Source organism: Rhodococcus sp. SG20037 (assembly GCF_031763325.1).
In the GTDB taxonomy this organism is placed as follows: domain Bacteria; phylum Actinomycetota; class Actinomycetes; order Mycobacteriales; family Mycobacteriaceae; genus Rhodococcus_F; species Rhodococcus_F qingshengii.
Map to the genome: position 1 here is coordinate 573,510 of NZ_CP134497.1, position 51,491 is coordinate 625,000.

A 51,491-nucleotide genomic window follows, 5' to 3' on the forward strand; every position below is an offset into this window, starting at 1 on the left:
GTAGGTGTCGCGGTAGCGGTCCATGTCGCCCCAGATGCCGCGGAGCATCGCCGGCCACGGCTCGTCGAGGACGAGGTAGCCGTTGCCGCCGGGGCCGAGGGGCTTGGCGTCGTCGTCGACGATCTTCGCGGAGATACCGGGCAGTGGTGCCATGGCGGATCCGGGTTTGGTGGCGGTGATACCGGGGAGTGGGGAGATCATGATCGCGCCGGTCTCGGTCTGCCACCAGGTGTCGACGATGGGGGCTTTGTTGCCGCCGATGACCTCTCGGAACCAGCGCCACGCTTCGGGGTTGATGGGCTCGCCCACAGATCCGAGGAGGCGGATCGAGGACAGGTCGTGGGCGTCGGGGATCTCGCGGCCCCACTTCATGAACGTCCGCACGAGGGTGGGTGCGGTGTAGTAGATGGAGACGCCGTACTTCTCGATGATGTCGAAGTGGCGGTGCTCGTTCGGGGAGTTGGGGGTGCCCTCGTAGACGACCTGGGTGACGCCGTTCGAGAGGGGTCCGTAGACGATGTAGGAGTGTCCGGTGACCCAGCCGATGTCGGCGGTGCACCAGTAGACGTCTTGTCCCGCTTTGTGATCGAAGACGTTGTGGTGGGTGTACGAGGCCTGGGTGAGGTAACCGCCGGAGGTGTGGATGATGCCCTTGGGCTTTCCGGTGGTGCCGGAGGTGTAGAGAATGAACAGGGGATGCTCGGCGTCGAAGGCCTGCGCTTCGTGCTCGGGTGAGGCCTGTGCGACGGTTTCGTGCCACCACAGGTCGCGGCCGTCGGTCCAGTCGACGTCGATGCCGGTCCGGTTGACCACCAACACGTTCTGGACGGATTCGGCGCCGGCGACGGATTCGTCGACCGCTGTTTTGATGGGTGCTGCTGCGCCGCGTCGCCACTGCCCGTCGACGGTGACGACGAGTTTGGCTTGGGCGTCGTCGATGCGTGAGCGTAGGGCGGTGGCGGAGAATCCGGCGAAGACGACCGAGTGGGTCAGGCCGAGGCGGGCGCAGGCGAGCATGGTGACGATCGCTTCGGGGATCATCGGCATGTAGATCGCTACGCGGTCACCGGCGACGAGGCCGAGGTCGGTGAAAGTATTTGCGGCGCGGCTGACTTCGGCGAGGAGGTCGTTGTAGGTCAGGTCGCGGGAATCGCCTGGTTCGCCTTCGAAGTGGATGGCGATGCGGTCGCCGTTGCCGGCGAGGACGTGGCGGTCAACGCAGTTGTAGGCGACGTTGAGCTTTCCGCCGACGAACCACTTGGCGACGGGGGCGTCGGTCCAGTCGAGGACGTCGGTCCATTTCTCGTGCCAGTGAAGGCGCTCAGCCTGATTCGCCCAGAAAGCGAGGCGGTCGGTATCTGCGGCAGCCTGCAACTCCGGTCCCGCGTTGGCGGCCGCAGCGAACTCTGCGCTCGGCGGATATGCCTGGGGGACGTCTGTTTCGGCTGCGCTTGTCATGGCTGACGGCCTTCTTTCCACTTTGATCGACACTTTTCTGACTCCGTGTGAGGGTAGTCACAAGCTCGCGTAAACGCACCGTTGCATCACGTTGCAACCCGTTGTCCTGCGACGATCGGTCGAATTGATGCGACGGGTGGTCGCTTCCGCCGACGAGTGAATGGGCGCGGACAGATTTCCCTCGGAATTGCGGACAATGGGTGCGATGCGCGCCCCGCGTCGGATGTGTCTATTGTCAAACCATTATTCGACCACAACTCGAAGTCACGTTCACTTTCAGTTGTAGGCGACACGACGCCGGCAGTTACGGCTGTCGGCAGGCCGCGAGCATGCTCGGGGTCACTTAGATGTGGAAGGAATTCCTTTGCGTATCTCACGCATAGCGACGGGCGCGGTCGCGCTCGGAATGACGGCAGTGCTGATCACGGCATGTTCGTCCGGCGATTCGTCGGGCGGATCGTCCAGTGGCGTCGTCAACGCCTGGGCGGGCGAGCCTCAGAACCCGTTGATCCCCACGAACACGAGTGAGAACATGGGCGGCCGCGTCCTCGACTCGCTGTTCTCCGGTCTCGTTTCGTACACCGCAGACGGCGGTACGGAGAACGAGGTTGCCGAGTCCATCGAGAGCACCGACGGTCAGAACTTCACCGTCAAGCTCAAGGACGGTTGGACCTTCACGGACGGCACCCCCGTCACCGCGAAGTCGTTCGTCGACGCGTGGAACTACGGCGCCCTCTCCACCAACGCTCAGCTTCAGGCATCGTTCTTCGATCCGATCAAGGGCTACGACGAAGTTGCCGCCGAGGTTCCGACGGCACAGACCATGTCGGGTCTGAAGGTTGTGGACGACTCCACCTTCACCATCGAACTCAAGCAGCCCGAGTCGGCGTTCCCCGATCGCCTCGGCTTCACGGCGTACTACCCGCTGCCCGAGGTCGCGTTCAAGGACATGACCGCCTTCGGTGAGAACCCGATCGGCAATGGCCCGTACAAGCTCGACGGAACCGGCGCGTGGCAGCACAACGTCCGCATCGACACCGTCGTGAACCCGGACTACAACGGCAACCGTAAGCCGAAGAACGCCGGCGTCGACTTCATCATGTACAACAGCCTCGACACGGCGTACACCGATCTCCTGGCCAACAACGTCGACGTTCTCGACCAGGTTCCGCCGAGCGCCGTCACGACCTTCGAGTCGGACCTGCCCGGACGCACCGTCAACCAGCCGTCGGCAACCATCGAGACGTTCACGATCCCGGGTCGCCTGCCGCACTTCAGCGGCGAAGAGGGCATGCTCCGCCGTCAGGCGATCTCGATGGCGATCAACCGCGATCAGATCACCCAGCAGATCTTCAACAAGACCAGGACGCCTGCACTCGACTTCACCAGCCCCGCAATCAAGGGCTGGAACGACTCGCTGACCGGTAACAGCAACGTGAAGTTCGATCCCGAGGCGGCCAAGGCTGCTTGGGCCAAGGCCGACGCCATCGCACCGTGGTCCGGCAGCTTCGAGATCGCCTACAACTCCGACGGCGGACACCAGGAATGGGTCGATGCCACGGCGAACAGCATCCGCAACACCCTCGGTATCGACGCAAAGGGCAAGCAGTACGCCACCTTCGCTCAGATCCGCACCGAAGCCACCGACCGCACCATCCAGAGCTCTTTCCGCTCCGGTTGGCAGGGCGACTACCCGCAGCAGTACGGCTTCCTGGCGCAGAACTACCAGACCGGCGGCAGCTCCAACGACGGTGAGTACTCCAACCCCGAGTTCGACCGCCTCCTGCGCGAATCGGCCGGCCAGACCGATCAGGCGAAGGCTCAGGAACTGCTCGATCAGGCCCAGGAAGTCCTGCTCAAGGACCTGCCCGCAGTTCCGACGTGGTACCGCAACGCTGCCAGTGGATGGTCGGAGAACGTTTCCAACGTGACCATCAGCTGGAACGGTGTTCCGGTCTACGAAGACATCGAAAAGAACTGACGCGTAGAACGATCCGCATCTGAAACGTGAGTTCGGGGCGGCAGGCGCCCTGCCTGCCGTCCCGAACTCGTGTTCACACCGGACTGTCCGCTGACGTACACGATCATCGACAAGGAGGTGATCCGATGCTCTGGTACATCGGTCGCCGAGTGCTTCAAATGATCCCGGTTTTTCTCGGGGCCACTCTTCTGATCTACGCCATGGTCTTCCTGCTTCCCGGTGATCCGATTGCCGCGTTGGCGGGCGACAAGGCGCTCAGTCCGGCTGTGGCAGCACAGCTTCGGGAGCGCTACCACCTCGATCTCCCCTTCTATCAGCAGTACCTGCTGTACCTGAAGGGCATCTTCACGCTGGACTTCGGCACGTCGTTCTCCGGACGACCTGTCAGTGAAGTTCTGGCACAGGCATTTCCGATCACGATGAAACTTGCCTTCATGGCACTGATCGTCGAGACCGTCTTCGGTGTCGGCTTCGGCCTCATCGCCGGCCTGCGTAAGGGCGGATTCTTCGACAGCACCGTCCTGCTGTTCAGCCTCGTTCTCATCGCCATCCCGATCTTCGTGATCGGCTTCCTGGCTCAGTTCTTCATCGGCGTCAAATGGGGCATCGTCCCGCCGACGGTCGGTGGCAACACCAGCTTCACCAATCTCCTGCTCCCTGCCCTGGTTCTGGGTTCGGTCTCGTTTGCGTACGTACTGCGACTGACCCGAACGTCCGTGGCGGAGAATCTGACTGCCGATTACGTCCGCACCGCTACCGCCAAGGGACTTTCCCGTGGACGAGTGGTTCGCGTGCACGTGTTGCGCAACTCGCTGATCCCCGTGGTCACGTTCCTGGGTGCCGACCTCGCAACGTTGATGGGCGGCGCCATCGTCACCGAGGGCATCTTCAACATCAACGGCGTCGGCGGCACGATCTACCAGGCCGTGACCAGAGGTGAAGCGCCGACGGTGGTTTCGTTCGTCACCATCCTGATCGTGATCTACCTGATCGCGAATCTGCTCGTCGACCTCTTGTACGCCGCGCTCGATCCGAGGATCCGCTATGTCTGAGACCGTGAAGACCGGACGCGCAGTCCGGCAAAGTCATTTCGTGGCACCGCCCGAAGTTGCGGCACCGGGGGAGACGGACGCCGTCAAACTCGATCAGGCGCCGACCAGCATGTGGACCGATGCGTGGCGCGACCTACGCAAGCGCCCCCTGTTCATCATCTCGACGATCATCATCCTCGCGGTCATCGTCATCGCAGCGTTTCCGAGCTTGTTCACGAGCACCGATCCGCGGTTCTGCGACCTGACCTACAGCATGCAGGGGCCGACCTCAGGGCACTGGTTCGGTTTCGACCGCCAGGGCTGTGACGTGTACTCGCGCACCATCTACGGTGCTCGCGCATCCGTACTCGTGGGCGTCGGCGTCACGGCGTCGGTGCTGGTGATCGGCGTGATCTTCGGTGCGCTGTCCGGTTTCTACGGCGGATGGACCGATTCGATCCTCTCCCGTGTCGCCGACATCTTCTTCGGCATCCCGCTGATCCTGGCTGCCATCGTCCTGATGCAGCTGTTCACCGATCGCACCATCTGGACCGTCGTCGGCGTGCTGGCGCTCTTCGGCTGGCCGCAGATGGCAAGAATCGCTCGAGGCGCGGTGATCTCGGCGAAGAACAACGATTACGTCATGGCCTCGGAAGCGTTGGGTGTCTCGAAGCTCAAGACACTGATCCGCCACGTCATCCCGAACTCGTTGGCGCCCATCATCGTGGTCGCCACCATCTCGCTCGGTACGTACATCGTTGCCGAGGCGACGCTGTCCTTCCTCGGTATCGGTCTTCCGTCCACCGAGGTTTCGTGGGGCGGCGACATCAGCAACGCTCAGGTGACGCTGCGTCAGGGTTCGACCATTCTGTTCTACCCGGCAACGGCTTTGGCGATCACCGTTCTCGGATTCATCATGATGGGTGACGCTCTGCGCGACGCCCTCGATCCCAAGTCGCGGAAGCGGTGAGCACGATGACCACCAAGGAAACTCTCACCTCGGAGGAAACTCCGTTGCTCGAGATTCGTGATCTCGAGGTGTCTTTCCAGTCCAATTCCGGTCCGGTTCCGGCAGTTCGAGGCGTCAGCCTGACCGTCTACCCGGGTCAGACGGTCGCGATCGTCGGCGAATCGGGTTCGGGTAAGTCCACCACCGCCCACTCGATCATCAATCTGCTTCCCGGCACCGGCAAGGTGACGGCAGGCGAGATCATCTTCGACGGCAAGGACATCTCGAAGGTCTCGGAGAAGGACTTCGTCCACATCCGGGGAAGCCAGATCGGTTTGGTTCCGCAGGACCCGATGTCGAATCTGAATCCCGTGTGGAAAGTGGGCTTCCAGATCGAGGAAGCACTGGCCGCCAACGGGATCGCCAAGGGCAAGGCAGCCAAGGTTCGGGCCGCCGAACTGCTCGAGGAGGCAGGACTCGCCGAAGCCGAGAGCCGGTTGGGGCAGTACCCGCACGAGTTCTCGGGCGGTATGCGTCAGCGCGCACTCATCGCGATCGGGTTGTCCGCTCGTCCGAAGCTCCTGATCGCGGACGAGCCGACGTCGGCGCTCGACGTCACCGTCCAGCGTCAGATCCTCGACCACCTCGACGGTCTGACTACGGAACTCGGCACCGCCGTTCTGCTCATCACTCACGATCTTGGCCTGGCCGCCGAGCGCGCCGAGCATCTGATCGTGATGAGCAAGGGTCGTATCGTCGAATCCGGTCCGGCACTGGAGATTCTGAAGCGCCCGCAGCATCCGTACACGCAGAAGCTGGTCGCGGCTGCGCCGTCGTTGGCGTCGAAGCGGCTCAGCTCGTCGGTGGCGCGCGCCGAGATTCGCGAACAGGCGGAAGAGGTCGCCGAAGCGGTCAAGGCCGAGGAAAGTGCGGCAGAGTCCTTCGGCAAGGTGACCGACGACGTTCTTGTCGTCGATCATCTGACCAAGGTGTTCAAGCTGCGCAAGGGTTTCCGCAAGACCACCGACTTCACAGCCGTGAACGACGTGTCCTTCAAGGTCCGCCGCGGAACCACAACGGCGATCGTCGGTGAATCGGGTTCCGGTAAGTCGACGGTCGCACAGATGGTCCTCGGTCTGCTCGAGCCCACTGCGGGCAACGTGGTCTTCGACGGTCAGGACGTGGCGAAACTCGGTGCGAAGGAAACATTTGCGTTCCGTCGACGAGTGCAGCCGATCTTCCAGAACCCCTACGGCACACTCGACCCGATGTACTCGATCTACCGCACGATCGAGGAACCGCTGCGTACCCACAAGGTCGGGACCAAAGCCGAGCGTGAGGCTCGCGTCCGCGAACTTCTCGACAAGGTGGGTCTACCGCAGTCGGTCATGCGTCGGTTCCCGAACGAACTCTCCGGTGGACAACGTCAGCGCGTCGCCATCGCGCGAGCACTGGCCTTGCAACCGGAGGTCGTGATCTGCGACGAGGCGGTCTCCGCTCTCGACGTGCTCGTGCAGGATCAGATCTTGACCCTGCTCAACGACCTGCAGGCAGAGTTCGGGTTGACGTACCTCTTCATCACGCACGACCTGGCCGTGGTTCGTCAGATCGCGGACAACGTGTTGGTGATGTCGCGTGGCTCGATCGTCGAATCGGCACCGATCGACGACGTGTTCGGTAATCCGCAACAGGACTACACCCGCAAGTTGCTCGACGCGATTCCCGGTGGGTCCATCAAGCTGGGAAGCTGACGCAACAGGTAGGTAGGCAAGTCCGCAGAGGGGCTGCAAGGGTACCGTCGTTGATCGTGACGGACCCCTTGCAGCCCCTCGTCGATCTTCCAGGCGTACGCGCCGCCGCCGATCATGCGCGCGATGCTCTGGGTGAGGTTCATCGGCACAAGACCAACCGTCGCGGTTGGCCCACCACTGCCGCTGAAGCCGCGGTTCGCGCTGCGCGCGCTTCTGCATCGCTGGCCGGTGGCACCACCGAATTGCCGGCCGAGGGCATGGCCGGTGATCCGATTCTCGCGGGTGCTCTGCGCGTGGCTCAGGCTCTCGACGGCGACAGCCTTCCGCTCATGGAGTCGACGTGGAAGCGAGCCCCACTTCAGGCTTTGGCCCGGCTGCACCTGTTGGCCGCGGCGGATCTCGTCGAGGACGCAGATCAACTGGGGCGGCCACGGTCGGATCGCGGAGTGGGGGAGCGGTTGGACGCTCTCGCCCAACTCGTTACTGGCGGAACCAGTGCACCGGCACCTGTTCTGGCGGCCGTCGTACACGGAGAACTCTTGGCGCTGAGCCCGTTCGGCACCGCTGACGGCATCGTCGCCCGCGCGGCCTCGCGTCTGGTTGCGGTCTCGTCGGGGCTGGATCCGCACAATCTCGGGGTCCCCGAGGTCAGTTGGCTTCGGCGGCCACAGGCGTACACGGACGGCGCGGCAGGATTCGCTTCGGGAAATCCGGCGGGCGTCGGCAGCTGGGTGATTCTGTGCTGTGGTGCTCTCGAAGCCGGTGCGCGAGAGGCGACTTCGATTGCCGACGCCGCTACCGGATAGTCCGGCAAATTGCCCCTGCCGGAACATAACGAACGGGCGGCGCTGCCGATAAATCGACTTCGCCGCCCGTCAGCACGGACTACTCGTTACCAAGCGTGCTCGGTGGGTTGTGTGGGTGGCCTCGGCGAGGGATCGCACTTTCTGAGGTCGTCCCCGCAACCTGTGCGGGGTCCTCGCTCAAATTGAACGAATCTCGCAGGCCCACAACGCTTCTGCCCTTATAGTGGCTTGCGCTCCGCGTGGGTGCCCTAGTGCCCGTGCTAGGAATTTCGGTTGGGGAAACGGTCCTTCTCTTCCGAGCCGTTCCTGGCCTTCCGTTCTTCCGTAACTCCTTTGTACCCTGTGTCCGGGCTCACAGCAAGTACCAATTTTTGTTTGTGGGCCTTGGATTTCAGCGTTTCCGGCGCAGTAGCCCGAAGGTCATAGCGCCGGCCACCAGAGCTGCGATTCCCACCGCAGCGGTAGTGGCCACCGTGGTCGTGGACTGGGCCGACAATCGGGCACGAAGTGAGACCGGATTCGAGAAAGTCAGTATGGGCCAACCGTTTACGGCCGCTTCCTTGCGCAACGCTCGATCGGGGTTGACTGCGGTCGGATGTCCGACAGCCTCGAGCATGGGTAAATCCGTCACCGAGTCGGAGTAGGCGTAACTGGCGGCGAGGTCGTAACCGTACTCCGCGGCGAGTTTTTCCATGGCTTCGACCTTGCCGGGGCCGTAGCAGTAGAAGTCCACCTCGCCGGTGTAGTGGCCGTCTTCCTCCCTCATCGACGTCGCGACGGAATGGGTGGCGCCGAGGGCGCGGGCGATCGGTGCGACGATCTCTTCACCCGAAGCAGACACGACGATGACGTCGTGTCCACGCAGCTTGTGATCTGCGATCAGATCGGCCGCCTCGGCGAAGACGAGTGGATCGACGATGTCGTGCAGAGTCTCCGCGACGACGGCCTTCACCTGTTCCACGTCCCAGCCCGCACACATCGCCGTCAGATGCTCGCGCATGCGCTCCATCTGATCGTGATCGGCGCCGGACAGTAGAAACAGGAATTGCGCATAGCTGCTCTTGAGAACCGAGCGTCGATTGATCAGACCCTGTGCGAAGAATGGCTTGCTGAACGCCAGGGTGCTCGACTTCGCGATGATCGTTTTGTCCAAATCGAAGAAAGCGGCTGTCCGCCCGGTATTCAGTCCGTTCGCAGGCTTGTCGGTCACAGGATTGAGGATAGTCCGACAGGCGGTTCGTGTGCTCTTCGGCAAGCGTCCTCTTTCGGCGAAAAACAGCAGTTCAGTGCAGCTCAGGCTTGCATTTCTCGCCGATGGCGGGTGTAAGATCGTTGCTGTTCGATTCGTTCGAACTAGTTCAGCCCGACCCCCCGGGGCTGAACTCAGACGGCCCCCGCCTCCTCCCCCCATTGGCGGGGGTCGTCCTCTGTCTCAGGCCTGTTTCTCCCCAACCTCCCAGTTGTCCACAGGGTTGTTCGGCCCACTGTTTTCGGTGCCGGTGCTCGTTCAGGCTCTGCAGTCATGAACACGACGATCAGCTCTCAGGAAACCGGGGCTCCCATTCTGGTTCTCGTCGACGACGCGAAAATCCTCGCGAGCGTGCGACGCGTCGCTGCCGCGGTGGACCGCCGGCTGGACGAGGCCGAACATCCCGTGTCCCGGCAACAGTGGAACCGGGCCTCGGCGGTGGTACTGGACGCGTCGGCGGCGCGAGATGCTCTGGCTCGTTCCCCCAAGCGAACGCGAGTGTTCCTCGTATGCGACGGCACACCGACCGTCGACGATTGGAAGAGCGCCACCGCGATCGGAGCCGACAGCGTTCTGTCCTTGCCCGAGGAAGAGAACGCGCTGGTCGCAGTTCTGGCCGACCACGTCGACGTCAGTGGTGACGGCACCGTCGTGAGCGTGGTGGGTGGTTGTGGCGGCGGCGGAGCCTCGGCAACTGCTGCGGCAGTCGCGTTGACGTCGGCGGCACGTCACGTCCCGACGCTGTTGGTGGACGTCGACGCACTCGGTTCCGGCGCCGACGTGCTGTTGGGTATCGAGACTGCTCCCGGATTACGTTGGGGTGCACTGACCGTCGAGGGCGGGCGGTTGTCCCCGGAGGCGCTGCGCGATGCACTGCCGGCGAAGGGAAAGTTTCTGAGGGTTCTGGCGAGCAGTCGCCGGGAGATCGACGGTCCGACAGTGACCGCCGTTCGCGCCGTGCTTGACGCAGGTCGCAGTTCCGGCGGGCTCGTGGTCTGCGACGTGCCACGTCATCCCAGCGAGGTAGGTCAGGCCGTGTTGGAGATGTCGGATTCGGTGCTCGTGGTGGTTCCGGCCACCGTGGCCGCATGCGTCGCGGCCGAGAAGGTCGGAGCCTGGGTGGTGCGACACAACTCCAACGTCGGGCTCGTCGTGCGTGGGCCGGCACCGGGAGGCCTACGCGGCACCGATGTGGCAGACATGCTCGGCCTGCCCCTGACGGCCGTGATGCGCGGCCACCGATCGCTGGCGCCGATGCTCGAGCGTGGTGGCCTCGAATTGACCCGCGGTTGTCCGTTGAGTGTGGCGGCAACAGCGGCACTCGACGCCGTCGAATCCGGCGCACGCCCGCGCAGGGCTGCGGCATGAGTGCGTTGGTCACGGCCGAACTGCTCGACCGAGTTCGCGAGCGATTGACGGCGTCGTCGGTCGGCGAGCCGACGGCGGCCACCGTTGCCGATGCCGTGCGAGCCGAGTCCTCGGGCGTTCTGGCGGACACGGATCTGTTGGAGGTCGTCAGGGTGCTCCAGACGGAACTGACAGGCGCGGGGCCGCTCGAACCTCTGCTGCACGAACCCGGGGTCGCCGACGTACTGGTGACCGCGCCGGATCAGGTCTGGGTGGACCGCGGGGTCGGCCTCGAAAGGTCAGGGGTGCGGTTCACCGACGAGGCAGCTGTGCGTCGATTGGCGCAGCGGTTGGCACTGTCGGCAGGTCGACGCCTCGACGACGCCCAACCGTGGGTCGACGGCCGCCTGCGGGGCGTCGGCGACGGGCACTTCGGGGTACGACTTCATGCCGTACTCGCACCCGTGGCCCAGGGTGGAACCTGCGTGTCACTGCGAGTGTTGCGGCCCGCGACCCAGGGTCTCGACGCGCTGTCCGCCCACGGCGCCGTGGAACCGGACGCGCGGGAGCTCCTCAATCGCATCATTTCTTGTCGCTTGGCTTTTCTGGTGATCGGCGGGACCGGTGCGGGAAAGACCACGTTGTTGTCCGCCATGCTCGGCGCGGTCGACCCGCGCGAGCGAATCGTCTGTGTCGAGGACGCGGCCGAACTGGCGCCGCCGCATCCACACGTCGTCCGCCTCGTCGCCAGAGCTCCCAACGTCGAGGGCGTCGGAGAGGTGACGGTGCGCGATCTGGTTCGGCAGGCACTACGAATGCGTCCCGATCGCATCGTCGTCGGTGAGGTCCGCGGCGCAGAGGTGACTGATCTGCTCACGGCGATGAACACCGGCCACGACGGCGGCGCCGGCACCGTTCACGCCAATTCGCCCGAAGAGGTGCCGGCCAGACTCGAGGCGTTGGCGGCGCTCGGCGGTATGGATCGCCACGCGTTGCACAGTCAACTTGCCGCGGCAGTTCAAGTGATCCTGCACGTGCACAGATTGGCTGACGGATCGAGGCGTCTCGAACAGATCGGTGTCATCGACCGCGGTGCGGACGGGTATGTACGAATCATGCAGGCGTGGCCGGACGGCGGTTCGGGTCGTGAGCGGCTCGAGCGGATGTTCCGGCTTCGCAATCGAGAGGTCGGGACGTGACGGTTTCCCTCTTGGCCTTCGCGTTGGCGGTCTCGATTGCGCCGGTGCGGGATTCACGTGCTCGGCTCGCCACGTACACCCCGAGCGTCCGCAAGTCCTCCCGGCAGATTCCGTGGCAGTTCGTCGCCGCATTTCTCGCGATTTCGGCCGCGTGGATCCTCGGAGGTCTTCCGGCAGGGTGTGCGGCTGTCATCCTCGCCGGGACCCTGATCCTCCGTGGCCGACGCGCGAATGCAGCCGAAACCCGGGATCTCTCACAGAAGATGCTGCTCTCCGGTCTGGAGGTGCTGATCGCCGAGCTGAGCGTCGGCGCGCATCCTGCAGCGGCCAGTTCTGTTGCAGGCGAGGAATGTACCGGAGAAGTGAGTGCCGTATTCCGTTCCGCTGGGGCCAGGGCCCGTCTCGGTGGTTCTGCCGCAGCGGCCTTCGCGGTACCGGATTCGTGCATCGAGCGTGAGTTCTCCCGCATCGGATCCGTCTGGCGGGTCGCCGACCAACACGGGCTGGCACTGGCGGAACTACTCGGCGCCGTCCGGACGGACATGTTGGGACGTAGACGCTTTCGTCAGCGTACCGAGGCCGGGTTGGCGGGCGCTCGGGCGACCGCTGCGGTGTTGGCCTTTCTCCCGCTGTTGGGGATCGGTCTCGGGCAATTGATGGGTGCTTCGCCGCTGCGCGTGCTGTTCGGAGGTGGGCTCGGCGGCGTGCTCCTGGTGATCGGAACCGCTTGTGTCTCAGCTGGTCTGCTCTGGACCGACCGGATAACTGCGAAGGTCACGTCGTGAGTTGGGCATCCGTGGCGATGATGGCGTTGGCGTTCGCGATCATTCCCGCTCGTCGCGGTGCTTCGGCCAGGGCGGCAGAAATTCTCTTCGCGGACACAACAACAGAAGATTCGGTTCCAGTCCCGGACAAGCCGGATCCACTCGCAGTTGCCGCAAGTCTCGACCTTCTCGGGGCCTGCCTACGAGCGGGGCTTCCCGTCTCCGCCGCGATCACAGCGATGGCGTCGACGGCACCGAAACCGATGGCCGACTCGCTTCGTCGCGTCGCCGACCTTCTGGCGCTCGGTGCCGATCCCGACGCCGCGTGGAGCGAAGCCGCTCTCGATCCCGATACCGAGGCGCTCGCCAGAATGGCTCGGCGTTCCGCCCGTTCGGGTTCGTCGCTGTCCTCATCCATGGCCGAACTCGCCGAGCGCAGTCGAGGTGACGCCGAGGATCTTGCTGCTGCCGCAGCCGAACGCGCGGGAGTGCTGATCAGCGGTCCACTCGGGCTGTGTTTCCTGCCGGCGTTCATCGCCTTGGGCATCGTCCCGGTGGTGATCGGGCTTGCCACGACTGTGCTCGGTAACGGCCTGCTGTGAGCCGGATCCGAGTGAAAGCTCCTGCGGCAGAAGTGCTGCCACAGGTTTCGATTGAAGGGGGAGAAATGATTTCGAAGACGTTGAGGACGGTGTCGGCCAGATTTGCGCTGTTGGTTGCCGAGGACGACGGCATGTCCACCGCGGAGTACTCGGTAGGAGTATTTTACACACATGAACGTTTCACACAAATCGCTACGCGCATTGATCGTCGTCAGGCTCTCCCGACTGACCGACGAGTCCACTTCGCCTGAGCGCCAACGTGAAGCGTGCGAGCAACTGTGCGAGTCTCGCGGTTGGAACGTGGTCGGTGTTGCCGAGGATCTGGACGTGAGTGCTGGCACCACCTCCCCGTTCCAGCGGCCCACCCTTTCCCAGTGGATCGGAGACAACGGCACCGACCCCGGTCGCGCCGGGGAGTTCGATGTTCTCGTGTTCTACCGGGTGGACCGCCTAGTGAGGCGGGTCCGCCACCTGGGGCAGATGCTCGCCTGGTCGGAGCGATATCACGTCAACATGGTGTCGGCGACAGAATCGCACTTCGATCTGTCCACACCGATTGGCCGCGTGATCGCCCAGCTAGTCGCGTCGTTCGCGGAGATGGAACTAGAAGCGATCAGCGATCGAATCGCTTCCGCTTACCAACACAACAGGCAGCTAGGGAAGTGGACCGGTGGAGCTCAACTTCCCTGGGGTTATCTCCCTCGGGAGACCGAGGACGGCTGGCGGCTGTTCCCGGACGCCGAGGCCGTTCCGGTGATTCACGAAGTCGCAGAGCGTGTTTTAGCCGGAGAGCCGCTGCGGGCCGTCTCCCATGACCTCAATGAGCGCAACATACCAACCGCAAAGGATCGGATGAACGCCCATCAAGGCCGAGCGTTGAAGGGATACCAGTGGACTTCAGGCGGACTGAAACGGAGCATGACCTCCCCGACGATGCTCGGTTACGCAACCAAACGTGAGCCACTACGAGACGCTCACGGGAACATCGTTCGGGATTCTCGGGAACGGAAACAGTACGGACCCGAGGAGATCCTGAGAGGGCGGGACGGTTCTCCGGTGCAACGCGCCGAACCGATCCTGACTCGAGAGGTATTCGATCGGGTGGGAGTCGAGTTAGCTGACCGGGAGAACCGCAAGGAGCCGACCAAACGAACCAGCGCCCTGTTGCTTCGGGTGATCTACTGCGACGTCTGCGGACGCCCCGCGTACCAACTGAAAGGCGGGCAAGGCAGATCAGCCCGGTACCGGTGTGCATCGGCTCAGTACAAGAGCACTTGCGGCAACGGAACCGTGGTGAAGTCAACGCTGGACGAGCTCGTGGAGTCCACTGTTCTGGACCTCCTGGGTAGTTCAGAGCGCATGTCTCGTGTGTGGGAGGCAGGCGAGGACCACGCCGCCGAGCTTGCAGACCTTGACGTGACACTGACCGACCTAGCTGGGCAGATCGGACTAGGCGTGTACCGGGCCGGCACTCCTCAGCGAGTGGTGCTTGACGCACGGATCACCGAGCTCTCGCACCGACGCGACGAGCTCGCAGCGATCACGACCCAACCGGCTGGCTGGGCATGGAAGCCGACCGGTGAGACTTTCGCGGACTGGTGGGAACAGCAGTCGGTGCAGGAGAAAAACATCTATCTCCGGTCAATGGGAGTAGCGGTCCGGTTCGATAAGCGGGACGAGCTCAAAGTCCACTTGGAGCTGGGAGAGCTCTATCGAATGGCCGGAGAGGTTAAAGCCGCTGGATCGATTGCCGCGGCCACTGACCTATTCGACTCGCTGGCCGAGAACGGCATTGCAGGTGTGGAGATATCGAATGGGAAGGCGGTGTTCACATCTAAGGCTGGGGATCGGGTCGAGTTCCCCCTTCGATCCGTCAAAGTGTGACGAAACCAGACGGTAGTTTGCAGCTGTTCTGGGCGTGCCCTGGTACTAGGCGTGGTACTAATCGGACATGAGATTCGCACTTGTTGCCGTCGCCCTATTGGCTCCGTTGGCTGCGCCCGCTCTGGCGAACGCCCAGGCAGTCCCGTACCAGCCCCCGGTGGTGTCGTTTATCAGCGACGATTCATCAATCACAGCGACGATCACGAACCCGAACGATCGCGGCATCTGCTCCCTGTCAATCACCCAAGATCCCGAGCCTTTGGTGAACGACCCGAACGACCACACCTCAGGTCTTCTCGTACTGTTCACCGAGGATCCCGCAGCTTGGCCGCAGGCTGGGGAGATGGCAACTTTGACACGCGAAGGACTGGCACCGGGACTGTATCGTGGCAGCGGCTTCTGCGGCACGCCCGCGCCGAACTCGACGCCCGGTGCGGCGTGGATCATGGGGCAGTTGTCGGAGCCGATCTCCTACGAGATTCGAGTGGGACCGGAGCCGCAACCTACAGGCTCCCTGATGTTCGGGTCGTAGAGACCACGACATTGCCCCTCAGGTCAATCCTGAGGGGCTTTTTCGTTTCATGCCCTTGATTACCTTATGGGTTTCCCGATCTGGAGAATCTGGCGAGCCTTCGACGTAAGGTGCCCTCCTGCACGACCTTTCACGGTTGTGAGAAGCTCGCGCTTCCGAGCTTCCTTCAAGTGAATCTTGATGGTCTCGGGACTCTTGTCCACCAGTTCGGCCAGTCGCCGGATGACGGACTTTTCACCGGTCATGACGAGCCTGACGTAGGTCTGTGCGAGCGTTGCCAGGTATTCGTCTGTGATCCCGACTGCCACGAGCGACCGGAGTTCAGCCGATTGCCGCTTGCCTACCCGTTCGTCACGCTCGGCTACGAGTTCCAACTTCGACCTCCACTCCTCACTTGCGGCACGAAAATCGAGTTTGCGGACCACCGTTGACGCGATGCCACCGGCCACGTCCTCCTCAGTGGCGTCGCGGCTAGGTGCAATTGTGACTGCCCACGGACCTCCCTGGCCTACGTCTTTCGGCCATGAGTAAGTCACCACCCATGGTCCGATCTGTTGCTCGACCGAGGGAACCCCGAAGCCGCGCACTCGTTCTCGTGGACTCAGTGACTCGTCCAAGTTCTCTTCCATATCCACACCCTACCGCACGGCACACCCCGGTGTGACATACCCGGGTTGACAGACGGGGGTATGTCATGGTCTATTCGATATGAGCCCGGACGTATCGGGCAAGAGATGAGGAGAGAAATGATCGACACGCACGAATGGCTGGCGGGAATTGGGAAGGACGAGTTCATCGGGGCCACGGAATATCTCGTGGCACTCGCGATGGTCAGTGGCACGCATAGGGCGGACCTGACCATCGAGGAGATGGACGAAGCAACAATCCGCCTCCAGTTGGCCGGCTATCTGTGGCCGGTTGCTGTCGAGGGCAACCAGTGGACTTATCGGCCCACGATTCCCGGAGCTGTCGCAGCCTGACACCGCCCACGACCACGGAAGCCCCTGCCATGTAGCGGGGGCTCCCTGCGCTTTACCGAAGGAACGAATGGTGAACCAGATACCCACGATTCAAGTTGTCCACTCGGACAGTCACAACAGGACGCTCTACCGGGTTTCGATGCCCGGTACCAATAAGCGACTCCTGTTCAATGCCGAGGAGCTTTCCGCCCTCGGGGACCTTATCCATCGAGTGCTAGGAGGCACACCGAATGACGACAATCGCAGAACTACCTAATCGCACGACAGAGGCACTCAGAACGAAACTGCCAGAGAGGGCTCAAGCACTGCTGGACGGCAGAGATGGAAGCTACTCCGAATGGGCTACAGCCTCGGCCCTAGCCATGTATGCACTTAACGCTGGACTTAACGAGGACGAATTCGTCTCGGTTGTAACCGATTCGGACTTTGCCTCAGAGTTCGCAACCGAGAACGGACGTGACCGGAGTAGTCGCCTGGATTCCCGGCTACGCAAGGTCTGGGAGCGCGCTGAAGACGATTGGAACCCTGGCCTCGGCAGCATTCAAGACGTTCGGGACAGGATTGCCGCCTTGTCGAACCGGCTGGACCAAGACATCTGGACTGGTCGAACCGCGAGCACCGACCGAGCTGTTGCCCTGGCGTTGGTCGCCTGGGCGCACGAGCTAGGCACCTGGACCGTAGATGCAAGTTCCCGTGAACTTGGACTGCGGGCTGGCGTTGGGAACCGGACGGCCAGCAGAGCACTCCAGCGATTGGCGGACATTGGGGTTGTCCGCCAGGTCGAGATGAAACGAGTCACCGGCCACGCTCAAACGTGGGCCTTGAACATGGATTGGACACCTATAGAGGTGCCCTCTACGAATGGACATAACGACACACATATATCTACCTATGGGGGGAGAGGTATATGTGTGTCACTTTGTCACTTCGGCACTGACCATCCGGCATTCCTCGGGTCGGCACTAGGCCGAACCGCTGAACGGATCTGGCTGGATCTGGCCGAGAACGGTGATTCGACCGTGAGCGAGTTAGCCCAACGTCTCGGGATCAACTTGCGGACTACGCGGAGGAACCTGGACGAGCGGCTCGTACCAAACGGGCTTGTGATGAAGGCTGACGGTAGGCCGGCTGTCTACAGCGTCGATCCCACCGCCGACGCTGACCGACTGGACCGCATTGCAGAATCGTTCGGGACTCTGGACTGGCAGCACAGGACCGCAGAGCGCCACGAGCGCGAGCGGGCAGGGTTTGCCGAACTACTCCGCCAGCAGGAGCAGCAACAGCAGGCTACGGAGCGGGGAGCCGTACCGGACCACGAGATCCGTATTGAGCACTCCCCGGGTCCGACAGAGGACGAGCGCCGACACCACGACGAAACGCTCGTAGCGATGGGGTACTAAGCAACCGATACCCCGGCCATTCAGGGCCGGGGTTTCAGGCTGAGAATTCCCACAGAGGGCCCTCATTGCGATTCTGACGGACTCTAGTGGCCGCAGGGTACAACTTTCCATACCCTGCATATTGTCAAGGACTCCAAGCCGTACGCACCTCCCGAGGTGACCGGTGTTTAACAACGGTCATCCCAACTCGGACCAGATTGGAGATCCGGCCCCATAGATATGAGGCTCGTCACAACTAGGGGAGTCCATGCCGCGAAAACCAGAGAATCCCGCCCATTGTTCTTATGAGGGAGCAAGGAGCGTAGCTCCGCAGCGACCGACTGACGACCGAATGCCCTTCTGATGGAAGGGCTTCTAAGGGCTCACCCCGAGTGAGCCCCTTGGATCGCGACCATCGGGGCGCTTATGTGAAACTCGTCACAAATAGCTAGGACGGTGTTACGAAACTGCTCCGATAACGCCCATTGTTCTTATGAGGAGCGGGTGAAGCTCACCACAACCGGGATTCAGACCGGGGGCAGAACCGAAAACCCTGACCTACTACTGGGTGAGGGACAAAGATGGACACCCGAAACATCCGGTCAGGTCGAGCGCCGTCGGTTCTCCCGTTCGGCTTCACAGACATTGGGTGGCCTGCCTGGTGATTCTGTTGTTCCTCTCCTGACCGTCCCGGTGTTGCTGACTGGTCATCAGCCTCGCGTGCCGCACCGGGACACCAAACGTCGTCCACATGGACACCTGAGAATGCCTCCAGGGCCCGAAAGCCCTGGGGGTCTTTTTCTTTGGATCAAACCACTACCGATAGGAGTATGACTGTGTCCGAGCAGTGCCCGCACGGGCACATCATCCGTTCCAGCAATGATCGATTGTCCACCGGCTACTGCCGAGAGTGCCAGCGGCAACAGAACCGCAGATATCGGCAGAAGCAGCGTGCAGCAATGGATCTCGTCAAGGCGCTGGAGGCTGAGGGATTGATCTGGGACGACCAAGTCCCGATCTCCCAGATCGTCGCCAGCCTTGTGAGTAGCCGCATCGCTGAATCGAGCTCAAACCGATTGTGAGCGAACAGAACCAACTCGCGGGCACCCGAGGTGCCCCCAAGCAGAAAGTGAACGAATGAGATCCGATCTACCGCTTAACGGAGATCGCTTGCTCCAAGCGGTCCACTCCAGCCTCAACAAACGAACACCCGACCCGATGGTCTCGGACGTGTTGACCCGGCTAAGCCAGAGTGACCGGCACAAGGCAACGCTATTCGGGCAGCAGTCCGACGACGAGCGGAGCCTGGACGAACGTGCGATTGACGCTATCGCTGATGCGATGATCCAGACACTCCCACCGAGAGTGCCGGCCACACGGCCAACCTTGACCGAGGCGCTCTCGGCGGCGCTTGCAGGAAACGACACCAGCACAGCCGAACCGGCGACTCGCTCAGTAGCTGACGCCGTCCGTAGCGCCTTGTCTCGGAGCGAATGACCTAGCACAACACCAGGTCCGCCGACCAACCAACAACAAGCACCAATACCAGCCATGCCACGAAGGCATGGCTTTTGTCGTTCTAGGAGGAACACACCATGCACGACCCCGCATACATCGCACAGACCGTCCATAACTGGACTGAGCTGCCGGGAGTGACACTCTCGAAAGAGCTCACCGAGAAGCTCGACAAACTCGCAGCCCTGAACAGCGCCGAGCTCTACGTTCCGATTCCCGGCGCGGCTGACCTGACCACCGACAATGCCGACGAGCTCGTAACGGCATACGCACAGGAGCTCGCCACCAAAGAACAGTTCGCGAAAGCCAAGACACAGATTCGGACAGTGTTGGTCAGCTCGGTCCTGGACGGTGCACGAGCCGAAATCCCGAAGGTCATTGAGAAGCTCACACCCGCGTTCGACAAAGCTGTAGAGACGTACGTCAGCGCAGTCAACGAACTACCCGACAACTTGTCCTCTGACGTACTTGTAGCGGCTGGCCCGGAGACGGTGAAGTCGTACCAAACCGCTACTGGTGCAGCGGCTCTGCTCACGCAGATCGACAGCTGGGTTGCATCGCTTCAGCGATTGACCGGTGGAGATGTTCCCGATAAGTCGGTCCGAATCCTGGCTCCCGAGAACCATCGAGAGCTGGACAAGCTCGACAGCGTACGTCTCAACCGGCGCGATACCACTCCGAACGTGATCGTCCCTGTGTTCCTCGCAGCAGCGCGAGAGGGGGTCAAGTTCAAGGTCCACACTCCCTCAGAGGCACAAACCTTGCGGGCAAAGATCGAAGCCCAGCCGGTCTCCGATGCTCCGAAAATCTACGGTCAGTGGTGAGAGGGGCAGCAGTCTGTGAAGGACTGATACCCCTTCCCTGAGGGGAACACGGGGGTACGCGCAGGGGTACGCGCGGGAGGTACCCCCTCGCCAGGAGGGGGGTGCTAGAGGGGTATCCCCTGGTCAGGGGGGTGCTAGGGGGGGCTGGGGGCAGGAGGTAGGGGGTGCTGGGGGTAGGGGTTACCGGGGGGTAGGCAGGGGGTAGGGGCAGGTGGGAGGGGGTGCAGGGGGCACTGGGGTACCCCCCCGGGGGGTACCTGGGTAGGGGGGCTCCCTGGGTAGGGGGCACTGGGCAGGGGGCAGGCAGCAGGGGGCACAGGATTTGTGCATTCGTGCAGGTCAGAGTCTGTCACCGATGGTTAGGTTACCGATGAGTACACCTCGTTTACCCAGGTCAGAGGCACCCAGGGGGGTATGCCCTCCCCCGTACACACTAGATCGGCCGTGATAGCCGGACCGGTCCTGCGCGAGCAAACCGTTCGCTGGTTTTTTACGTAATGCACTGGTCAGGGCGCAAATGCACCATCCGAAAGACCACATTTCGAGGCCGTTTCGGGCTGTCTAAGCAGCCATAACGGCTGATACAGGAGGAGAACAGCATGGCTGGAGTCAGCCGAAAAGAGCGCGAACAGCGCGAGGAACTACTAGCCCAGGGGCTCAAGAAGTGTACGAAGTGCACCCAGGACCTTCCGTTGGAGCGGTTCCGTGTGAGAGCGGACGGCTACGCGGGCCGTCGAAGCTCGTGCATCGAGTGCCAGCTAGCCGCAGAAGCGGCGTACCGCGAGAGTCACCGAGACGAAGATCGGCAGAGCTCGTGCCGGTGGCGAGAGCAGAACCCGGAATATGCACGCGACCGGTCCGCCTGGTACCGGACGAATGAACCGCTACGCAAGCGACTTCACCACGGAGCTGTCCGAGCACGTAAGGCCGGTGTTCGTACCGACCGGATCACCCCAGACGAACTACTCGCCGACTGGGAGCGTCGTGGGATCGACGCCAGCCGGGACGCTTACACCGGCCAGCCCCTAGAAACCGGCTGGCACCTTGACCACGCGGTGCCATTGAGCACACCAGACACACCGGGGCACGTAGTCACCAACCTCGTGCCGTGCAACAAGTCCATCAACACGAGCAAAAGCAACAAGCATTGGGTCAGTTACCTGGCTGACCGTGCTGAGAAGGAGCAGGAGATCGCAGCATGAGCGAACAGAAGAAACCACGGATGCCCAGAGGGCTCGGCAGTGCCGGCCAACGGCTCTGGCGTACGACACTGGACGAGTTCGCCCTAGAGGCCGAACCGCACAAGGTCGAGATCCTGACCCAGGCGTGCCGGGTCGTGGACAAGATCGCAGAGCTGGAGAAAGCCCAGACTGGTCAACCGCTGACCGTGCTGGGTTCGGCTCGTCAGATCACTATTCACCCGCTGATCGCCGAGGTGCGGTTTCAACAGGGCCTCTTGGCGCAGCTCCTCGGGAAGCTGGGCTTGCCGGATACGGACGAGGCGCTGGAGGCGAAGGCCGAGCAGCTCACAGAGACTCGGAGCAGAGCCGCTAGACGGACCGCTACGTTCCAGGTGGTCCGATGACCGTACGACGCAACCGGCGTAGGTCAGGCATCTCCGTGGACGAGCTCGTGGACCAGCTCCCGGACCAGTTCCTGGTGCCGGAACTGGAGATCGAGAACGGCAACATGACCGGGCTGGGTCGGTACATGCGAGACCTGGACGAGCACCTACGCCAAGAGATGGGGCTGTTGCCGACCACCGATCCGAGGTCGGCTGGTCAGCATCCGCCTGTAGCCGAGGTTATGGCAGCGATCGGTTGCCCACCAAGTGATTGGTACCGGGAGCTGTTGACCTAAACGTCGAATAGACCCTCCGCGATTTCCTTCGGCTTGAGCTTGTCAGCCGCGATGTACGGAAGCACCGTTGCTGGCATTTGCGGACGTTTTCCATCCATGAGTTCCGCAATGGTGAAGTGCTGAAGCCGAGGGAACTTCTGTTGGCTCGCTGGATGCTCGTACACGCCGCCGTGGTCAATCTCGTCCTTCATGCCCTTCGTTGCAGGTGACAGTGAGATCAGTATTCCCATGTGAGCGTCGCTGGTTCGATCGACTGTTCCGCGCAGGTCACGAACCATAGCGGGGTTGAGTGTCTTGCCACCCTTAACCGACACCAGTGCCTTGCCGAGTTTGCCCTTCGCGTCGATAGGGAACCGGGCCGTTCCATCAATCCCTTTATCGCCCACCTGTTTCTGGTTAGGCTCAGCGTTGATGAGCGACACAGCCCAACGCTCGAAGTCGAACGGCGACTGTGCAAACAATGCGCGTGCACCAGCGAGGTCGGACGGGATGCCGTTCGTCTCGAACGCGTCAATCACGCTGTCGCCGTACGTATGTCGCAGCCTCTTCGTTATGAGGTCGACCGCGATATACGTAATGTCGATTCCGATCCACTTCCGGTTGAGGCGCTGGGCCGCATCGACAGTGGTTCCGCAACCACAGAAGGGGTCGAGCACAACGTCCCCTTCCTCGGTAGTGAGGTTAATTATCCGTTCGAGCAGGGCCAATGGTTTCTGTGTTGGGTAGCCGAGACGCTCCGCAGCTTGGGAATTCAGTGGCGGAATGTCGGTCCAGACATCACTGAATGGACGTCCGCGTTGCTCGTCGAGGTATCGCTTCATCTGCGGAATCTTGCCGGGACCCGACTGCACGATGATGCCATCTTGCACGGCCTTCTCCATACGGTCCTTGGTCCACCGCCAGACCTTGGTCATTCCCATGAACTCATAGGTCAAGTTCGGTCGATCTGGATTTGGGTTCGTGATGTCGCTCAGTCGATAGAGTCGTCCATCCCCGTCGTCGTGCTTGTACTTCCCAGCTGTCTTTTCATCGAGATCATCGTGGTCATACGGGGTGAAGGCGTTGTCAGTCATCCACTTCGCTTTGGTGCTCTTCGCATAGCAGAGCAGTACGTCGTGGTTCTTCGCGAGTCGCGTCGAGGACAGCCCCTTAGATGCAGTCCGGTTCCAGATGAGCTCATTGCGAAAGTTTCGAGGGTCGAATATCGCATCAAGGAGGATCTTGAGATAGTGGCTCATCGTCGGATCGCAATGGAGATACAGCGATCCAGTGGGCTTCAGGACGCGGTGCAACTCCTGCAACCTAGGAGCCATATTGACCAGGTAGGCCATAGCGTCGTTCTCGCCGAGAAGTGTTCTAAATGCAGACAGCGCATCAGCGACAGCACCAGGAGCGGACCCGACAAAATCGGTGTATTGAGTATCGGTCACGTGTGTCCAGTGCCACGTGTCCTCGAATGCCTCAATCTGAGCGGTGTTCTCGTCCTCTATCTGCCCCTTGCGGCTAAAAATGACCGAATAGTTCCGGTTCGAGTTAAACGGCGGGTCGAGATAGACCAGGTCAACGGAGGCATCTGTGACGTACTTTTTGAGCACATCAATGTTGTCGCCGTAGTAGAGCTGGTTCTTCTCCATTCCGGAAGCGTACGCAAGCCGCAGCAGCAGCTAGGCATCGCCACGCTGCTCGATGCGGACGCCTACGGCGGCAGTGCCTTACCGTGAGGAGCACCCTACGGGTGCCGGTGTCGTTGTCCCCTGCCCCGGAACTCCCGAACACCATTCCCCGATAGTCCATCTCGGCACGACGGGTAGCCCGCCCTCTGAACGAGGGCGAGCTTCATCGTGACCACACACCAGCCCGGCCGGACGCAGAGAGTGCGGTGCCCCGCCGCGAGCTGCGGGGACTGAGGTACTCGCGCCCTGTCGGTTATCGTCAGACCAGGGAGGTTAGCGACGACCAAGCCCTGGGGTTGTAAAACACAACCTCTGAGTATGCGATCGGCACGATTGCGGCTGCCGCATTCGGTGCCGTCCTGTACACGGTTGTCACTGGCGACTCCATTGTCTCGGCGCTGACAGGCATCATCGACAAGGCTCTCAAGACAGCTGTGTGATGTTGTCCACGAGAGGTATTCGGCAAGCCGACGATGGCGCCGTGACGGTGGAGGCCGCGATTGCTCTGGCTTCGATCGTCACGGTGGTTGTGCTGTGTGTCGGTGGAGTCCTGGCGGTGTCGATGCAGGTTCGGTGTGTCGACGCCGCTCGTGAGGCCGCGCGGTTGGTGGCACGTGGTGATCGTGAGTCTGCGGTCACCACGGCCCGCCGGATCGCACCCGAAGATGCGTCGATCTCGGTGGAGATCGTCGACGGCTTTGCGGTGGCCGTTGTCAGCGCCGAGAGTGCGTTGCTGCCGTTGGTCGACATTTCTTCCGAGGCGGTGGCAGCAGTGGAGTCGGGAGTGGAGGAGGGGTGAACCTACGTGACGACGAAGGTGTTGCCACGGTTCTGGCGTGCTGCGTTCTGGCGGCGATCGTTATGGTGACCGGCGGGATGCTGCATGTCGGTTCCGCAGTGGTGGCTCGGCACACGGCTCAGTCGGCCGCTGATCTTTCGGCTCTCGGCGGTGCGGGCGCCTTGGACGGCGGCGACGAGTCGGCGTGTGAGATGTCCGCGGTGATCGCGGAGCGGATGCGCACGGTGCTCGAGGAGTGCGAGGTGCAGGGTTGGGATGTATTGGTCGAGATACGCGCACCGGTGTTGTTGTCGGGCTTCGGGATCGGGGATGCGCAGGCTTACGCGCGTGCGGGTCCGGTCAGCTGATGGTGTCGATGACGGCGGTCAGAACCTTGACCGCGCCGTCTTTGTCGAGTGGGTCGTTTCCGTTGCCGCACTTGGGTGAATAGACGCAGGACGGGCAACCGTGAGCGCATTCGCAGGACAGTATGGCGTCGCGCGTCGCGGTGAGCCATCGGGACAGTTCGCTGTGCCCTCGGTCGGCGAACCCGGCGCCGCCGGCATGACCGTCGTAGACGAAGACGGTCGGGAGTCCGGTGTCCGCGTGCATCGCGGTGGACACTCCGCCGATGTCTCCGCGGTCGCAGATCGCCACCAGTGGCAGCAGGCCGATTGCGGCATGTTCGGCGGCATGCAGTGATCCGGGGAACCGTTCGGGCGGGACCCCGATGGATTCGAAGAGTTCCGGCGTGACCGTGTACATCACTGCCATGGTGGGCAAAGTGTGTGCGGGCATGTCGAGTTCGATCGAGTCGAGGACTTCACCCGAAGTCAACCGTCGTAGGTATCCGACGACTTGATGTGTCACCTCGACCTGGACGAGAGCGACGGCGATGTCGCCGTAGTTCTTGTGCTCGAGTTGTTCGGTGATCGTGATTTCGGTGGTCTCGCGGGCCGAGGTGGTCCAGTCCGGATTCTCGGTGTGTACCAATGCGAGTCCGACGTCGAGGTCCAGTTCGTCGACGACGTAGGTCTCGCCTTGATGGATGTGCACGGCGCCGGGATGAACTGTGGCCGGAGCGCGGCCCGCGTCGACAGTGCCCAGCATCCGGCCGGATTCCCCGTCGACAATGGCCACCTGAGTTCCGATGCCGCCGCGAATGTCCAAAGAGCCGTGGGGGTTCGAATCGGCGGTGACGAACCATCCGTGCTTTCGGCGCCGGATCCTGCCTTCCTCGGACAGTCTCGTCAGAACCTCGAGAGCCCCGAACGCGTCCACCTCGGCATCGGAAAGTGGGAGTTCCATTGCAGCGCAGAGAAGTTGTGGTCCCAGGACGTACGGATTTCCGGGATCTGTCACCGTCGCCTCGACGGGTTTGTCGAGTACCGCTGACGGATGGTGAACGAGGTAGGTGTCGAGTGGATCGTCGCGGGCGATCAACACGACGAGTGAACCCTCGCCGCGTCGCCCGGAGCGACCGGCCTGCTGCCAGAACGAGGCAACGGTCCCCGGGAAGCCTGCCACGACAACGGCGTCGAGGCCTGCGATGTCGACGCCGAGCTCCAGCGCGTTGGTGGTGGCTGCGCCCAGCAGCGTGCCGTCGGCGAGCGCAGCTTCCAGTTCGCGACGGTCCTCGGCCAGATATCCGGCGCGATACGACGCGACTCGCTCGGCGAGGTCCGGGTCCACCTCGGCGAGTAGACGTTTGGTGGCCATCGCGGTCAGCTCGGCGCCGCGGCGGGAGCGGACGAAGGTGAGAGTGCGGGCGCCTTCGATCATGAGGTCGGCCATGATCCGCGCGGCTTCCGCGCCCGCGGGACGTCGTACCGGGCTACCGTTTTCGCCGGTCAATGCCTCCAGTAGCGGTGGTTCCCACAGCGCGACGGTGCGTGGGCCGTGCGGCGATCCGTCTTCCGTGACCTCGGTGCAGTGTGCGCCTATGAGCCGCGAGGCCGCCGCGCCGGGATCTGCTGTGGTCGCGCTGGCCAGAATGAAGGTGGGTTCGGCGCCGTAACGGGCTGCAATTCTGCGTAATCGCCGGATCACGAGCGCGACGTTGGATCCGAAGACTCCCCTGTAGGAGTGGCATTCGTCGATGATCACGTATTTCAGGTTGCGGAAGAAGTGTGCCCATCGCTGATGGGTTCTGAGCAGAGAAATGTGGATCATGTCGGGGTTGGTGAAGAGCCAGCGTGAGTTCTCACGTGCCCAAGTGCGGAGTTCCTGAGAGGTGTCGCCGTCGTACGCACTGGCGTTCGTGCTGCGAAGTTCGACGTCGAAGTCGGTGAGGGACAGCACTGCTCGTAGTTGATCGGAGCCCAGCGCTTTGGTGGGGGAGAGGTACAGGGCTGTTGCGAGCGGATCGGTCGCCATGGCCGTCAGCACCGGGAGTTGGTACGCCAGTGACTTACCCGACGCCGTACCGGTGGCCACGACCACGTGTTTTCCGGCGTAAGCGAGGTCGGCGGCCTCACTCTGGTGGATCCACGGGGACCGCACGCTGTGCTCGGCGAGCGCACGTACGACGCTGGGGTGCACCCACTCCGGCCATTCGGTGAACTCGGCTACGCGAGCAGGTAACTGCGCGGTGAACATCAGTGGTTTTTCGCTTCCACTGACCCCGGCGACGACCCGATCGAGCAGCATTTGCCCGTAGGTCTCGCCAGGCTTCCCTCCCGGGGCGGGGATCGGGGAAGGTGCGTTCACGTGACTCTCCGGGCTCGGCGTTGGGGTGTGGCGGCAATCGGAAACTGTCGCTACCTGCAGTTTTGATGATACGCAACGGTCGGCGGTCTTGGTGGAACCGGGTGCTCGGCGCGCGAGCGGGAAACCACGATCGTGGGCTGTTTTTCTCGTAGCGAACTTTTAACGTTTTTAGTTCCCTTTTCGACTGTTGTGCACGCGGAGAACATGGTTGACTGACAATCGGTCGCAGCTTCTGTGTTCGTAGGCTTGAGAAAGTGCACGCTCGCAGGATCGTTGTTGCGGGCGCGGTGCTCTGCCTTTCCTGAGGGGGAAATAAAGACGTACAGCGGTCGGAACCGGCCCGGTGGACTGTAAGGGCTGTTCACCGAATCCGGTGTTAGAAAGAGAAGGAAAAGCATGGCACAGGGCACTGTGAAGTGGTTCAACGCTGAAAAGGGCTTCGGCTTCATCGCTCCCGAAGACGGTTCCGCAGACGTCTTCGTTCACTACTCCGAAATTCAGGGCAACGGCTTCCGTACCCTCGAGGAGAACCAGCGTGTGGAGTTCGAGGTCGGCCAGGGCACCAAGGGTCCCCAGGCTACCGGCGTTCGCGCGGTCTGATTTTTCCGCTCACTTGCTGAGCGAATAGTTCGGACAGTATTTGTCCCCCATCGCATCCGTGCGGTGGGGGACAAATCTTTTCGGGCTGAGTTAGTACTTTCCCTGTCCGAGGTGAATGCACGCAGCTGTTCGGCCACGGCCGGTCGTCTATGCCGTCGATACCTTCGTGGCTTACGTTTCACTCTGTGAGCCAACTGTCCTTTTTCTCTGCCGAGTCGATTCCACCTGCCGTGACGGACCTTGCCGGAATGCTGGCCGGACCGGGGCAGGTCGTGACCTCGGAGGATCGCGCGCGGATCTCGATCGTCGTGGATCGGGACTGGAGAGCACAGGCCGTTGCCGAGTTGATCGCGCAGTGCGGACTCGGGGCCGAGGTGACGCGTAGCGAAGAAGGCAGCCCACTCGTCCGAACTCAGTCGACGCCCGCACTCCTTCCGCTGTCCGTGCAATGGACCAAAGGAGCAGTGAAGGCCGTGCCGGTCGGGTGGGTTCCTAATTCTCGCCAACTCCGAGTGTGGGCCGTCGCCGCCGGCCGACTCGAAGAAGGCGGTGAACGATTCGTGTTCGGCCTCGACCCCCATGCGAAGGAGACACACGCACCGCTGGCTCAGGCCTTGATGAGGGTTGGTATCGCGCCGACTCAACTGGGTAACCGGACACCGGGTCCGGGGCTCCGTGTGTCGGGAAAGAAGAGACTGACAAAGCTCGTCGAATACCTCGGTGAGGCGCCGAAACACGTCGACACCTCGGTCGCCTGGCCACACGTCTGACAGTGCTCATGCCGCGTGTCCGACGGAGCCCATACTGTACTGATCTGCACGAATGTCTTGCGGGTATGTCACTCTGTAAAGAGAGACACGGGGTATAACTTGCTCCACACGTCTAGTTCTGAAGATCTGCCGACGGCAGTGAACGTCCAAAGGAAGGCTCGGGCAGCAGGTGGCTAAAGCGGACAACGGCAGCGGTCAGGGAGCGTCCGGTAACCCTCGTCGCCTCGTGATCGTCGAGTCACCGACCAAGGCGCGCAAAATCGCTCCCTACCTCGGTAAGGACTACGTCGTAGAGGCATCGGTCGGTCACATTCGCGACCTCCCGCGCGGCGCAGCGGACGTTCCGGCCAAGTACAAGGGCGAGTCGTGGGCCCGTCTCGGCGTCAACGTCGATCACGACTTCGAGCCGCTCTATGTCGTGAGCCCGGAAAAGAAGGGCAAGGTCGCCGAACTCAAGTCTCTGTTGAAGGACGCCGACGAGCTCTTCCTCGCAACTGACCCCGACCGCGAGGGCGAGGCAATCGCCTGGCATCTCCTCGAGACTCTCAAGCCCAAGATTCCGGTTCGTCGAATGGTCTTCCACGAGATCACCGAGCCGGCAATCCGTGCTGCCGCCGAAGACACCCGCGAACTCGACACCGACCTCGTCGATGCTCAGGAAACCCGCCGCATCCTCGACCGTCTCTACGGTTACGAGGTCAGCCCGGTTCTCTGGAAGAAGGTCATGCCGAAGCTCTCGGCCGGCCGCGTCCAATCGGTGGCCACTCGCGTCATCGTCCAGCGTGAACGCGAGCGCATGGCGTTCAAGTCGGCGTCGTACTGGGACATTTCCGCGACGCTCGACGCCGGTGCAGAGGCCAGCCCGCGTAGTTTCGGTGCTCGCCTGGTCTCCGTCGACGGTTCGCGTGTCGCCTCCGGCCGTGATTTCGGAGCTGACGGAAAGCTCAAGGGCAGCGCGGTCACCGTGCTCGACGAGGCGTACGCGCGTCGTCTCGCGGAAGCGTTGCAGGGCGTCGACCTCACTGTTTCCTCCGCAGAAGACAAGCCGTACACCCGCAAGCCTTACCCGCCGTTCATGACGTCGACGCTCCAGCAGGAAGCCGGACGCAAACTTCGTTTCACGTCCGAGCGTGCAATGCGCATCGCACAGCGTCTGTACGAAAACGGCTACATCACCTACATGCGTACCGACTCGACGACTCTCTCGGAGTCGGCGATCGCTGCCGCTCGTGCGCAGGCCACCGAGTTGTACGGTCCGGAATACGTGCATCCGACGCCGCGTCAGTACACCCGCAAGGTCAAGAACGCGCAGGAAGCCCACGAAGCGATCCGCCCCGCCGGCGACGTGTTCCAGACCCCGGGTCAGCTGCACTCCAAGCTCGATTCAGACGAGTTCAAGCTGTACGAACTGATCTGGCAGCGGACCGTCGCTTCGCAGATGGCCGACGCCCGCGGTACGACGTTGACGCTTCGCATCTCCGGCACGGCAGGCACCGGCGAGGACTGCACGTTCTCCGCTTCGGGTCGCACCATCGTGTTCGCCGGCTTCCTCAAGGCTTACGTCGAGAGCGTCGACGAAGAAGCCGGCGGTCAGTCCGACGACGCCGAATCCAGGCTTCCGGTGCTGGTCAAGGGTCAGGAAGTCACGGCCACCAAGCTCGATCCGGACGGGCACAGCACCAACCCGCCCGCTCGCTACACAGAAGCCAGCCTGATCAAGACGCTCGAAGAACTCGGCATCGGCCGTCCTTCGACCTACTCGTCGATCATCAAGACCATCCTCGATCGCGGATACGTCTACAAACGTGGCAGCGCGCTGGTTCCGTCCTGGGTGGCGTTTGCCGTCATCGGGCTGCTCGAGGTGCACTTCGGCCGGCTGGTCGACTTCGATTTCACGGCAGGAATGGAAGACGATCTCGACGCGATCGCCGGTGGCCGTGAGCAGCGTGGCAACTGGCTGAGCAGCTTCTACTTCGGCGGCGAGACAGGCGCTGAAGGTTCGGTCGCCCGCGAGGGCGGGCTGAAGAAGATGGTCGGTGTCAATCTCGAGGAGATCGACGCTCGCGAGGTCAACTCCATCCGACTGTTCGACGACGCCGAGGGTCGCGAAGTTCACGTGCGCGTCGGCCGGTTCGGCCCGTATCTCGAGCGCATGGTTCAGAACCCGGACGATCCCGAAGGCGATTTGATCTCGCAGCGGGCAAATCTTCCCGATGACCTGCCACCGGACGAGCTCACTCCCGAGTACGCCGAGAAGTTGTTCTCGACGCCTCAAGAGGGCCGCAAGCTGGGCGTCGACCCGCTGACGGGCCACGAGATCGTCGCGAAGGAAGGCCGCTTCGGTCCCTACGTGACCGAGATCCTGCCCGAACCGCCGGCCGAGCCGGAACCGGACATCGTTCCCGTCACCGCTCCCGAGCCGGAAGAAATCAGCTCGGGCAGCACCAAGACTGCGGTGAAGAAGGCCGCGGCCAAGAAGGCGCCTGCGAAGAAGGCTGCCAAGAAGGTCGCAGGCCCCAAGCCGCGGACCGGATCGCTGCTCAAGTCCATGGACTTGGCGACGATCACCTTGGAAGATGCGCTGCGTCTGCTGTCGCTTCCGCGCGTCGTGGGTGTCGACCCCGAATCGAAGGAAGAGATCACCGCGCAGAACGGCCGTTACGGTCCGTACCTGAAGAAGGGCACGGACTCACGCTCGCTCGCCAACGAAGAGCAGATGTTCACCGTCACGCTCGACGAGGCCCTCAAGATCTACGCCGAGCCGAAGCGTCGTGGGCGTCAGGCGTCGGCAACGCCTCCGCTGCGTGAGTTGGGCGTCGATCCGGTCAGCGAGAAGCCGATGGTGATCAAGGACGGCCGTTTCGGTCCGTACGTCACCGACGGCGAGACCAACGCCAGCCTTCGCAAGGACGACGACGTCGAATCCATTTCCGATGCTCGGGCGTCGGAGTTGCTGGCTGATCGTCGTGCGCGCGGCCCGGTCAAGAAGAAGGCAGCAGCCAAGAAGGCTCCGGCCAAGAAGGCCGCTGCCAAGAAAACAGCCGCAAAGAAGGCCCCGGCAAAGAAGGCCGCCGCCAAGAAGGCTCCGGCGAAGAAGGACTCGTAAGGCTTCGTCGGTGCCGACGGTTAGGGTTTTTGCATGAGTACTGAAGTGGCCGAACGAGGTGTGTTCGGTCGGCTGGTGGGTCAGCACGACGTCGAGCAGAGCCTGCGTGATGCTGCACTGTCGGCTCGTGGCGATTCCAGCGGCTCGGAGATGACCCACGCGTGGCTCTTCACCGGGCCACCCGGCTCTGGTCGTTCGGTGGCTGCTCTCTGCTTCGCCGCTGCCCTGCAATGCACCTCCGACGGTGCACCAGGGTGCGGTGAGTGTCATGCGTGTACGACGACGATGGGTGGAACCCATGGTGACGTACGACGGATCATCCCCGACGGCCTGAGCATCAGCGTCAAAGGCATGCGCGAGATAGTCAACATCGCTTCGCGTCGACCGACGACGGGGCGGTGGCAGGTGATCGTGGTCGAGGATGCCGATCGTTTGACCGAAGGCGCAGCCAACGCCCTCCTGAAGGTTGTCGAGGAGCCGCCGGACCGCACGGTCATCCTGCTCTGCGCGCCGACGACCGATCCGGAAGACATGTCTGTCACCCTCCGATCGCGGTGTAGGCACATGCCGTTGGTGACGCCGTCCGTCGAATCGATCGCCCAGGTACTGATCGACCGCGACGGGCTGGATCCGGAACGGGCGAGAATCGCCGCATCGATCAGCGGCGGACATGTCGGTCGGGCGCGGCGCCTCGCCACCGACGAGAGCGCGCGCGACGAGCGTCAGCGTTCGCTTCGGCTGGCCGCCGACGCGATCGGTGCTTCGACGGCGTACAAGGCCGCAGAGAACTTGGTGAAGTCGATCGAGGCTGACACCAAGGCGTTCTACGCCGAACTCAAGGAACAGGAACTCGAGGAGCTCAAGGTCTCCTTGGGTGGCGGTGGAACCGGCAAGGGAACAGCCGGGACTCTGCGCGGATCGGCTGGTCTGATCAAGGACCTCGAAGCGCGCCAGAAATCGCGCGACACCCGGGCCCGCCGCGATCTTCTCGACCGGACGCTGATCGACCTGGCCGGCATGTACCGGGACGCGCTTTCCTATTCGCTGGGGTCGACGTCGACGGCGACCCATCCCGACATGGCTCGGCAGGCCGCCGAGTTGGCTGCCCGAACGTCCCCGGAGGGGTTGCTCAAGTGCATCGAAGCGGTGCTCGAATGCCGCGAGGCCGTCGACTTCAACGTCAAGTTGCAGTGGGCGCTCGATGCGATGGTTGCCTCCATCGGAGCCGCTTTCCGACCCCCGTTTTCGCGATCCGGGGGTTGACCAGATAGACTCGCCACCGCCGAAAGGCACGCTGCCTTAGCTCAGTCGGTAGAGCATTTCACTCGTAATGAAAAGGTCGAGAGTTCGATTCTCTCAGGCAGCTCAGCCAAGAGCCCCACACCCGGAAATCCGGATGTGGGGCTCTTGTCGTTAGTTCCCAATTCTTGCGTATGTGCGGTTTATCCTGAGTTCGGCGAACACGTGCCTGAACAGGGGAGACCTCGATGTCGGATCAGAACTGGGGACCAGGCCAACCACCGCAGAATCAGCCGCCGTACGGGCAGATGCCGCCGCAGGGTTATCAGCCGCCGACGCCCGCCTATCCGTACGCAACCTGGATCTCTCGGGTGTTCGCGTCAATTCTCGACGGCTTCGTCGTTCCGCTCCCGGGCGTCATCCTCGCGGGCATCGGAGCAGTGATCGCGTTCTCCGGATCCGAAGTGACCACATACGACGACGGCAGCGTGAGCGCTGAAGGCGGTAATCCGGTCGGGGTGATCGTCATGGTCGTCGGCATACTGGCGATCTTCTTGATCGAGGTGTGGAATCTCGTCTTCAGGCAAGGGAACACCGGACAGACGCTCGGCAAGAAGTGGCTGGGAATTTCGGTGATTCGGGAGTCCGACGGTGTGCCTCTCGGCCCGGTGATGGCGCTGCTTCGTTGGATCATGATGGCGATCCTGGGTGGCGCCTGCTTCCTCAACTATCTCTGGCCGCTCTGGGACTCGAAGCACCAGTGCTGGCACGACATGGTGGTCCGGTCGGTAGTCGTTCGCGCGCGCTAGTCGCTGCCGAGGTCTCTTACAGTGGGTGCCATGGAGTTGGAAGCGGTCACAAGTCGACGACGCTCGCTGGCCGCACCTGTCGGTGTTGCTGCAGTGGCCGTGACGGCCGCCGCGGTACTCCACTTCCGTGATCCCCACAGCGCGGGTAGTTACGGCGTTTGTCCGATGTACGCGTTGACGGGATTGTGGTGCCCGGCGTGTGGTGGCCTTCGTGCGGTCAATGACCTGACTAATCTGGATATTGGCGCCGCAGTGTCCAGCAATGCCTTGATCGTGCCGCTTATCGCGGTGTTGGTGATCGCGTGGATCGGTTGGACAGTGCGCCGTTGGAAAGGCACGCGGGATCGCATGATCGTGCTTCGGCCGACTGTGACGATCGTGGTGCTCGGAGTTCTCGTTGCATTTACGGTTGTTCGAAACACCCCGTGGGGGAGCTGGCTCGCGCCGGCGTGACGGTAAGAGGTCGACATGGCACTGCAGGTTTTTTCGCTCATCGTTCTGCTCGGCGCGCTGATCATCCTGATTCCGACGGCACGACGTGTCTTCGGCAAGAAGGACGACGAGTAGGCCTCGACAACTGAGCCCGAGCGGCACATGCTGGCGGTATGGCTGATTCGTTGAAAGCCCGCGTCAAGGAAAAGCTGCTGAGGCAACTCGCCGAGGACGGTCGGCACCCGATTCAGGAAGCTGAGGGTGACGATCCCCGGCTGGTTTCGATCAACGACGATCTCGAAGCGTTGGAACAGGCCGAGGAAGGCGATCCGATCGTCGAAGAACTGGCCGAGAGGTACTGGGTTCCGTGAAGTTTACCGACCGCAGTGCTCTGACCTGGCGATTTGGTGTTGTGTTGATCTTCGCGTAACTTTGTCCAGGTCAGAGCGACACGGACACCGACTCCCACCTGCGAGGGTGAGTGACACGAGGTTGTACGAAGTGCCTGGCGAACACAATCCAGTTTTTCTTCACGGGGTTCCGGTTTGCGCCGGTGGCCAGGTTGGGATAGGCTGGAAAAGTTGCCCCGGAGCGGCGGCCATAGGGTCGTGGTGATGGTGTGTGCGTGTTCTTTGAGAACTCAACAGTGTGTCGATGAATGTCAGTGCCAAATTTTTTTGGTACTTCGCATGTCGGATGATGTTCCGGGCCTTCGGGTTTCGGTTCTGATGTTCGGGGTGTGAGTATTTTTCGTCGGTGATTGTTCATTCTTCCGTCTGAATGGTTGCCGACACATTTTTTGCTAGTTGAGTTTTTTTGCTAGTGATTTGACTCTTTTTGTCTATGACTGATTAGCCGGCCTTCGGGTTGGTGATATCTAGAGTCTTCAACGGAGAGTTTGATCCTGGCTCAGGACGAACGCTGGCGGCGTGCTTAACACATGCAAGTCGAGCGGTAAGGCCTTTCGGGGTACACGAGCGGCGAACGGGTGAGTAACACGTGGGTGATCTGCCCTGCACTTCGGGATAAGCCTGGGAAACTGGGTCTAATACCGGATATGACCTCCTATCGCATGGTGGGTGGTGGAAAGATTTATCGGTGCAGGATGGGCCCGCGGCCTATCAGCTTGTTGGTGGGGTAATGGCCTACCAAGGCGACGACGGGTAGCCGACCTGAGAGGGTGACCGGCCACACTGGGACTGAGACACGGCCCAGACTCCTACGGGAGGCAGCAGTGGGGAATATTGCACAATGGGCGAAAGCCTGATGCAGCGACGCCGCGTGAGGGATGACGGCCTTCGGGTTGTAAACCTCTTTCAGCAGGGACGAAGCGCAAGTGACGGTACCTGCAGAAGAAGCACCGGCTAACTACGTGCCAGCAGCCGCGGTAATACGTAGGGTGCAAGCGTTGTCCGGAATTACTGGGCGTAAAGAGTTCGTAGGCGGTTTGTCGCGTCGTTTGTGAAAACCAGCAGCTCAACTGCTGGCTTGCAGGCGATACGGGCAGACTTGAGTACTGCAGGGGAGACTGGAATTCCTGGTGTAGCGGTGAAATGCGCAGATATCAGGAGGAACACCGGTGGCGAAGGCGGGTCTCTGGGCAGTAACTGACGCTGAGGAACGAAAGCGTGGGTAGCGAACAGGATTAGATACCCTGGTAGTCCACGCCGTAAACGGTGGGCGCTAGGTGTGGGTTCCTTCCACGGAATCCGTGCCGTAGCTAACGCATTAAGCGCCCCGCCTGGGGAGTACGGCCGCAAGGCTAAAACTCAAAGGAATTGACGGGGGCCCGCACAAGCGGCGGAGCATGTGGATTAATTCGATGCAACGCGAAGAACCTTACCTGGGTTTGACATATACCGGAAAGCTGCAGAGATGTGGCCCCCCTTGTGGTCGGTATACAGGTGGTGCATGGCTGTCGTCAGCTCGTGTCGTGAGATGTTGGGTTAAGTCCCGCAACGAGCGCAACCCCTATCTTATGTTGCCAGCACGTTATGGTGGGGACTCGTAAGAGACTGCCGGGGTCAACTCGGAGGAAGGTGGGGACGACGTCAAGTCATCATGCCCCTTATGTCCAGGGCTTCACACATGCTACAATGGCCAGTACAGAGGGCTGCGAGACCGTGAGGTGGAGCGAATCCCTTAAAGCTGGTCTCAGTTCGGATCGGGGTCTGCAACTCGACCCCGTGAAGTCGGAGTCGCTAGTAATCGCAGATCAGCAACGCTGCGGTGAATACGTTCCCGGGCCTTGTACACACCGCCCGTCACGTCATGAAAGTCGGTAACACCCGAAGCCGGTGGCTTAACCCCTTGTGGGAGGGAGCCGTCGAAGGTGGGATCGGCGATTGGGACGAAGTCGTAACAAGGTAGCCGTACCGGAAGGTGCGGCTGGATCACCTCCTTTCTAAGGAGCTTCTCCAATGTCAGGGTTCACACAGGTGAATTACTGGTTGGCAGAGACCGTTTCGGACACGATGTTGTCCGGCGGTTGCTCATGGGTGGATCGCTGACAAACTTGATCGTCGTACGGTTTCTCCTCTGTGGGAAACCGACGAACAATATATCGACATACTGTTGGGTCCTGAGAGAACACGCGAGTGTTTCTTTCTAGGAAGTAACGACAAATGACTGCAGTTGTCATACCGGTCCACTTTGGTGGGTGTTGGTGTCAACGTGTGTGTGGTTGTTTGTGTGTTGTTTGAGAACTGCACAGTGGACGCGAGCATCTTTGTTGTAAGTAATGAAGAGCGTACGGTGGATGCCTTGGCACCAGGAGCCGATGAAGGACGTAGGAGGCTGCGATAAGCCTCGGGGAGCTGTCAACCGAGCTGTGATCCGAGGATGTCCGAATGGGGAAACCCAGCACGAGTGATGTCGTGTTACCCGCGCCTGAATATATAGGGCGTGTGGAGGGAACGTGGGGAAGTGAAACATCTCAGTACCCACAGGAAGAGAAAACAACCGTGATTCCGTGAGTAGTGGCGAGCGAAAGCGGAAGAGGCTAAACCATGGGTGTGTGATAGCCGGCAGGTGTTGCATTCGTGGGGTTGTGGGGTTCATTTTGTCAATACTGCCGTGTTGGCCAACAGTAAGAAATCACAGGGTTAGTGGAAGTGGTCTGGAACGGCCTGTCGTAGAGGGTGAGAATCCCGTACACGAAAACTTTGTGACTGTTGTAATGGAAACCCAAGTAGCACCGGGCCCGTGAAATCTGGTGTGAATCTGTCGGGACCACCCGATAAGCCTGAATACTCCCTGGTGACCGATAGCGGACTAGTACCGTGAGGGAAAGGTGAAAAGTACCCCGGGAGGGGAGTGAAATAGTACCTGAAACCGTGCGCTTACAATCCGTCAGAGCCTTCGAGCAGTTTACTGCTGGGGGTGATGGCGTGCCTTTTGAAGAATGAGCCTGCGAGTTAGTGGCATGTCGCGAGGTTAACCCGTGTGGGGTAGCCGTAGCGAAAGCGAGTCCGAATAGGGCGATCGTAGTGGCATGCTCTAGACCCGAAGCGGAGTGATCTACCCATGGCCAGGTTGAAGCGACGGTAAGACGTCGTGGAGGACCGAACCCACTTAGGTTGAAAACTGAGGGGATGAGTTGTGGGTAGGGGTGAAAGGCCAATCAAACTCCGTGATAGCTGGTTCTCCCCGAAATGCATTTAGGTGCAGCGTCGCGTGTTTCTCACCGGAGGTAGAGCTACTGGATGGTCTAGGGGGCCCACAAGCTTACCGAAATCAGCCAAACTCCGAATGCCGGTGAGTGAGAGCGCGGCAGTGAGACTGCGGGCGATAAGGTTCGTAGTCGAGAGGGAAACAGCCCAGATCGCCAGCTAAGGTCCCTAAGCGTGTACTAAGTGGAAAAGGATGTGGGGTCGCGAAGACAACCAGGAGGTTGGCTTAGAAGCAGCCACCCTTGAAAGAGTGCGTAATAGCTCACTGGTCAAGTGATCCTGCGCCGACAATGTAGCGGGGCTCAAGTACACCACCGAAGCTGCGGCATTCACGCAATAGCCCCCAGTTGATCCAAGGATTTTCTGGCAGGTGTGTGGATGGGTAGGGGAGCGTCGTGTGGCCATGGAAGCGGCAGGGTGACCTAGCCGTGGAGGCCACACGAGTGAGAATGCAGGCATGAGTAGCGAAAGACGAGTGAGAAACTCGTCCGCCGAATGACCAAGGGTTCCTGGGCCAGGTTAATCCGCCCAGGGTGAGTCGGGACCTAAGACGAGGCCGACAGGCGTAGCCGATGGACAACGGGTTGATATTCCCGTACCCGTGTGAACGCGCCCATGGTGAATCAGTGATACTAACCATCCTGAAGCCACGAGAAGACCTTCGGGTCTCGAGTTGGTGGATGCATGGGACCTGATCTGGTAGTAGCCAAGCGATGGGGTGACGCAGGAAGGTAGCTGAGCCAGTCAGTGGTAATACTGGTGTAAGCGTGTAGGGCGTGACCTAGGCAAATCCGGGTCGCACATAGCCTGAGACGTGATGCGTAGCCGATTGAGGCGAATTCAGTGATCCTATGCTGCCGAGAAAAGCCTCTAGCGAGCTTTCACACGGCCCGTACCCCAAACCGACACAGGTGGTCAGGTAGAGAATACTAAGGCGATCGAGATAACTATGGTTAAGGAACTCGGCAAAATGCCCCCGTAACTTCGGGAGAAGGGGGGCCCTGTCTGGTGACGACATTTACTGTCTGAGCTGGGTGGGGCCGCAGAGACCAGTGAGAAGCGACTGTTTACTAAAAACACAGGTCCGTGCGAAGTCGTAAGACGATGTATACGGACTGACGCCTGCCCGGTGCTGGAAGGTTAAGAGGACCGGTTAGTTCTTCGGAGCGAAGCTGAGAATTTAAGCCCCAGTAAACGGCGGTGGTAACTATAACCATCCTAAGGTAGCGAAATTCCTTGTCGGGTAAGTTCCGACCTGCACGAATGGCGTAACGACTTCTCAGCTGTCTCAACCGTAGACTCGGCGAAATTGCATTACGAGTAAAGATGCTCGTTACGCGCGGCAGGACGAAAAGACCCCGGGACCTTCACTACAGCTTGGTATTGGTGTTCGGTTCGGTTTGTGTAGGATAGGTGGGAGACTGTGAAACGGTGACGCCAGTTATCGTGGAGTCGTTGTTGAAATACCACTCTGATCGAATTGGACCTCTAACCTCGGACCATGATCTGGTTCAGGGACAGTGCCTGGTGGGTAGTTTAACTGGGGCGGTTGCCTCCCAAAATGTAACGGAGGCGCCCAAAGGTTCCCTCAGCCTGGTTGGCAATCAGGTGTCGAGTGCAAGTGCACAAGGGAGCTTGACTGTGAGACTGACAGGTCGAGCAGGGACGAAAGTCGGGACTAGTGATCCGGCACCGGCAAGTGGAAGCGGTGTCGCTCAACGGATAAAAGGTACCCCGGGGATAACAGGCTGATCTTCCCCAAGAGTCCATATCGACGGGATGGTTTGGCACCTCGATGTCGGCTCGTCGCATCCTGGGGCTGGAGTAGGTCCCAAGGGTTGGGCTGTTCGCCCATTAAAGCGGCACGCGAGCTGGGTTTAGAACGTCGTGAGACAGTTCGGTCTCTATCCGCCGCGCGCGTTAGAAACTTGAGGAAGGCTGTCCCTAGTACGAGAGGACCGGGACGGACGAACCTCTGGTGTGCCAGTTGTTCCGCCAGGAGCACCGCTGGTTAGCTACGTTCGGAAGGGATAACCGCTGAAAGCATCTAAGCGGGAAGCCTGTTCCAAGATGAGGTTTCTCACCCCCTCGAGGGGGTAAGGCCCCCGGCAGACCACCGGGTTGATAGGCCAGAACTGGAAGTGCAGTAATGCATGCAGGTGACTGGTACTAATAGGCCGAGGACTTACCACAAAGAAGCTACGCGTCCACTGTGCGGTATCTGAAACAACACACAGATACTGATGAGAAACCCTGTTTTCTCCATCCCCCAACACCAGAAACTGGTGTTGACGGGTGGTGAAACCAGGTGATCAGAAGAAGGTTACTGTGACAGTTTCATAGAGTTACGGCGGTCATAGCGAAGGGGAAACGCCCGGTCCCATTCCGAACCCGGAAGCTAAGCCCTTCAGCGCCGATGGTACTGCACTCGACAGGGTGTGGGAGAGTAGGACACCGCCGAACACACATTAGAGAAGCCCCCCAACCAGTGATGGTTGGGGGGCTTTCTCGTACCCAAAACACCCCCGACTTCGAGCGAACGGCACTTTCGTCGCCTCAGATCGACCGAACGTACCGTTCGCACCATCAAGGGCGGGCACGCCGCCGGCACCCCGGCATGGAGTGAACGGCACTCTCACCCTCCTCAACGAGGGGAACGGTACGTTCACACCATCACTGAAAAGCGTGCGCGCACCACAGGTCTCGTCAGTCGAAGGTCAATCTCGACACCAACCTGCCACGGAACCCGTCGAGCGTGGCTAGGCTCGGAAGAGGTGCCCCGTGTGATCGGGCCCACCTCACCTGTGCACGCGTGATGACTACGGAGGCTTTGATGACCGATATTCTCGACCGCACCAAAATCTATGTTGATGGCGCCTGGATCGAATCCACTGGCAGCGGTCGGATCGACGTTCTCAATCCGGCTACCGAAGAGCTGATAGGAACTGTCGCCGAAGGCACTGTCGAAGATGTCGATGCGGCCGCGAAGGCAGCACGAAAGGCTTTCCCCGCTTGGTCTGCACTATCCGGCGGCGAGCGAGCCGAATATCTTTCCAAAGCCGCGGCGATTATTGCCGAACGTACCGATGATCTTGCGGCGCTGGTTTCGCAGGATATGGGCATGCCGATCGGATTCGCGAAGCCCGTGCAAATCGGAATGCCGCTCGCGAATTTGAATGCATTTGCCGAATTGGCTCGCACTTATGATTTCGACGCTCACGAGGTCGGGAATTCGCTGATTGTTCGCGAACCTGCGGGTGTTGTCGGCGCGATCACTCCCTGGAACTTCCCGCTCCACCAAGTTGTCTTGAAGGTTGGCGGTGCGCTCGCGGCGGGCTGCACCGTGGTTCTCAAGCCCACCGAGGTTGCGCCACTCATCACGTACGCTCTCGCTGACATCTTCGACGAAATTGGTTTGCCTGCAGGTGTATTCAACCTGGTAAGTGGCTACGGCCCGGTAGTGGGTGAAGCCATCGCCGGCCACCCGGAAGTCGACATGGTCTCCTTCACCGGGTCGACTCGGGCAGGCAAGCGAGTGGCCATCGTCGCCGCGGACACCATCAAGAAGGTCTCGCTCGAGCTGGGTGGCAAGTCGGCGAACGTCATTCTCGACGACGCCGATCTCGAAAAGGCTGTCACGGACGGCGTCGCAAAGTGCTTCATCAACTCGGGCCAGACCTGTTCGGCGCTGACGCGTATGTTGGTTCCCGCGGAGAAGGTGGATGAGGCAGCGGCAATTGCTGCTGCGGTCGCCGCTCATTTCCCGGTAGGTGATCCGACTCAGCCGACTTCGGTGCTTGGTCCTCTGGTGAACGCGAATCAGCTGGGACGCGTTCGCGGATACATCGAGAAGGGTGTGTCGGAAGGTGCCACCGCGGTTGTCGACGGTCGCGAAACCGGTCTGGCCAGTGGATATTTCGTCGGTCCGACGGTGTTCGCGAACGTGACCGAAGACATGACCATTGCGCGCGAGGAGATCTTCGGACCGGTCCTCTCGATCATGGGCTACAAAGACGAGGCCGACGCAGTGCGGATCGCTAACGGCACCGAGTACGGACTGGCCGGTGGCGTTTGGTCAGGTGACCCCGATCGCGCGGATCGCGTCGCGCGGCAACTGCGTGCCGGGCAGGTCGAGGTGAACGGCGGCGCCTTCAACACGAATGCTCCGTTCGGTGGGTACAAGCAGTCGGGCGTCGGGCGCGAGGCCGGCACGTTCGGGCTCGAAGAGTTCCTCGAGATCAAGGCGATTCAGAGATAGCTTGTTCGAGAATGGCGATGCTCCCGTACCAAGTGCGGGAGCATCGCCATTTTTGTACCCGGATCAGGACTTGGCGGCATCCAAATGCTGAGCCGAGATGTTCGCCAGATGTGTCAGGTCCGAGGCCACGGTCGCGAACGTGTAGCCCTCCCCGAGCCGTTGTGCCGCAACCTGACCGGAAGGTGTGTGGATTCCCGCAGCGACTCCGCTGACGGCGGCAGCTTCGCGCACCCTGGTGAGCGCTGATTCGAATTCCTCGGCGACGTCCGGATCGTTGGAGTGCTTACCTCCGACGGCGATTCGTAGGTCGGACGGCCCGACGTACACGCCGTCCAATCCGGGCACTGCGCAGATCTCTTCGACGTTCGCCAGACCCTGTGGGGTCTCGATCATCGCAAATACAACGGTGTCGCGGTTCGCGTCGGCGGGAACGGGGCCGATACGGAGTTGCGAGCGCATGGGTCCGTAGGAGCGGATGCCGAAAGGCGGATACTTGGCGGCTGCCACGGCGGCCGCTGCCTCTTCGGCGTTGTTGATCAGCGGAACGATGACGCCCACAGCGCCCGCGTCGAGTGCACGGCCGATGGGTGTCGGATTGTTTGCCTCGACGCGCACCATCCCGACGGTGGACGGTGACGAGTCGATGGCGGTGAGCCCGGCGACCATCCCCGAATAGCCGATCAGGCCGTGCTGCATGTCGAGGGCAATGTAGTCCCAGCCGACGTGCGCGATCCATTCGGTCGAGATCGGGCTGTCGATGACGGACCAATATCCGAGTATGCGTTCGCGTCCTCGGATGCGTGCGGCGAATTCCTGTGCTGACATAGTGAAGAACTCTTCCTGATGAAGGTCGGGTGTTTCAGCGGTTGTAGTTGGGCATGGGGCCTCGTAGGGCGGCACCGACGAGATCACACTCTTCGACGGTCGAGGCGTCGAGTGGACCTCGCCCGATGGCCGCGATATTGGATTCGAGGTGCGTTACTTTGGATCCTCCGAGGAGCAGCGATCCGGCGACGGGCTTGCTGACCAGCCAGCGCAACGCAAGCTCGGTCAGGGAGATGCCCGACTGCTCTGCGATTGCCGTCAGTTGAGCGATCGCGTCGAATATCTGTGTGTTCCAGTATCGCTCCTTGTACATCGACGCAAGACGTGAGTCGCCGAATCGGCCGTCGGCGGGACTTTCGTCGAAGGTGTGGCGCCCCGTGAGCAGGCCCCCACCGAGTGGGTTGTAGACCATGGTGGTCAGTCCGGTCACGTCCGCGAATTCTGCGTATTCTTCTTCGATGCGACGCGCGAGCAAGTTGTAGAGCTGCTGTGCGACGATCGGTCGGGGAGCTCCGACTGTGTCTGCGGTGTAGTTGATTTCACTGATTTGCCACGCTGCGAAGTTGGATACGCCGAGTGTGCGGATCTTGCCCTCGGCAACCAGTTCCGCGACGGTGGTGAGAGTTTCGGTCAGCGTGACGGTTCGGTCCGGCTGATGGAGATAGAACAGGTCGACGTAGTCCGTGTCGAGTCTGCGCAGGCTTCCTTCGACGCTTGCTCGGAGCCCCTCTGTCGAGAGTGGGCTGTTGTCGCCGGCATCGGGATGCGGCATTCCCGCTTTGGTGGCCAGAGTGACGGAATCGCGTCGGCCGTGGAGCAGCTTTGCCAGCATGCGCTCGGACTCGCCGCCCGCATAGCCGTTGGCCGTGTCGATGTGAGAGATACCGGCGCCTAGTGCTGCGTCGAGCATCGATCCGGCGCCCGATATGTCGACCGTGTCTCCGAATGTCATGGTGCCGAGCACCAGTTTCGGAAGCTCGAGTGGGGCGGTCATCAGGCAACTCCTCGTGATTCGGTCTGCTTGGCTAGCAAGTTCTTGGACAGGGCTGCCACCACGTGGCGTGGTTTGATGCCGACCATGGTGGTGGGATCGAGAGCAGCGCCTCGTAGTGCGCGGGTGTACGGCTCGCGCGGACTGGCGAGAACTGTGTCTGTGGAACCGGATTCGACGATGGTTCCTTTCGACATCACGACTACGGTCTCGCTGATTTCTCGGACGACGCCCAAGTTGTGTGAGATGAAAACGTACGTCAGACCGGTATCGGCCTGAATTTCACGTAGGAGCTCGAGTACCTGCGCTTGCACCGACACGTCGAGAGCGCTGGTCGCTTCGTCGCAGACCAGGATCTCGGGTCCGCTGGCAAGTGCACGAGCAATTCCGATGCGCTGACGTTGGCCTCCTGAGAACTCCGCCGGACGCCGGTGTAGTGCCGAGCTGGGCAAGCCAACGCGATCGACGAGTTCTGCTGCTGCCTTTGCACGTTCAGACTTGCTCCGAACACCTTTGAGGCGCAGTGGTTCTCCGATGATGTCCTCGGCAGTCAGATGAGGGTCGAGCGATCCGTACGGATCTTGGAACACCATTTGAACGCGAGAGCGGTAGGGGCGCAGCGACTTCTCCGACATCTGCGCGATGTCATTGCCGTCGACGAGAATGCGTCCACTGGTCGGTGTGAGGAGTCGGACGATCGATCGAGCGATGGTCGACTTGCCACATCCGGATTCGCCGACGATGGCCAAGGTCTTGCCCTTTTCCACCGAGAAGCTCACAGCATCCACGGCTCGGAAAACTCCGTCGGGAACCGGATACTCGACCACGAGATCTTCGACGGCGAGAAGTGGCGTTTCGTGGCGGGTCATGCCGAGGCTCCGATCTGTGTTGAACGGGCGGGGTCGCCGTCCCAAGGCCCCAGTTGAGGTATGGTGTCGAGAAGCTTTTGTGTGTAGGCGCTTTGCGGTGAGTCGACGAGAACGTCGGCACTACCGGTCTCGACAAAACGTCCGTCCTTCATCACGTAGATGCGATCGGAGACCAACCGCGCAACTCCGAGATCGTGAGTGATGACCAGCATTCCGATGCCGGTGCGCTCCTGCAACTCGAGCAATAGATCCAGAATCCCGGCCTGAACGGTTACGTCCAGTGCGCTGGTGGGTTCGTCGGCCACGATCAGTTCGGGGCCGGCAGCAAGAGCGCCGGCGATCAGGACGCGCTGCAACATTCCACCCGACAGTTGATGCGGGTACTTGTCGAGTTGCTGATCCGGATACGGAATGCGTACCTGCTCGAGCAGTTGCACTGCCCGCTCGATTTGTTGCTTCTTCGCGGTCACACCGCTGTGGCGCACTGCTTCTCGAAGTTGGCTACCGATGGTGTGGACGGGACTCAGAGCCGTCATCGGGTCCTGGGGGATGAGCGCGATGTGTTTTCCGCGAATATCGTTCAGGATCTTCGTGTTTCCGAGAATGTCCTGACCCTTGAACACGGCTTTCCCGGAAAGAACCGCAAGATCGTCCGGAAGCAGTCCGAGAATCCCCATGGCTGTCGTCGACTTTCCGGAGCCGGATTCACCGATGATGGTGACGGTTTCACCGGCGTCGATGCAGAAGGACACGCCGTCGACGGCTCGGATGACGCCGTTCGCCGTGACAAGTTCGATCTGGAGATCGTCGACCCGTAGTAGATTTCCCATGTCTCACGCCTTCGCTTTCTGGGCGCTGCCACGCCCGAACAGGCTTGCGCCCAGTCGTTTCGAACCTGCAGGACGATCGCGCAGACCATCGCCGAGTAGGTTCACTCCGACGACCAGCAGCACGATCATCAGACCGGTCAACGTGACGATCCACCATGACGTGGTGATGTAGTCCTGGCCGTCGGCGATGATTCGTCCCCAGGTAGCGAATGGACGTTGCGGTCCGGCGCCGAGGTAGCTCAACGAACTTTCCAGCAGTACGGCCTGCGCGAGCAGCAGCAGGACGACGAGCGATGCCTGCTTGACGATGTTGGGAATGACGTGACGAAGCAGGATGGCCATGCGGGTAAGTCCGAGGACTCGAGCTGCAGCTACGTAAGGCTTTTCGCGTTCGACGAGTACCAATGAGCGAGTCAACCGTGCGACTTCGGGCCACTGTGCGATCGCGATGACAAACGTGATGACGGGAATGGACGGGCCGAACAGCGCAACAACGAGAAGCAGCATCATCAGCAAAGGCAGAGAAAGCTGTGCTTCGAGTAGGCGGGAGATCACGGTGTCGACCCAACCACCGAAGTACCCCGCGGCGGATCCGGCGACGATGCCGATGACGCCGGAGACGATCACGGCGAGAATACCGATCGTCAGAGACACCTGGCCGCCGTGCAGGATCCGTGAGAGCAGATCTCGTCCCAACTGATCGGTGCCGAACAGATGGCCGTCGGTGAGGGGCGGTAGCCGTCGACTGCTCAGGTTGGTCTGGTTCGGATCTGCAAGGGGGAGTAGTCCCGCCAATGCAACAGGAAGAATCACCAGGAGCGCGCAGATCGAGCCGGTCCAGATCTTGACTCGGCTGTCTCGCTTACGGCGCGTGGCTCCGGCGCGTGCGAAGTCTGCCTCGGTGACCGCGCTGGCGCGTGGAGTTGTTGGAGGTTCCAAGACGGTAGTCATCAGTTGGCGCCCTTTCCGAGTCGCACGCGTGGATCCAGGAGGGGGTAGAGGAGGTCCACTGCCAGTTGCACGAGCACGGCGAGAACCGCGGTGACAAGCACGGTGGCCTGGATGAGCGGGTAGTCGCGAGTCTCGAGTGCGCGGACCACCAGCGAGCCGACACCAGGCCAGGCGAACACGACCTCGACCACCACGACGCCGTTCAGCATTCCGGCGAATCTGGTGCCCAGCGCGGTGACGATCGGAATCGCCGAATTACGCATCGCATATCGCCAGGTGAGTTCGCGTTCCGATACTCCGCGAGAGCGTGCGACCGTGATGTACGGAGAAGCGAAGGCCGAGACCATTTCGCGTCGAACCATCCGGGAGATCAACGCGATCTGAAGGATGGCGATGGTGACGGTAGGCAGGATCAACGACGGCCATGTGGTGAAACCGGCTGCCGGGAGTACTGGGACCAAGACCGCGAAGATCGTCACCAGCATCAGGCCGCTCCAGAACTCCGGCATGGACTGCCCGCCGACGGCTACGACGTTCGCACCGAGTTCACGTCTGGTGTCCGCGTGACGGGCCATCCACACGCCCAGCGGAATCGAGAGCACGGCGGTCAACAGAATGGAGCTGACGGCAAGGGTGATGGTGTACGGGAGACGGCCGAGGACAACGTCCATGGCCGGCGCCTGGAACGAGTACGACGTGCCGAGATTCAGGTGGACGAGGTCCCACAGGTAGATCAGGTATTGGGAGAACACCGACTTGTCCAAGCCCATGTCAGCACGGATCTGTGCGAGATCCTCGGTGCTGGCCAGCGGTCCGGCCAAGGCGTAGGCAGGATCGCCGGGTGCCATTCGGATCAGGACGAACACTGTTGTGAGCGTGAGGAAGATCGTCAAGGCACTCTGTGCCAGACGTTTGAGCACGTATTTGACGGTCGGGTTGATCCTTGTGCGTCGACGCGGAGAGATTCCGAGAGCGGTTTGCGGTTTCGGAGCGGTGAGAGTCATCGCCTCAGGCCTCCAATCGGACGGCGCCGAGGTCGTAGGAGTTGATCGGGGTCAGTGAAACATTTTGTACACGAGTGCGTTTCGCAAGGAGTGCGTTGGGTACGAAGCTCCACAGGCAAGGCCAGGTGTTCCAGATGTCTTGTTGTGCGGCGTCGAGTAGAGCGGCGCGCTTGGTCGGGTCTGGTTCACTGGATGCGGCTTGGATCTTCGCGGTGATTTCGGGGAAGACGTACCCGTGATAGGTGTCGCGAGTTGCTTCCTTCTCCGCTGTGCCGGCGTACATCCCCTGCAACGTGGTCAGTGCAAGTCCGGTCTGGTTGCCGTAGCCGTTGCCCAGCACATCCCAGTCGCCGGTCTTGCCCTGGCGCCAGGACGAGATGTCACCGCCCGGTTCGAACTGCTGGAGTTTGACGCGTACTCCCACGGCCTTCATCATTTCGAGTACCGATTCCATCACCGAGACGTCGTTGGTGAACTCTCCGGTTTCCCAGATGAAGGTGAGTTCGAGGTCGTCGGCGCCTTCGGCCTCGAGCATTTGCCGCGCTTTCCGTGGATCATATTGGTAAGTGCCAGTTTTCACGGCTCCGTCCAAGGTCGACGGTGCGGGGCCGGTGGCCGGGACTGCGGAACCGATCAGCACGTCCCGAGCGAGTGACTCACCGTCGATGGCATACGTGAGAGCTTCTCGGACACGCGGATTGGACAGTGGGTGATCGGCGGGCTTGCGGAAGTTGAAGAACAGTTGGTTGATGCGTGTGCTCGGTACTGTGTCCACCTGGACACCAGGCAGATCGGCGAGTTGTTCGGCGGAATCGGGACTGATCGAGTCGATGACGTCGACCTCGCCGCTCCGAAGCGCGACGACGCGGCCGGCCTCTTCGGGAATGAAGCGGACCTGAACACGACGAACGCCGGGGGCCGGGCCCCAGTAGTTGTCATTGGCGACAAGTGTGTAATCGCCGGTGCCCCGGTTCGATTCGCTGACGACGAACGGTCCCGACCCGATTCCGCTCTGCAGTTCGTTGGGTTCGTTGGCAGCGGCCGGGGTGATCAAGATGTTGGACATGAGCGAGTCCAGAACCGGCACCGGGGAATTCGTCCGAAGGATGAAGGTGCGATCGTCGATGGGGACGACCGTCGGCCACTCGGGGAACTGCGGTGCGACAAACGATCCGCTGACCTGCTGGTACATCTGCATTGCCGTCGTGACGTCGTCGATCAGCACAGGTGTGCCGTCGGAGTAACGGATGCCCTCGCGGAGTCGAACCGTCCACTCGGTCGGGCCGGTCGATTCGAACCTGTCAGCGAGAACGAGTTGCGGTGTCAGATTGTCGCCGATCCGGGTGAGACCTTGTCTGACGCCACGTTGAGCCGTGACTGCTGCGTCGAATTGATTGAGTTTGTTGTCGAGGCTGACGAGCGAGCGGTTGAGCCCGAGCACCAGGGTGTCCTGTGTCGGTTTCCCGGTAGGGCCGGCGCACGCGGCAGTCGTGCCCAGAAGCGTTGCGCCACCGATCAGCCCGGTGAACTGCAGAAAGGATCGCCGGGAGAGCTGTGGTGTTCGCAAACGAGTATTGGTCATCGGTGACCTTTCGATCCTGACGGGGCAGCGTGGGGGCGACGCTCCGAGCGGACTGTTGGTGAACAATCGCGTCGGGCTCTCGCTTGTAACTCAGCTCACAATGGCACTGTTGCGCACTTCGCGCAAGTCCCGTAACTTCGATTGCGTACTTCGCGCATCGGTTGCGATGCTGTGCATACTCGATTCAGACCGAAAGGGGGTCGAGGAATTCGATGAAACCACTGGTAATCATCGCTGATGATCTTTCCGGAGCAGCGGAGTCGGCCGCAGGATTTCTGCTCCGCAGTTCGGGCATATCGCTTCGGCTCGGCCCAGATGCGCCCGACGGATCAGGAGTGACGGTTTTCGATCTGCACTCACGGCGATCCGACCCCGCCAGAGCCTCTCGGGACGTGAGATCAGTTCTGCAATCGTCTGACGGCTCCGAGATCGTCAAGAAGATCGATTCCCTGCTCAGGGGCAACATAGCAGCGGAGGTTGGAGAACTCTCCCGCGACGGATCTCCGGTCATCGTCGCCGCCGGACTGCCCAGACAAGGGCGCACGGTGCAAGACGGCGTGGTGTTGGTCGATGGGGTTGCGTTGCACTCCACTGACCTGTGGCGCGCGGAGTCGAAGCCGACTCCTCGGTCGATTGCAGAGGCGCTCGGCCCGTCGGCAATCACTTCTGGCGTATCGCTGGATGACATTCGCTCCGGGCGTTTGAGCCAGGTTCTTGCGTCGATCTCAGAAGCCGGGTCGGTGGCGATCTGCGACGTCGAGACCGAGAGTGATCTGGAACTGATTGTGGCTGCAGCACAGGAGGTTCGGGGTTCTCGATTGGTAGGAACCTCGGCGCTCGCGATGGCAGTGGCACGACGAAGAACCGTGCAGTCACCCGTCGCGTGCCCATCTCTTCGTGTTTCTCGATTTACCTTGGTCGTCGTGGGGACGGCGGATGCGTCTGCCGGGGACCAAGTGGCATTGCTTCGGGATTCAGGGGCGCACCATATCGAAGTGAACAGTGCTGAGCTGCTGGCGCATTCGGTCGATCCGCTTCCGATTCTGAACGCACTGGATCGCGGAAACGTCGTGGTTTCGGTAAGTGGACCTGTCGTGCCTGCAGAATCCGTCCACCTCGTTTCGGCTCTCGCCGATCTGATCGCTGCCGTCGATGCAGGATTCTCCCACGACGATTACCCGATCGACCTGGTACTTACCGGTGGCGAAACCGCGCGCAGCGTTCTCGACCGCCTGCGGGTCGACACGCTGTCACCGATTTACGAAATCGAACACGGCGCCGTACTTTCCGTCGATCGAACCGGACGGTACATCGTCACGCGGCCAGGCAGTTTCGGGAATGCACACAGTCTTTTCTCCATAACGAAGTTTCTCGCGCAACCCACCCCGGTCGCCGCTCCGGACAGTCCGCCTTCAGTTACTCCTTCAGACAACGAGGTCAATCCCATGTCAATCGAATCCACTCCACTGCCGCTGATTGCTGTCACGATGGGCGACGGCGCCGGCGTCGGACCGGAAGTGATCGTCCCCGCACTCCTCGACGGTGAAACGAGAAAGCGTTGCCGCCCTGTTGTTGTCGGCGACGCGAAGCGTTTGCGATTGGCTGCCACGGTGCTCGGAATCGACGTCGACGTGGTCGCGATCGAGGAGATCAAGGATGCTGAATTCATCGATGGACGGATCAACGTCATCGACCTGGACTTGCTACCCGAGGATCTCGCCTGGGGTGAACTGTCGGCAGTCGCGGGGGATGCGGCCTATCAATATATCCGCGTCGCAAGCGAACTCGCCGTACGCGGTGAAGTCCAGTCGATCTGCACGGCGCCGCTGAACAAGGAAGCGCTGCATGCGGCAGGACACATCTATCCCGGACACACGGAATTGCTTGCGCACCTGACCGGTACCGAGGAGGTGTCGATGATGTTGTCGACCCCCAAGCTCAAGGTGATTCACGTGACCACTCACATCGGACTGCTCGATGCAGTTGCCAGGATCGAGCCCGGCCTGGTCGAGAGGACCATTCGTCGAGGTCACGAAGCTTTGGTGCGCACGGGCAATCCATCTCCGAAAATCGGCGTGTGCGGGATCAACCCGCATGCGGGGGAGAACGGGCTTTTCGGGTACGGAGAGGAAGAGCAGAAGATCATTCCCGCCGTCGAACTCTTGAAGGCAGAAGGAATCGACGTCCACGGCCCACTGCCGGCGGACACGGCATTCTTCCTCGCTGGACGTGGGGACTACGACTTGATCGTTGCGATGTACCACGATCAGGGGCACGGCCCGG

The 51,491-nt window shown here is 61.3% G+C and carries 41 protein-coding genes, 1 tRNA gene, 3 rRNA genes and 1 pseudogene (2 of these 46 cut by a window edge); 34 read left to right on the forward strand and 12 right to left on the reverse strand.

Annotated elements, in window-relative coordinates:
- Positions 1–1,458 carry the 5' portion of an acetate--CoA ligase gene (acs, locus tag RHP72_RS02725; protein ID WP_050655293.1) on the reverse strand. The gene continues 474 nt to the left of window position 1, outside the view, so the window shows 1,458 of its 1,932 coding nt (coding positions 1–1,458); the start codon lies at positions 1,456–1,458; its stop codon lies beyond the left edge, outside the window.
- Positions 1,459–1,822: 364 nt separating this feature from the next.
- Here acs and RHP72_RS02730 point away from each other — a divergent pair, with 364 nt between their 5' ends.
- The 5 genes from RHP72_RS02730 (at position 1,823) to RHP72_RS02750 (ending at position 7,976) form a co-directional block, all read left to right on the forward strand.
- Positions 1,823–3,439, forward strand: a complete 1,617-nt coding sequence (locus RHP72_RS02730; RefSeq protein WP_007732431.1) for an ABC transporter substrate-binding protein — start codon at positions 1,823–1,825, stop codon at positions 3,437–3,439.
- Positions 3,440–3,564: 125 nt separating this feature from the next.
- Complete coding sequence (locus tag RHP72_RS02735) at positions 3,565–4,491, forward strand: ABC transporter permease (protein ID WP_019746637.1); 927 nt, start codon at positions 3,565–3,567, stop codon at positions 4,489–4,491.
- Positions 4,484–5,440 carry an ABC transporter permease gene (locus RHP72_RS02740; protein WP_019746638.1) on the forward strand — a complete coding sequence of 319 codons (957 nt, stop codon included), beginning with the start codon at positions 4,484–4,486 and terminating at the stop codon, positions 5,438–5,440. Before RHP72_RS02735 ends, RHP72_RS02740 begins: the two co-directional genes overlap by 8 nt.
- A 5-nt stretch (positions 5,441–5,445) precedes the next feature.
- Positions 5,446–7,170 carry an ABC transporter ATP-binding protein gene (locus tag RHP72_RS02745; protein WP_143173114.1) on the forward strand — a complete coding sequence of 575 codons (1,725 nt, stop codon included), beginning with the start codon at positions 5,446–5,448 and terminating at the stop codon, positions 7,168–7,170.
- A 56-nt stretch (positions 7,171–7,226) separates the two neighbouring features.
- Entirely contained in the window at positions 7,227–7,976 is a 750-nt protein-coding gene (locus RHP72_RS02750) for a hypothetical protein (protein WP_020905979.1), read from the forward strand.
- Between the two features lie 391 nt (positions 7,977–8,367).
- On the opposite strand, the gene RHP72_RS02755 is transcribed toward RHP72_RS02750, so the two are convergent.
- A complete protein-coding gene (locus RHP72_RS02755; protein WP_003946123.1) occupies positions 8,368–9,186 on the reverse strand; it encodes an HAD-IB family hydrolase in 819 nt (272 codons plus the stop codon).
- Between the two features lie 312 nt (positions 9,187–9,498).
- Here RHP72_RS02755 and ssd point away from each other — a divergent pair, with 312 nt between their 5' ends.
- The 6 genes from ssd to RHP72_RS02785 all read left to right on the forward strand — a co-directional run bounded on the left by ssd (position 9,499) and on the right by RHP72_RS02785 (position 15,553).
- Positions 9,499–10,593, forward strand: a complete 1,095-nt coding sequence (ssd, locus tag RHP72_RS02760) for a septum site-determining protein Ssd (protein ID WP_064073517.1) — start codon at positions 9,499–9,501, stop codon at positions 10,591–10,593.
- Complete coding sequence (locus RHP72_RS02765; RefSeq protein WP_042446712.1) at positions 10,590–11,771, forward strand: TadA family conjugal transfer-associated ATPase; 1,182 nt, start codon at positions 10,590–10,592, stop codon at positions 11,769–11,771. The genes ssd and RHP72_RS02765 overlap by 4 nt, the downstream gene beginning before the upstream one ends.
- The gene (locus RHP72_RS02770) at positions 11,768–12,556 is read left to right on the forward strand and encodes a type II secretion system F family protein (protein ID WP_311094278.1); all 789 of its coding nucleotides are present in this window, start codon (positions 11,768–11,770) and stop codon (positions 12,554–12,556) included. Before RHP72_RS02765 ends, RHP72_RS02770 begins: the two co-directional genes overlap by 4 nt.
- The gene (locus RHP72_RS02775) at positions 12,553–13,137 is read left to right on the forward strand and encodes a type II secretion system F family protein (RefSeq protein ID WP_007732447.1); all 585 of its coding nucleotides are present in this window, start codon (positions 12,553–12,555) and stop codon (positions 13,135–13,137) included. The genes RHP72_RS02770 and RHP72_RS02775 overlap by 4 nt, the downstream gene beginning before the upstream one ends.
- A 171-nt stretch (positions 13,138–13,308) precedes the next feature.
- On the forward strand, positions 13,309–15,021 hold the full coding sequence (locus tag RHP72_RS02780; protein ID WP_311094280.1) for a recombinase family protein: 1,713 nt from the start codon (positions 13,309–13,311) through the stop codon (positions 15,019–15,021).
- A 67-nt stretch (positions 15,022–15,088) separates the two neighbouring features.
- The gene (locus RHP72_RS02785) at positions 15,089–15,553 is read left to right on the forward strand and encodes a hypothetical protein (RefSeq protein ID WP_311094281.1); all 465 of its coding nucleotides are present in this window, start codon (positions 15,089–15,091) and stop codon (positions 15,551–15,553) included.
- A 59-nt stretch (positions 15,554–15,612) separates the two neighbouring features.
- Here the strand turns inward: RHP72_RS02785 and RHP72_RS02790 are convergent, their stop codons facing one another.
- Positions 15,613–16,182, reverse strand: a complete 570-nt coding sequence (locus RHP72_RS02790; RefSeq protein WP_311094282.1) for a hypothetical protein — start codon at positions 16,180–16,182, stop codon at positions 15,613–15,615.
- 117 nt (positions 16,183–16,299) lie between these two features.
- On the opposite strand from RHP72_RS02790, the gene RHP72_RS02795 reads away from it, so the two are divergent.
- The 7 genes from RHP72_RS02795 to RHP72_RS02825 all read left to right on the forward strand — a co-directional run bounded on the left by RHP72_RS02795 (position 16,300) and on the right by RHP72_RS02825 (position 22,111).
- Positions 16,300–16,533 (forward strand): hypothetical protein, encoded by a 234-nt coding sequence (locus tag RHP72_RS02795; RefSeq protein WP_311094283.1) that lies wholly within the window; start codon positions 16,300–16,302, stop codon positions 16,531–16,533.
- Positions 16,534–16,763: 230 nt separating this feature from the next.
- Positions 16,764–17,933 carry a hypothetical protein gene (locus tag RHP72_RS02800; RefSeq protein WP_311094284.1) on the forward strand — a complete coding sequence of 390 codons (1,170 nt, stop codon included), beginning with the start codon at positions 16,764–16,766 and terminating at the stop codon, positions 17,931–17,933.
- An 809-nt stretch (positions 17,934–18,742) separates the two neighbouring features.
- Positions 18,743–18,994: a hypothetical protein gene (locus tag RHP72_RS02805; protein WP_311094285.1), complete on the forward strand. Its 252-nt coding sequence runs from the start codon at positions 18,743–18,745 to the stop codon at positions 18,992–18,994.
- A 513-nt stretch (positions 18,995–19,507) separates the two neighbouring features.
- The gene (locus RHP72_RS02810; RefSeq protein WP_311094286.1) at positions 19,508–20,251 is read left to right on the forward strand and encodes a hypothetical protein; all 744 of its coding nucleotides are present in this window, start codon (positions 19,508–19,510) and stop codon (positions 20,249–20,251) included.
- A 599-nt stretch (positions 20,252–20,850) separates the two neighbouring features.
- Positions 20,851–21,453: a hypothetical protein gene (locus RHP72_RS02815; protein WP_311094287.1), complete on the forward strand. Its 603-nt coding sequence runs from the start codon at positions 20,851–20,853 to the stop codon at positions 21,451–21,453.
- Complete coding sequence (locus RHP72_RS02820; RefSeq protein WP_311094288.1) at positions 21,450–21,836, forward strand: hypothetical protein; 387 nt, start codon at positions 21,450–21,452, stop codon at positions 21,834–21,836. The genes RHP72_RS02815 and RHP72_RS02820 overlap by 4 nt, the downstream gene beginning before the upstream one ends.
- Positions 21,833–22,111 carry a hypothetical protein gene (locus tag RHP72_RS02825; RefSeq protein ID WP_311094289.1) on the forward strand — a complete coding sequence of 93 codons (279 nt, stop codon included), beginning with the start codon at positions 21,833–21,835 and terminating at the stop codon, positions 22,109–22,111. Before RHP72_RS02820 ends, RHP72_RS02825 begins: the two co-directional genes overlap by 4 nt.
- Here RHP72_RS02825 and RHP72_RS02830 read toward each other — a convergent pair.
- Positions 22,108–23,745 (reverse strand): DNA methyltransferase, encoded by a 1,638-nt coding sequence (locus RHP72_RS02830; RefSeq protein ID WP_311094290.1) that lies wholly within the window; start codon positions 23,743–23,745, stop codon positions 22,108–22,110. The genes RHP72_RS02825 and RHP72_RS02830 overlap by 4 nt on opposite strands.
- 344 nt (positions 23,746–24,089) lie before the next feature.
- Between RHP72_RS02830 and RHP72_RS02835 the strand changes: the two are divergent.
- The 3 genes and pseudogenes from RHP72_RS02835 to RHP72_RS02845 all read left to right on the forward strand — a co-directional run.
- Positions 24,090–24,224, forward strand: a pseudogene (locus tag RHP72_RS02835) (DUF4244 domain-containing protein); the annotation flags it as partial.
- Positions 24,224–24,583 carry a TadE family type IV pilus minor pilin gene (locus tag RHP72_RS02840; RefSeq protein WP_007732449.1) on the forward strand — a complete coding sequence of 120 codons (360 nt, stop codon included), beginning with the start codon at positions 24,224–24,226 and terminating at the stop codon, positions 24,581–24,583. The pseudogene RHP72_RS02835 and the gene RHP72_RS02840, both read left to right, overlap by 1 nt.
- Entirely contained in the window at positions 24,580–24,930 is a 351-nt protein-coding gene (locus tag RHP72_RS02845; RefSeq protein ID WP_007732450.1) for an Rv3654c family TadE-like protein, read from the forward strand. Before RHP72_RS02840 ends, RHP72_RS02845 begins: the two co-directional genes overlap by 4 nt.
- Here RHP72_RS02845 and RHP72_RS02850 read toward each other — a convergent pair.
- Positions 24,923–27,211, reverse strand: a complete 2,289-nt coding sequence (locus RHP72_RS02850; RefSeq protein ID WP_311094838.1) for a DEAD/DEAH box helicase — start codon at positions 27,209–27,211, stop codon at positions 24,923–24,925. The genes RHP72_RS02845 and RHP72_RS02850 overlap by 8 nt on opposite strands.
- Before the next feature lie 456 nt (positions 27,212–27,667).
- Here RHP72_RS02850 and RHP72_RS02855 point away from each other — a divergent pair, with 456 nt between their 5' ends.
- From RHP72_RS02855 to RHP72_RS02910, 12 genes are all read left to right on the forward strand, one after another.
- The gene (locus tag RHP72_RS02855; protein ID WP_003946117.1) at positions 27,668–27,871 is read left to right on the forward strand and encodes a cold-shock protein; all 204 of its coding nucleotides are present in this window, start codon (positions 27,668–27,670) and stop codon (positions 27,869–27,871) included.
- Between the two features lie 185 nt (positions 27,872–28,056).
- A complete protein-coding gene (locus tag RHP72_RS02860; protein ID WP_003946106.1) occupies positions 28,057–28,641 on the forward strand; it encodes a hypothetical protein in 585 nt (194 codons plus the stop codon).
- A gap of 169 nt (positions 28,642–28,810) precedes the next feature.
- Positions 28,811–31,747, forward strand: a complete 2,937-nt coding sequence (topA, locus tag RHP72_RS02865; protein WP_003946104.1) for a type I DNA topoisomerase — start codon at positions 28,811–28,813, stop codon at positions 31,745–31,747.
- A 33-nt stretch (positions 31,748–31,780) separates the two neighbouring features.
- Entirely contained in the window at positions 31,781–33,010 is a 1,230-nt protein-coding gene (locus tag RHP72_RS02870; RefSeq protein WP_019746652.1) for a DNA polymerase III subunit delta', read from the forward strand.
- A 30-nt stretch (positions 33,011–33,040) separates the two neighbouring features.
- Positions 33,041–33,113: transfer RNA gene (locus RHP72_RS02875), tRNA-Thr, on the forward strand.
- Positions 33,114–33,234: 121 nt separating this feature from the next.
- Positions 33,235–33,795: an RDD family protein gene (locus RHP72_RS02880; protein ID WP_064689116.1), complete on the forward strand. Its 561-nt coding sequence runs from the start codon at positions 33,235–33,237 to the stop codon at positions 33,793–33,795.
- 30 nt (positions 33,796–33,825) lie between these two features.
- Positions 33,826–34,248 (forward strand): DUF2752 domain-containing protein, encoded by a 423-nt coding sequence (locus RHP72_RS02885; protein WP_003946115.1) that lies wholly within the window; start codon positions 33,826–33,828, stop codon positions 34,246–34,248.
- Positions 34,249–34,400: 152 nt separating this feature from the next.
- Positions 34,401–34,598 carry a hypothetical protein gene (locus RHP72_RS02890; protein WP_003946112.1) on the forward strand — a complete coding sequence of 66 codons (198 nt, stop codon included), beginning with the start codon at positions 34,401–34,403 and terminating at the stop codon, positions 34,596–34,598.
- 515 nt (positions 34,599–35,113) lie between these two features.
- Positions 35,114–36,631, forward strand: a 16S ribosomal RNA gene (locus RHP72_RS02895).
- A 327-nt stretch (positions 36,632–36,958) separates the two neighbouring features.
- Positions 36,959–40,091, forward strand: a 23S ribosomal RNA gene (locus RHP72_RS02900).
- 153 nt (positions 40,092–40,244) lie between these two features.
- A 5S ribosomal RNA gene (gene rrf / locus RHP72_RS02905) occupies positions 40,245–40,361 on the forward strand.
- Together the 16S, 23S and 5S rRNA genes form the textbook arrangement of a ribosomal RNA operon.
- Positions 40,362–40,731: 370 nt before the next feature.
- A complete protein-coding gene (locus RHP72_RS02910) occupies positions 40,732–42,156 on the forward strand; it encodes an aldehyde dehydrogenase family protein (protein WP_007732506.1) in 1,425 nt (474 codons plus the stop codon).
- A 63-nt stretch (positions 42,157–42,219) separates the two neighbouring features.
- Here the strand turns inward: RHP72_RS02910 and RHP72_RS02915 are convergent, their stop codons facing one another.
- From RHP72_RS02915 to RHP72_RS02945, 7 genes are read right to left on the reverse strand one after another with little or no spacing between them, the layout of a single operon-like run.
- On the reverse strand, positions 42,220–42,981 hold the full coding sequence (locus tag RHP72_RS02915; RefSeq protein ID WP_007732505.1) for an HpcH/HpaI aldolase/citrate lyase family protein: 762 nt from the start codon (positions 42,979–42,981) through the stop codon (positions 42,220–42,222).
- Positions 42,982–43,015: 34 nt separating this feature from the next.
- The gene (locus RHP72_RS02920; RefSeq protein WP_042926594.1) at positions 43,016–43,975 is read right to left on the reverse strand and encodes an aldo/keto reductase; all 960 of its coding nucleotides are present in this window, start codon (positions 43,973–43,975) and stop codon (positions 43,016–43,018) included.
- Positions 43,975–44,841, reverse strand: coding sequence for an ATP-binding cassette domain-containing protein (locus RHP72_RS02925; RefSeq protein ID WP_007732503.1), 867 nt, complete (start codon positions 44,839–44,841; stop codon positions 43,975–43,977). Before RHP72_RS02925 ends, RHP72_RS02920 begins: the two co-directional genes overlap by 1 nt.
- A complete protein-coding gene (locus RHP72_RS02930; protein ID WP_311094291.1) occupies positions 44,838–45,671 on the reverse strand; it encodes an ABC transporter ATP-binding protein in 834 nt (277 codons plus the stop codon). The genes RHP72_RS02925 and RHP72_RS02930 overlap by 4 nt, the downstream gene beginning before the upstream one ends.
- 3 nt (positions 45,672–45,674) lie before the next feature.
- Positions 45,675–46,622 (reverse strand): ABC transporter permease, encoded by a 948-nt coding sequence (locus tag RHP72_RS02935; RefSeq protein WP_007732498.1) that lies wholly within the window; start codon positions 46,620–46,622, stop codon positions 45,675–45,677.
- Complete coding sequence (locus RHP72_RS02940; RefSeq protein WP_311094292.1) at positions 46,622–47,626, reverse strand: ABC transporter permease; 1,005 nt, start codon at positions 47,624–47,626, stop codon at positions 46,622–46,624. Before RHP72_RS02940 ends, RHP72_RS02935 begins: the two co-directional genes overlap by 1 nt.
- A 4-nt stretch (positions 47,627–47,630) precedes the next feature.
- Complete coding sequence (locus RHP72_RS02945) at positions 47,631–49,208, reverse strand: ABC transporter substrate-binding protein (protein WP_007732494.1); 1,578 nt, start codon at positions 49,206–49,208, stop codon at positions 47,631–47,633.
- 212 nt (positions 49,209–49,420) lie between these two features.
- On the opposite strand from RHP72_RS02945, the gene pdxA reads away from it, so the two are divergent.
- Positions 49,421–51,491 carry the 5' portion of a 4-hydroxythreonine-4-phosphate dehydrogenase PdxA gene (pdxA, locus tag RHP72_RS02950; protein WP_007732489.1) on the forward strand. 182 nt of this gene lie beyond the right edge of the window, so the window shows 2,071 of its 2,253 coding nt (coding positions 1–2,071); the start codon lies at positions 49,421–49,423; the stop codon falls past the right edge of the window.

What these genes read in the sequence shown, in the direction of transcription:
- RHP72_RS02915 (WP_007732505.1), bottom strand. Translation starts at nt 42,981, where the DNA reads ATGTCAGCACAGGAATTCGCCGCACGCATCCGAGGACGCGAACGCATA.
- RHP72_RS02735 (WP_019746637.1), top strand. Translation starts at nt 3,565, where the DNA reads ATGCTCTGGTACATCGGTCGCCGAGTGCTTCAAATGATCCCGGTTTTT.
- ssd (WP_064073517.1), top strand. Translation starts at nt 9,499, where the DNA reads ATGAACACGACGATCAGCTCTCAGGAAACCGGGGCTCCCATTCTGGTT.
- RHP72_RS02945 (WP_007732494.1), bottom strand. Translation starts at nt 49,208, where the DNA reads ATGACCAATACTCGTTTGCGAACACCACAGCTCTCCCGGCGATCCTTT.
- RHP72_RS02840 (WP_007732449.1), top strand. Translation starts at nt 24,224, where the DNA reads ATGTTGTCCACGAGAGGTATTCGGCAAGCCGACGATGGCGCCGTGACG.
- RHP72_RS02745 (WP_143173114.1), top strand. Translation starts at nt 5,446, where the DNA reads ATGACCACCAAGGAAACTCTCACCTCGGAGGAAACTCCGTTGCTCGAG.
- RHP72_RS02740 (WP_019746638.1), top strand. Translation starts at nt 4,484, where the DNA reads ATGTCTGAGACCGTGAAGACCGGACGCGCAGTCCGGCAAAGTCATTTC.
- RHP72_RS02765 (WP_042446712.1), top strand. Translation starts at nt 10,590, where the DNA reads ATGAGTGCGTTGGTCACGGCCGAACTGCTCGACCGAGTTCGCGAGCGA.
- RHP72_RS02855 (WP_003946117.1), top strand. Translation starts at nt 27,668, where the DNA reads ATGGCACAGGGCACTGTGAAGTGGTTCAACGCTGAAAAGGGCTTCGGC.
- RHP72_RS02920 (WP_042926594.1), bottom strand. Translation starts at nt 43,975, where the DNA reads ATGACCGCCCCACTCGAGCTTCCGAAACTGGTGCTCGGCACCATGACA.
- RHP72_RS02810 (WP_311094286.1), top strand. Translation starts at nt 19,508, where the DNA reads ATGCACGACCCCGCATACATCGCACAGACCGTCCATAACTGGACTGAG.
- RHP72_RS02800 (WP_311094284.1), top strand. Translation starts at nt 16,764, where the DNA reads ATGACGACAATCGCAGAACTACCTAATCGCACGACAGAGGCACTCAGA.
- RHP72_RS02820 (WP_311094288.1), top strand. Translation starts at nt 21,450, where the DNA reads ATGAGCGAACAGAAGAAACCACGGATGCCCAGAGGGCTCGGCAGTGCC.
- RHP72_RS02780 (WP_311094280.1), top strand. Translation starts at nt 13,309, where the DNA reads ATGAACGTTTCACACAAATCGCTACGCGCATTGATCGTCGTCAGGCTC.
- RHP72_RS02885 (WP_003946115.1), top strand. Translation starts at nt 33,826, where the DNA reads ATGGAGTTGGAAGCGGTCACAAGTCGACGACGCTCGCTGGCCGCACCT.
- RHP72_RS02830 (WP_311094290.1), bottom strand. Translation starts at nt 23,745, where the DNA reads ATGGAGAAGAACCAGCTCTACTACGGCGACAACATTGATGTGCTCAAA.
- RHP72_RS02880 (WP_064689116.1), top strand. Translation starts at nt 33,235, where the DNA reads ATGTCGGATCAGAACTGGGGACCAGGCCAACCACCGCAGAATCAGCCG.
- RHP72_RS02940 (WP_311094292.1), bottom strand. Translation starts at nt 47,626, where the DNA reads ATGACTCTCACCGCTCCGAAACCGCAAACCGCTCTCGGAATCTCTCCG.
- RHP72_RS02805 (WP_311094285.1), top strand. Translation starts at nt 18,743, where the DNA reads ATGACTGTGTCCGAGCAGTGCCCGCACGGGCACATCATCCGTTCCAGC.
- RHP72_RS02930 (WP_311094291.1), bottom strand. Translation starts at nt 45,671, where the DNA reads ATGGGAAATCTACTACGGGTCGACGATCTCCAGATCGAACTTGTCACG.
- RHP72_RS02790 (WP_311094282.1), bottom strand. Translation starts at nt 16,182, where the DNA reads ATGGAAGAGAACTTGGACGAGTCACTGAGTCCACGAGAACGAGTGCGC.
- RHP72_RS02870 (WP_019746652.1), top strand. Translation starts at nt 31,781, where the DNA reads ATGAGTACTGAAGTGGCCGAACGAGGTGTGTTCGGTCGGCTGGTGGGT.
- RHP72_RS02935 (WP_007732498.1), bottom strand. Translation starts at nt 46,622, where the DNA reads ATGACTACCGTCTTGGAACCTCCAACAACTCCACGCGCCAGCGCGGTC.
- RHP72_RS02890 (WP_003946112.1), top strand. Translation starts at nt 34,401, where the DNA reads ATGGCTGATTCGTTGAAAGCCCGCGTCAAGGAAAAGCTGCTGAGGCAA.
- RHP72_RS02910 (WP_007732506.1), top strand. Translation starts at nt 40,732, where the DNA reads ATGACCGATATTCTCGACCGCACCAAAATCTATGTTGATGGCGCCTGG.
- RHP72_RS02925 (WP_007732503.1), bottom strand. Translation starts at nt 44,841, where the DNA reads ATGACCCGCCACGAAACGCCACTTCTCGCCGTCGAAGATCTCGTGGTC.
- RHP72_RS02795 (WP_311094283.1), top strand. Translation starts at nt 16,300, where the DNA reads ATGATCGACACGCACGAATGGCTGGCGGGAATTGGGAAGGACGAGTTC.
- RHP72_RS02850 (WP_311094838.1), bottom strand. Translation starts at nt 27,211, where the DNA reads ATGCTGCTCGATCGGGTCGTCGCCGGGGTCAGTGGAAGCGAAAAACCA.
- RHP72_RS02825 (WP_311094289.1), top strand. Translation starts at nt 21,833, where the DNA reads ATGACCGTACGACGCAACCGGCGTAGGTCAGGCATCTCCGTGGACGAG.
- RHP72_RS02815 (WP_311094287.1), top strand. Translation starts at nt 20,851, where the DNA reads ATGGCTGGAGTCAGCCGAAAAGAGCGCGAACAGCGCGAGGAACTACTA.
- RHP72_RS02785 (WP_311094281.1), top strand. Translation starts at nt 15,089, where the DNA reads ATGAGATTCGCACTTGTTGCCGTCGCCCTATTGGCTCCGTTGGCTGCG.